Raw genomic sequence first — 45,149 nt, forward strand, 5'->3', positions numbered from 1 at the left:
GAATTCGCGATCCTGATGCCCAACACCGGCCTCGCCGATGGCTATACCGCGGCCCGCCGCCTTGCCCGGCGCACCCGGCAAAACCCGATTTTCCTCGGGTCCCGCACGCTGACCCTCACCGCAAGCTTTGGCGTGGCCGCCCTGCCCCCCGGCACCACGCTCGATACGGCACTGAAACAGGCCGACCGCGCGCTCTATCGCGCCAAACATGCGGGCCGCAACCGCGCCTGCCGCTATGACCCCAAGCTTGACCATACGCCGCAGCCGCTTGCCGCCACCGAGCATAATTAATCACTTACCGTGATGAATACCCAAACATAAATTCGTTTTTGGAATTCATATGTCACCCCTATGTCGGGTCGTGTCACCCCGGATGGAAAGGATCGGATCATGCCACAAAACATTCACCTCAGCCCCCCGGTGCGGAGCGCGCATTGGCCACAGCGCGGCCCGATTGTCGTGATCCTGCTTGCGGGTTTGGCGATTGCCATATTGGCCACAGCGTCACGCGGGCCCGACACCACAGCCCAGCCCGCGCAAATCGAGGACTGGCACGGCAATGTCATGCGCTCTCATTGGACGGCAGAGGAATAACCCCGCTAAGCCACGCCCATCAGTGCCGCATCGAACGGATAGCGCGTCAGGTTCTCATACCCATCTTCGGTGATGAGGACCTGATCCTCCAGCTTGATCGAGAAATCATTGCCCTCCTCGCTCACCAGCGCCTCGACGCAGAGCACCATGCCGGGCTCCAGCGCATAATCAAAAGCACCCGCCACGGCCTTGTCAGGATAGGCCACCAACGGCCATTCATCACACAGACCCACCCCGTGCATCAGACAGCCATATTTCTGCGCTTGATACTTGTCGTCCAGCCGGTGACAGCCCGCAATCAACTCTGGGATCGTCACCCCGGGGCGCAGCATCGCCATATTCGCGTGCATATGCTCATGCGCAATCTGCATCGCCGCCACCATGTCGGGGCGTGGGCGCGCATCCCCGATCCACCACGTCCGGCTGATATCCACACAAAGTCCATAACTGCCGATCAAATCGGTATCAAAGGCCACGATCTCGTTGTTTTGCACGATCCGCGGCCCACATTCCTGAAACCACGGATTGGTGCGCGGCCCACTGCTCAGCAATCGCGTCTCAATCCATTCCCCCCCACGCCGGATGTTCTCTGCATGCAGCACCGCCCAGATGTCATCCTCGCTCACCCCGCCGCCAGGCACGGCACCACGCGCGAAGCGCTCCATCTCAGCCACCGCCACCTCGCAGGCATGGCTGGCACAGCGCATCGCGCGGATTTCATCCGGCCCCTTGATGGCGCGGGTCTTTTCCGTGACCTCCTCACCGTCCATGATCGCAAGGCCCTGCGCCTCCAGCGCGCGCAGCCCGTGCAACATCACCTTATCCACCGCCAACCGCCGGTTGCCGGGGCTGTGTTCGGCCAGAAGTGCGGCCACATCGCGGGCAAACACATCGGCCGCCACATCCACCTTGTCACCCCGGTCGAAATAAAACAGATCGGCTCCTGATCGTACTTCGCGCACCAGCGGGTTAAACGCCGACAGGAATGGCGAATTCTTGTAATCCCAGATCACCATGTAGCCATCGGCACACAGCAGCACGGCGCGAAACGGGTTATGCGTGTTCCACAGTTGCATATTGGTACTGTCGGTCGCATAGCGGATATTCAGCGGATCGAACATCAACAGCCCGCCATAATCCCGCGCCACCACCGCCGCTGTCAACCGCTCCCAGCGATGCCGCCGCATCGCCTGAAGATCCGGCAATTCAAGGCCCGCCGCCGCCCATTCGCCATAGGCCAATTGCGTGGGTCCGATCTCGACCCGGTCTGCGTCATTGGGCGTGTTGTCGCCCAAGAGTGCCCCACGGTTCGGGTCGATCTTGCGGGTATCGCGGTAATGTCTGGTCATCGGCAAATCCTCCGATCTTCAGACTGTGAGTCCACCTCTGGCTTGGCGCGCTCAACCGCGACATCGCATGTGGTCGCTTTTGATGACTGGGCCAGTGGTCGGCTCTGAACTCGGGTTCAATTCCAATTGCATGTCATGATCCTTTTCCCCTGACATGCGACCACCCTGCCCGACAAAGGTTAAAATCAGGTTGCCGCGCCGTGGAAAATCGGCCCTCGGCCTTGCGTACACAAACCGCGTACAAAAGGTACGCTTTGTACGCTCACGCCCCCCGCACCGTGTCGATCATCAACTGCACATTGTCGGGATCCGCATCCGGCGTGATTCCATGCCCGAGGTTGAAAATATGCGGCCCCCCCCGAAAGGCATCGACAATCGCGCGGGTCTCGCGCACCAGCGCCTCTCCCCCCGTAACCATATGAGAAGACTTGAGATTTCCCTGCACACAGCCATCCTTCTGGACATACTCTGCGGCCCATTCAGCGCTGACCGAATCGTCCACCGCAACGCAATCAGCCCCGGTTTTCGCGTGGAATCCTATATAGTTATCCCCTGCTTCCCGGGGAAAAGCGATGATCGGAATGCCCGGATGCCGCGCCTTCAACTCGGAAATGATCCGCTTGGCCGGGGCAACCGCATAGTTTGCGAAATCGTCACCCTTCAGTGATCCTGCCCAGCTGTCAAAGAGCTTGATCACCTCGGCTCCCGCCTCGATTTGAGCGGACAGATACTCGATCGTGCCCTCGGTCAACCGCGCGATGAGCCCGTCAAAAACTTCTTTGTTTTCAGCCTTCAAGGCATGGGCAGGCCCTTGATCCGGGGTTCCGCGCCCGGCGATCATATAGGTCGCCACCGTCCACGGCGCGCCTGCGAATCCAATCAGCGTCGTCTGCTTGGGCAGGGCACCGGCTAGGTTGCGCACGGTCTGATAAACCGGGTTCAATGTTTCATGAATTTCGTCCACCGGCCTCAGCTTGTCCAACCCGGCCCGGTCCGTGATCGTCGACAATCGCGGCCCTTCTCCGGTCACAAACCACAAATCCGCCCCCAAGGCCTGCGGCAAGAGCAGAATATCGGCAAAGAGAATCGCCGCATCAAACCCATAGCGGCGGATCGGTTGCAATGTAACTTCGGTCGCTAAATCACTGTTATAACACAAGGAAAGGAAGTCCCCCGCCTGCTCTCTCGTGGCCCGATACTCCGGCAAATAGCGCCCTGCCTGCCGCATCATCCAGATCGGCGGTGTCGGCAGGGTCTCTCCGGCGAGGGCTCTCAGAATAGTCTTTTGCGCGGGCATCTTATCCTCCGTTTTGCCTGTGGTCGCCTTGACACCCCAAGATGTCAAGCGCCGGGCGCTTGCCACGTCGCTTTGTCACGTCTAAACCTCTGCCATGACACGTGATTTACCCACCCCGTCCCACCCGCTCAAGATCGGCACTCGCGGATCGCCCCTTGCGCTTGCCCAGGCGCATGAGACGCGCGCGCGCCTCGGCACCGCCTTTGACCTTCCCGATGAAGCCTTTGAAATCGTTGTCATAAAGACAACAGGCGATCAGATCATCGACCGCCCCCTCAAAGAGATCGGCGGCAAGGGTCTGTTTACCCGCGAGATCGAACAGGCGCTTTTGACCGGCGATATCGACATCGCCGTGCACTCGATGAAGGACATGCCCGTCCTGCAACCCGAGGGTTTGCTGCTGGATACATACCTGCCTCGCGAGGATGTGCGCGATGCATTCGTGTCGCCCTCCGTGGGATCCTTGGTGGAATTGCCCGCTGGCGCCTTGGTTGGCACCTCTTCCTTGCGGCGCAAGGCACAGATTCTGGTCGCCTATCCGCATCTCGAAGTGGTGGAGTTTCGCGGTAACGTCCAGACAAGGCTCAGGAAATTGGCGGACGGCGTCGCCGCCTGCACCTTCCTTGCCATGGCTGGCCTCAACCGTCTGGGGCGCTCTGACGTGGCCACTGCTGCGATCGACCCCGAGGTGATGCTGCCCGCCGTGGCCCAAGGCGCCATCGGCATCGAACGTCGCACTGACGACTCTCGCGCCGCTGATATGCTGGCCGCAATTCACCACAAGGAAACCGGCCAACGCCTTGTTTCCGAACGCGCTTTTCTGGCTGCACTTGATGGTTCCTGCGAGACCCCGATTGCCGGGTTGGCGGAGCTTGACGGCACCACCCTGCGCCTGCGCGGTGAAATCCTGCGCCCCGACGGAAGCGAGCGTCTGAGTGACGACCAATCCGTGGCAATTGAGGATGGTGCCGAATTGGGCCGCGCCATGGCCGCCAAACTCTTGGCGCAGGCAGGTCCGGGGTTCTTTGACTGGAGAACCTAACTCATTGATCAGGAATTAGTTTTCCGGGGTTCATAATACCATTCGGATCCACCGCTGCCTTGATGGCCCGCATCATCGCCAAGGCGGTGGCATCCTTATGCGCGGCCATCGCCGGCAGTTTCGACAACCCGATACCGTGTTCGGCTGAAAAACTGCCGCCCAGTGCAATCACTTCTGTCTCAACCGCCTCTTGCACTGCGCGGCACAGTGCCGAATCATCTCGTGATGGCCAGCCGACATAATGCAGGTTGCCATCGCCCAGATGCGCGACGCCGGTGTTTTCTATATCTGGATCAATTGCTTGACTGACTTTCTCAATCCGCGAGATCAGCTCTTCCATGCGATCCGGTGCCACCGCGATGTCATTTTCGACCACAGGTTTACGCACCCGCAAGATCTGCGCCGAAGCTTCGCGCCGCGCCCAGATCTCTGCACGCTGCCCTCCATTCTGTGCCACGACGGCATCCAGAATCAGCCCCTCTTCGTAAAGACCCGCCAGAACCGAGTCCAAATGCGCGCTGAGCGGCACCTGCCCTGTAGCATCGGGCGTGGTGTCCCGCGGAGCGCGCGCGCCCAACTCGACCAGAACGTTGATATCATAAGGCTTTTCAAACGGCGCACGCATCTCTGGGAAGCGTTTCAACAGGGCTGCCATGAAACTGCGGGGCATATATTCAAAGGCCTCCACCGCTCCTCCGGTTTCATCCTGCAACCGGTTGAGCAACCGCAGCGCCCCCCCTACCGACGCGACAGCCACCATCGCCGTTGCATAGGCGCGCGGGCGGGGAAACAGTTTGAGCACCGCCGCTGTGATAATCCCCAGCGTGCCTTCCGCCCCAATCATCAGATGCCGGAGATCATAGCCTGAATTGTTCTTGTGCAGTTCACTCATGAGGGTCATCACCTCACCGGTCGGCGTCACCACTTCAAGCCCGAGGCACAGGTCGCGCGTGTTGCCATAGCGCAGAACATTCGATCCCCCGGCATTGGTCGAGAGCACGCCCCCAACCATCGCCGACCCGCGCGCGCCGAAACTGAGCGGAAATATCAAGTCATGCGCCGCCGCAGCCTCATGTAATGTGGCAAGGATCACCCCCGCCTCGACAACCGCCACCCGCCCCTCGGGTCTGATCTCACGAATGGCCGACATCCGGTCCAAGGACAGCATCAGCGCCCCCTCAGCCACAGTACCCTTGACCAGATTGGTGTTGCCCGAAACCGGCACGATAGGAATCCGCCGCGCATTGGCCAAACGCACGATGGCCGCAACTTCAGCCGTATGTGCAGGCCGCACAACCGCCAGAGGCTGCCACCGGACCAACCCAGGCCAATCTTGCGACCACGGTTCGGCATCCCTGCCGCGCACGACGTAACCCGGACCGACAATCCGGCCAATCTCAGTCATCAAGGTGTCTGCTGCGCAAGCCATGTCCGGGATCATGTGACAAAGAACTCCTCGCCACAAGACCGGTCAAAACCGCCATTTTCGCCCTTGACGCACGCCACGCGCTGTCATACCTACCGCCACGGTCCGGCGGAGTAGCTCAGTTGGTTAGAGCAGCGGAATCATAATCCGCGTGTCGGGGGTTCGAGTCCCTCCTCCGCTACCATAATTTCCAAGCACTTATGCAGCAGGTGACTCGACGCTTTCCCTCAGTTGGGAGATCAGTTGGGAGATTTTGTTCTTTTTTCGTGCTCTTCGAGTTTTTGGATCGCTGAAATTCCAAGCTTCGAATCCCGGCTGAGATAGTGCGCATCGAGGATTGCGGTGACCTGCTTTAGGCTATGCCCGGTAATGGCCGCGATCTCGGGGACGCTGCAGCCCGCTTCGGCCAGCCTAGTTACGGCGGTGCCGCGAAGATCGTGAAAGATCACGTCCTCTACCCCTGCTCTCTTGCAGGCTTTACCCCAAGACGTCCTGAAGCCCGACTCCGTCCATGAAGTCTTCCTGCTCGTCGCCATTATCGTGACCGCGCTTCTCGATGTCTGGTCCAGCATAGCGCGCAATGGCTTGCCAACGGGAATCTCCACACGAGCACCAGTCTTACGCTGCCGAAGACGAATTCTCTGGCCATCATATGAAGATCAGGGCAAACGCAGCAGATCTCCTTGACGCTGGTCGGTCCAGAGCGCGAGCATAAAGGCAAGGCCGATATGTGAGGGGGCAACCTTCAGAAACGCGGCTTCGTCCTCTGACGTCCAGATACTGTCGATTCTCTCGGACCTGTAGACTTTGCCGGGGCGCTCGCACGGGTTTGAAGGCACGAGGCCGCGATCATACGCCCAAGCGATTATCAGAGCCAACACAGAGTAAGTATAGTCAGCTTGGCGTCGAGATGTCTTCGCCATCCTATCCCGCCATGACAGGAATTCACCTCGCGCAGCTCGCTCCGAAAGGGCCGATAGAGGGAAGTCATGATATTCCCCCTCGATCTTGCGAATATGACGCGCGTAATCTCTCTGGTGCGCGGAGCAAGGTCCAGAAACCTCTGACTTTCTTGGTAAGCGTTCAGAATGGCCTGCAAAGTGCCTTCTGGCTGCGAGCGCCGCGTTCGAATAGCTGTGTTATAGGCCTCCACGAACTCAGGGGTCCGGGTTTCCCAGGCAAACGTGGGCCACCCTTCCAAGCATAATAGTAAACGCGCACTGAGCCATCTGAGAGCTTCTTACGGATGGAGTTAATGCCTTTTAAATGGACACACATCAATCGTCGCCCAAAGCTGCACGCTTCGATTTCCACTGATTGAAAGAACTCGAGCCAGTATCGGCAACACGCCCGCCGTCATTGGCTGCCGTATGTAGCCTACGACCTTCTTCATTGGCGTTGTTCCTTCAAAACTGTAAGTCAGCTATAGCATAAATGCCTTATTATCATGATCTTAACATATTTTCATTACTAAAGGAATTGGTTTAGTCATGAACATTATCCTAAACACCTATTCCAGCCTGATCGACTATGGAATGCGAGACAAAAGTTTAATTGCAAAGAAGCCGTCCGAACACGCCACGGGACTCTCAATCCACCGTAACGGCCCGGTTGTCATAGCAGGACTGTCCCAGGCGACCGAGGCAGAGCGCAAAACCCAATTAATGCTGACAATTCAAACCGAAACGATTGTGGTGTTAGACAAGCTTAACTGTAACATCGGAGCAAAAAAGCGACGGCGGCTTTGGGCTGCATCGGCATTCGACTTCCTGATTAATGTTATTTCTCTTCCGAGTGAAGCTACGCATTGAATCAACGGCTTTTAATCCAGTCAAGACTTTGATTACAGATCCAACGATGAAACCTTTGGATTACTTGTGAAGGTTCCGCTGCGCGCGGCACAACGACGTGATAGGCAAAACTTGTCTCGAACATGCGCTCGAAAGGATTGACCAAGGTGCCTTTCGCAATTTCATCCTCAACAAGCCATGACGCAAAAAGCGACACTCCCAAACCGTTGATGGTTGAACTCAACTGGAAATGCCGGTCCTCCAACATCATCTGCGATTGTGCCGTATCAAGTGTCAGTCCATTCCCTGCAAGCAGTTCCTCCCACATGCGGGTATCGTCCACATGCAGCAGCGTGCAGGTCAGCAGATCGACCGGTGTCGTGATAGGATGCGCCTTCAGGTAATCGGGGCTGCACACCACCGCCAGCGTCTCAGACCACAGCCGCGTGACGTGAAAACCGTCCCAGTTTCCCCGCCCCCACTGAATGCCCAGATCGGCAAATCGCTCGGGATTGGGCATCCGCACGAAACTGTTGTTGTGGTTCTGGATCGACAGGTTCATCTCGGGATGCTCCTCCAGCAACTGCCCCAGCCGTGACGAGAGCCAACGGCTTGCAAACATCGGCAGAAGCGCCACGCGCACTGTCCCCGGTCCCTGTGCGATCCGGTCCAGCCCCGTGCGGATGGCCGCCAGACCCCGCGCCACATGCTGCGCCAGAAGGTTGCCCTGTTCGGTCGGTTGCAAACCGCTGGCGGTGCGCCGAAACAGGGTCACCGACAAATCTTCTTCCAATTTTTTGATGTGATAGCTGACCGAACTCTGGCTGATATTCAACTCCTGCGCCGCACGGGTCACGTTTCCAACCTCGTGGCAAACCATAAATACCTGAATAGAATTGATATTTCTGATTATCTCGACCATCTGACCACAACTATCCCATGCGATAACCAGTTCAGACTATCATCTAATTATTCGATACCACTACAGAATCTTTGAATTTTCCGGCACCGCGTCCAGCAGATAGCCTTGACCCATCCGTCCGGCGCTGCGGGAGACAGCGCCAGCGGAAGGGAGGACACAATGACCGAAACTGTTCTTGAGGTGGAGAACCTCTGCAAATCCTTTGGCGGCGTGCAGGCGATACGTGACCTCTCCTTCACCGTTGCCCGCGGCGAGGTGCTGGGCCTGATCGGGCCGAACGGATCAGGCAAATCCACCACCGTCAACGCTCTGGCAGGGGTCTTTCCCGCGACATCCGGTCAGATCCGGCTGGGCGGCACGCCAGTGCAGAACCTCACGGAACACGCCCGCGTCGGTCTGGGCCTGACCCGCACCTTTCAGACGGCCAGCATCTTTCCCGAATTCACCGTCCGCGAGCAGATCACGCTGGGCGGCACCGTTACGCTCAAGTCGCACCCCCTGTCCTCGGTCTTCGGCATGGGCCGCGACGCGTCCGAGGCAGAGGCCCTGCGCACAAGGGTGCAGGACATTCTGGACCTGACCGGGCTTGCCCCCGTGGCCGAACAGACCGTCGGCACCATCTCTTCGGCGCAGCAACGTTTCCTCATGATCGCGACCGCACTGGCCGCCAGGCCAAAGATCATCCTTCTGGACGAGCCCGCCGCTGGTCTTGTCTCGCACGAACGTAAGACCTTGGCGGACACGATCAAGGCGATCCGCGACCGGGGCACATCCGTTCTGGTGATCGAACACCACATGGCCCTGATCATGGAAGTCTGCGACCGTATTGTCGTGCTCAATTTCGGCTCCAAGATCGCCGAAGGCACGCCTGCGGAAATCCGCACCAACCGCGCCGTGATCGACGCCTATCTGGGCGAGGCTGTCTGACATGCTCCAGATCAATGATCTCAAGGTCGCCTATGGTTCTATCGACGTCGTCCACGGCATCAGCCTGACGGTGAACGCCGGTGAATGTGTCGCCCTGATCGGGGCAAATGGCGCCGGCAAATCCTCGACCCTCAAGGCGATCTGCGGGCTGGTCCCGGTCAAAGGTGGCTTCATCACATTCGAAGGGCACGACATTACCAACCTCAGCGGCCGTGCCGTCGTTCAGGCAGGCATCACCATGTGCCCCGAAGGACGGCAGGTCTTTCCACAGATGAGCACGGTCAAGAACCTGCGCATGGGTGCCTATATGCGCCGCGATGCGGAACAGGAGGCCGATCTGGAGCGCATGATGGACATGTTCCCGATCCTGCGCGACCGCGCCCATCAGGCCGCAGGCACCCTGTCGGGCGGCGAGCAGGAGATGCTGGCCATTGCCCGCGCGCTCATGGCGCGCCCGAAACTGTGTATCTTCGACGAGCCGTCCCTTGGCCTTGCACCCAAGATCGTGGCCGAGGTGGCCGTGACCATCGCGCGCATCAAGGCCATGGGGAAAACCATCCTGCTTGTCGAACAGAATTCGCTCATGGCACTCAGACTGGCCGACCGCGCCTATCTGTTCGAAGCCGGCGAGATCGTGTTGAGCGGCACCGGGGAGGAGCTGCAATCACACCCGGAGGTGGTTAAGGCCTATCTGGGACACTGACGCGAACGGAGAAACACGGGAGGAATGACAATGACAAAGCGACTGACGTTCACAACACTCACGGCCATGATGGCGCTGACCGGCGGAATGGTCATGGCCGAAGAAAAGACACTCGACATCGGCGTGACCGACGCGCTGACCGGCGGGGCCGCGGTCTACGGCCTGCCCCAGTCCAACGCCGTGCAGATGGCGGTCGAGGAGATCAACGCCGCAGGCGGCGTCAAGGTGGGCGAGGACACCTATATGCTCAACGTCATCGCCTATGATGACAAGGCGAACCCGACCGAAGCCACCAATGCCGTGCGCAAGCTCATCGACCGCGACGGCGTCAAGTTCATCCTCGGGTTCTGCTGCTCGGGCGCGACGGGCGCCGTCGCCTCCTTCATCGCGAATGAGGATGCCGTCATGCTGGTCGGCAATGCGGCTGAACGCTCGATCACCACAAAGGAAATCGCCAACCTGACCCGCACCCGTCCGCCAGCGGATTACACCGGCGCTGCCGCAGGCACATTCGTCGCTCAGAAGGGTCACAAGAAAGTGGCCGTGCTCGGCGCGCTGGATGTGGGCTTCTACGCCAGCTATGTCGATGCCTTCGAGGCCGAGCTGAAGAAAGCGGGCGGCGAGATCGTCACCCGCGAATCCTTCGGCCTCAAGGACCGCGACATGTCCCCGCAGCTCACCAAGATCCGCGAGATGCAACCCGATGCGATCCTTGTCGTGGGCTATGTCGAACCCGCGGCTTTCATCTACCGTCAGGCGGTCGAACTGGGCATCGACGTGCCGCGCTATGGCTTTACCAGCGGCTCCGAGGAGCAGTTCCTCCGCGTCGCCACCTCCGAGCAGATGGAGGGCGTCTGGGATCTGCGCCCGACCGAGTTGACCCTGCTGTCCGCGAGCGAGAATGGGGTCGCCTATCACGCCAACTATACCGAAAAATTCGGCATCGCCCCCTCGCCCAGTTCGCCCTATGCCTATGACCAGACCTATGCGCTCAAACACGCGCTCGAAGCGGCAGGCACGATCGAAGATACGGCCGCCGTCGCCGCCGCCCTTCGCGACATGCCGATCCCGGCCGAGGTCGTGATGCAATACCTGCCCGTGGACGACAAGATGTTCGACGCCAACGGTCAGGCCTATACCTCCAACGGCGCCTTCCAATGGCAGGGCGGCAATTGGGTCTTCGTGCAGGATCTGCCTTCCGACGCCGCCGCCTATTCTGCTTTCCTGAGCACGATCGACTGAGTTCCTCCCGGCGGCGTAGGGCGTCTTTGTCCTGCGCCGCCAAATATCACGATCACGCCGCCCCCTTGCGGCACTGACCCTGAAAGACCGCACCATGATCGAGATCCTGCAACAGATCGTCAACGGCGTGGCGATCGGTGGCGTCTATGTGCTGATTGCACTGGGCCTGACCACCGTTTTCGGCATCCTTGGCATCGCCCATTTCGCCCATGGCTCGGTGTCCATGTTCGGCGGCTACTTGACTTTCTTTCTAGTCACGTCATGGGGCTTTCCGCTGCTTCTGGCGATCCTTGTCGCACTGATCGTGGGCTTCGTGCTGGGAATCCTGATCGAGCTTCTGGCCTATCGCCCCGTCCGAAACGCCAATCATATCAACGCCTTCATCGTGGCCTTGGGCCTGACCATGATGGTCGAGGGGCTGAACCTTCAATTCTTCGGCCATGAACAGGTGGTGATCCCCACCAACCTCTCCCGCGTCTTCGACATCGGCGGGGTCACGATCCCGGAGCTGCGGCTCTATGTCATCATCGCCGCCGCCCTCCTGATCATCGCGATGACGCTCTTCGTCGAGAAGACCAAGACCGGACAGGCGATCCGTGCCGTGGCTGAAAACCGGGACGCTGCCATCCTGATGGGCGTCAACGTCAAGACGATCCCTCTGGTGGTGTTCGCCATCTCCACCGCGCTGGGGGTCTGCGCAGGGGTCATGGTCGGCTCGCTCTTTGCCATCGCGCCGGGCATCGGCGAATGGCTGGTGGTCAAGGGATTTGCAGTGCTGATCCTCGGCGGTCTGGGCTCGATCCCCGGCGCCATCGTCGGCGGCCTGGTCCTCGGCGTGACCGAGGCGCTGGCGGCGGGCTTCATCTCCTCCGCCTACAAGGATGTCATCGCCTTCGTCGTGATGATCGCCGTTCTGTTGCTGCGCCCGCAGGGCCTGATGGGGAAAGCATGATGACGCTGCGACCGACACATATCCTCTATGCCGCGGCCCTGCTGGGCTTAGTCCTGCTGCCGCAATTGATCACGGTGAAATACTACCTACACCTCAGCGTTCTGGCGCTGGTCTGGGTCATCGCGGCACAGGGGCAGAACCTCATCCAGGGCTATACCGGCTATGTCTCGATCGTGCAGGCGGGTTTCATGGGCATCGGCGCCTACAGCACCACGCTGATGGGGTTGCATTTCGGCCTGCCCGTCTGGTTGACGATCTTGCTCGCACCTTTCGTGACCGCGCTGTTCGCGCTGTTCGCGGGCTATCCCAGCCTTCGGGTCAAGGGACATTACTTCGCCATCGTCACTCTGGCCTTCAACCTTGTGATCTTCATCGTCCTGATGCACGCCACTGACCTCACGCAGGGCGAGGCCGGGATCAGCGGCATCCCCAAACCGGGGCGCGACGGGGGCTGGCTCGACTTCGCCGACCGCGAAACCTATTATTACTTCGTCCTGATCATCGCCGTCGCGATGACCGCGTTGGCCGCCCTGATCGTGCGCTCGCGCATCGGCCAGACCCTGATCGCCATCCGCCAGAACGAGACACTGGTGGGCGCCATCGGCATCGCCGCCTGGAAATACAAACTCTTCGCCTTCGTGACCTCCGCCATGTATGCCGGTCTCGCAGGCGCGCTCTATGCCCATTACCAAAGCTTCATCAACCCCGAGATTTTCGGTCTTGCCCAATCGCTTGACGCGATCCTTGCGGTGATCATCGGCGGGTCGGGCACCATCCTCGGCCCGGTGATCGGGGCATTCGTGGTCGTATTCCTGCCCGAATACCTGCGCTTTGCCGACAGTTTCCGCCTGATCCTCTACGGGCTGCTGCTTGTGCTGGCGACGATCTTCATGCCGCGCGGCATCGTGGGCGTGGTAGGGCAGCTCTGGACCCGAGCTACCGGAAAGGCCATGCGATGACCGCCCGCGCGGATCATCTGGCGGCGGTCCAACGCTTCGCTCGGACGCAGCTTGCCCCCGTCGTCGCAGGCTGGCATCAAGGCGCGGTCCCCGACCCCACGCTTTTGCGCGCTGCGGCCGAGCTTGGCCTTTTCGGCATCGAATTACCCAAAGACGCAGGTGGCCTCGGCTTTGATTTCGCGCAGAAAGCCGCCGTCTGCGCTGCACTGGCCGCCGTTGATTTCGGCTTCGCCATGTCCATCGTCAACACTCACAACGCCACCCTGCGCCTGCACCTCAGCGCGCCAGACCTTGCCGCACACTACCTGCCGGGGCTTTTGTCCGGCCAGACCGCCGCCTGCACCGCCCTGACCGAACCGGAGGCCGGCACCGATGTCGCCGCCCTGCAAACCCGCGCCACCCAGATACCTGATGGCTGGATGATCACGGGGCAAAAGGACTGGATCATCAACGCGCGTCACGCGGGCCTCTCCATCGTCTTCGCCAAATGCGGCACGGGTGACGGCGCCGCTGCCATCGGTGCCTTTGCCGTCGATCTGACAGCCCCCGGCGTGACCCGCCACGCGACCGACGCGGGGTTTGACCAGACCAGCCTCGGCACCGGCGGCTTCACCTTGGACGCGGTCAAACTTCCGCCCGAGGCGCTGATCCTGCCCGCCGGCACCGCCTTCCTGTCGATCCTGAGCGAGATCAACGGCGCACGCACCTATGTCGCCGCCATGTGCTGCGCCATGCTCGACGCAAGCATCACCACGGTCGCCACCTATGGCCAGACTCGCCACAGCTTCGGCAAGCCGCTGATGGATCACCAGGCATGGCGTCTGACGCTGGCGCAGGCTCAGACCGATCTGGCCGCGACCCAGGCCCTGACCGACCGCGCCGTGGCAGCCATCACAGGCGATGATCCCACAGCCCAGATCCTTGCGGCGCAGGCCAAGGTCCACGCCGTGCAAACCGCACAACGCCACCTGCCCGCTCTGCTGCACGCCATGGGCGCCGAAGGCTTGCGTCCAGTTCATGCCCTGACCCGCCACCTTGCCGCCATGCAGAGCGCGGCACTGACCGACGGGGCGATTGCGCCCCTTCTGGAACGTGTCGCGCGCCTCTCATGGCCCGGCAGCCGCCAGACAAAGGACTGATCCGATGCGTGTTTTCCAAATCCAGGACGACTGGGGCCTTGTCAATCTGCGCCTGAGTGAACGAAACAAACCCCAGCCGGGCCCGGATCAGGTGCTCATCCAGATGCGCATGGCCGCGCTGAACGCCCGCGACCTGATCGTGCCGGAACGCGGCTACGGACGCGCGACGGGCGAGTTACCCCTCATCCCCGTCTCGGACGGTGTCGGTCAGGTTGTGGCCACCGGCCCCGATGTCACCCGCGTGACCGCGGGCGACCGTGTCTGCCCCACCTATTTCCAGAACTGGACCGGAGGCGAGCCCAGCCCCGCCGCCTTCGCCTCGGCGCTTGGTGGGCCGCTGGACGGGGTGATGGCCGATTATGTCTGCCTGTCCGAGGAGGGCATGGTGAAAGTGCCCGCCTATCTCACCGATGCCGAGGCCGCCACATTGCCCTGCGCCGCCCTGACCGCATGGAGCGCGATCGTCACCCACGGTCAGACCCGCGCTGGCGACCGCGTGCTGATCCAGGGCACCGGCGGCGTCGCCCTGTTCGCGCTGGCCTTCGCCAAGATGCACGGCGCGCATGTCACCGTGATCTCCTCCAGCGATGACAAACTGGATCGCGTCACCGCCATGGGCGCAGATGCCACGATCAACTACGCGACCACCTCTGACTGGGCGCGCGCCAGCCGCGACATTACGGCTGCCAGGGGCGGATACGACCTCATCGTCGAACTCGGCGGCGCGCAAACCCTGCCACTGTCTCTGCGCGCGATCCGCCCCGGCGGCACCATCGCCATGATTGGCGTGCTCTCCGGCCTGACGGTCGAAGCCTCTCTTGGCCCCATCGTCGCTCGGCAGGTCCGCTTGCAGGGCGTCACGGTCGGTCATCGTCAAGGATTCGAAGCAATGCTGGCCGCGATGGAACAGCACAAACTTCGCCCCGTCATCGGCACGATCTTCGACTTCGAAGACCTGCACGCAGCACTGCAACACCAGTGCGACAGCGGCCATTTCGGCAAGACATTGATCCGGTTCTGATCCCGATGCCTCACACCTCAACCGACACCCATCCGTTCCAGCCCCGCACCCATGCGCGCCGGACCCCCGACGCCCTCGCCTATGTGATGACCGCTACGGGCGAGAGCGTGACCTTTGCCCAGTTGGAGGCGCGCGCCAACCAAGCTGCGCATGTGCTGCGACAGGCGGGCCTGAGGCGTGGCGACCATATCGCCATTCTCATGGAGAACCGACGCGAGTTCCTTGAAATCTGCTTCGCAGCCGACCGCGCGGGCCTCTATTACACCACCATCAGCACCCATTTGGTGCCCGATGAAATCGGCTACATTCTAGAGGACTGCGGTGCGCGCCTGCTCATCACCTCGGACCGGATGCTGGACAGCCTTACCCCGCTGCTGCCCACACTGACAGCCTTGGTGCAAACCTTTGTGGCAGGCAGCACCCCACCCGGCCTGCATGACTGGAACGCCATCACCGTTACCCAGCCCGTGACTCCGATCAAGGACGAGGCGCAGGGCCTCGACATGCTCTATTCCTCGGGCACGACCGGACGCCCCAAGGGGATCAAATGGCCTCTGCCCGATGATCTGCCCGGCGGGCGCAGCATGTTGGTGGACCTGCTGTCTTCGTTGTTCGGCTACAACGCGGACACCCGTTATCTCAATCCCGCGCCGCTTTATCACGCAGCGCCCCTTCGGCATTCCATGGTCACGATCCGTATGGGCGGCACAGCCTATGTCATGGATCGTTTCGATCCCATGGCGGCGCTCACGCTGATCGACACCCACCGCATCACCCACAGCCAATGGGTGCCCACCATGTTCGTGCGCCTGCTGAAACTGCCCGAGGATCAGCGCACCCGTTTAGACCTCTCCTCGATGCGCATGGCCGTCCATGCCGCCGCCCCCTGCCCTCCCGAGGTCAAGCGCCGCATGATCGACTGGTGGGGCCCGATCATCTACGAATATTACGCGGGCACCGAAAACAACGGCTTCACGGCTATCACCGCGCCCGAGTGGCTGGCGCATCCCGGCTCGGTGGGGCGCGCGAAACTGGGCGTGATCCACATCTGCGACGAGGCGGGACAAGAGCTGCCTACCGGTCAGGAGGGCGAGGTCTATTTCGAAAATGGCCACCAGTTCCTTTATCACAACGATCCCGCCAAAACCGCTGCTTGCACCAATGCCGCGGGCTGGACCACGCTGGGCGACATCGGCCGTCTGGACAACGAGGGCTATCTCTACCTCACCGACCGCAAGTCCTTCGTGATCATCTCCGGCGGCGTGAACATCTACCCGCAAGAGACCGAGGACATCCTACTCGGCCATCCCGCCGTGCTGGATGCAGCTGTCTTCGGCGTCCCGAACGAGGATTTTGGTGAGGAGGTCAAGGCCGTGGTGCAGCTTATGCCCGGGCAGACCGCTAGCCCGGTCTTGGCCGAGGAGCTGATCGCAACCTGCCGAGCGCGCCTGTCCTCAATCAAATGCCCGCGCAGCATCGACTTCCGCGCCACATTGCCTCGCTCTGCAACTGGAAAGCTCTACAAGCGGAAACTGAAATCTGAGTATTGGCCCTAAGTTACCAAAATTACCATAAAGATGTGGTCGCGGAAATTCGGGCCAGTTGTGTCACCGCCTGCCGTTTGGCGGGCTGATATCCTAAGACACTTGCATAACGACGTCGTATGCGACGTCTCTTATGCGCATAGGGGTCATGCGAGGCGACATTCTGGGGATCGAACAGCATCGCCGCTGGGAGGATGACGAGAAGCTTGCGATCGTGAGCGCGGTCGGTGTGGGCGGCGCGCGCCCGCTGTGCGCAACAAGCTGCAGCCCGTTCAGCTGATGATCACTGCGGTGGCCTGATCGCCGAATTCACCTCGAGCCCCGTCGCTGCACCAGACAAATCACCAGTCAGCGCGCCGTTCCGAAGGCTTCGCTTGAGGATCAAGCCCTTTAAAGCGGGTTGCATCTGACCCGCTCAACCCCCGACCGGGGCCTTCTGCGCAAACAGAGCGAGATCTCGGGGCAAGCTAAGGACGGGGGCCTCCGGGGGGCTGCAATCAGCCCCGGAAAACCTCTCTGCGCCCGGCCCCTCTCTGCTCGATCTTGCTCGACACAAACCACTCCAATTCCAGATGAACCAGCTAACACACAGAGATCAAAAGCACTATACATCTGAAATTAAATAAAAAAATATTCTTGCAAAAAAACTCATTCTACTGAACGATTGTTGCAGGCTCAAATGCGAGTCTAAAAAATCAACATGAGCAATGAGGCTCTTCAGCTGCGGTTCACCCCGCGTTGAAGGGTCTTTTTTTTGTTGCCGAATCAAACGGCTGCTCGGATCCAACAGAGGAGAAGTCTGAATGAAACGTCGCGATTTTCTTGGAGGAGTCGGCGCTGTGGGGACAGCTGGTATGCTGTCAGCGCCGGCGCTCCTTTCGACGCTGAGCCGCGCCTCCGCACAGGGAAGTGACATCCCCGTCGGACTGCTGTTTTCACTGACCGGCGCGGTTGCCGTCGTTGAGAGCACCCTGCATGATGCCGCACTGATGGCAATCGACGAGATCAACGCTGCGGGCGGTGTGCATGGGATGCAGTTGCGCCCGATCATTGAAGACCCTGCCTCGGACCCCGCGACCTACGCCGACCGCGCCCGTCGCCTGATGATCCGGGACAAATGCGTGAGCGTGTTCGGGTCCTACACCTCAGCCAGCCGTCAGGCGGTGCTGCCCGTGACCGAGCAGCGCAAGAACCTCTACTGGTATCCGACGCTCTACGAGGGTCGCGAATGTTCGCGCAACGTGATGTATGGCGGCGCGGTGCCGAACCAGCAGCAGGATGATCTGATCCCTTGGGCAATCGAGAATTTCGGACCGCGTTTCTACATGATCGGGAACAATTACGTCTATCCGAAGGAAGAGAACAACTACTGCAAGACCCTTTTGGCCAAGCACGGCGGCGAAGTGGTGCATGAAGAATATGTGCCCCTCGGGCATTCCGATTTCAGTTCGGTCATCAATCGCATCCGCGCTGAAGAGCCCGACGTGATTTTTGCGACTGTGGTCGGTGATTCCGATGTGGCATTTGCCCGGCAATATCACGCAGCAGAACTAGATCCGGCCAAGATGCCCGTGATCAGCCTCACCCGCTCTGAAGTTGAGGTCAAGGCTATCGGTGGTGACGCTGCCGCCGGTCACTTCTCGTCAGCCCCCTATTTCATGGGCACTCAGACGCCAGAGAACGAGCGTTTTGTCGAGGCCTATAAATCCCGTTATGGCGCGGATCAGGTCACGCACTTTGTGAGCGAAGCGGCCTATTTCCAAGTCTATCAGTTCAAGGCGGCGCTGGAAAAACTCGACCCGGCGAACATCACCCCCGAAGCGATCCGTAACGCGGCTGTTGGCTTGTCGCTGACCGCGCCGCAGGGCGAGGTGTTGATCGACGAGAACCTGCACACCCATCTCTGGCCCAAGATCGGCCAGTGGCAATCGAACGGTCAGGTCGAAGTGTTGCTTCAGTCCGGGAACCGTGTCGCACCCCTGCCCTATGCGGCCTACGAGGGCCAGCGTTGCTCCGGACAGGGCCTCGTGGAGGGCTGAGCCCCGGCCCACGATCTCCGACAAAACAAGAAACACGGACCGCCCGGCCCTATGAACAGGGCCGGGCCAACGGGAAGGGTGTCTCGATGGACGTGATACTAAACCAGTTATTTGCCGGACTGAGCATGGCCTCGATCCTGCTGATGATCGCCTTAGGACTGGCGATTATCTATGGAGCGATGGGGGTCATCAATCTGGCGCATGGCGAGTTTGTCATGCTGGGGGCTTATGCCACTTGGGCGCTTCAGACTTATGCAGGACTGAGCATTATAGTTGCATTGCCCTTTGTTTTTGTCGCGGTTGGTGCCGTCGGCTGGGTCATTGAAAAAATTATCGTGCGTCGCCTTTATCATAGGCCGCTGGATACCATTCTGGCGACCTGGGGGATTGGCATAGTTCTGCAACAAGCGGTTCGCCTCTCAGTCGGCGCAGAATCCCGATTTGTGAGAGGCCCGGAATTTCTGAGTGGCAACACCGAAATCGCCGGCCTGTTCATGTCAAATTACCGGCTGTTTGTCATCGCATTTTCACTGGCAGTCCTGTGCGCCTCATGGGCTCTCATGACGCGCACCGAATTCGGCATGAAATTGCGCGCTGTCATTCAGAATCGTCAGATATCTGAATGCTACGGCATCGAGGCCAAGAACATCTATTCCGTCACCTTCGCCTATGGCGCAGGGCTGGCCGGGATCTCGGGAGCGCTGATCACTCCACTCTTCAGCACCATTCCCACCATGGGCACCGGCCTTGTTGTGGATGCCTTTCTCGTCGTCATCGTCGGCGGCCTGGGCAGCCTCTTGGGCGCTGCATCGGCATCAGTGCTGATCGGTGAGGCGACAGCCCTTTTCTCGATGTTGCTCAATGACACGCTGGGCCGCATCGCCGTTCTGGCCGGAATTATCGTGCTGATCCGGTTCCGTCCACGCGGACTCTTCCCTTCGAACACCCGCCGCTGAGGAGAGCGATATGACAACCAGACTATTTTACGATCTCGCGGCTCTGGTGCTCTTTGCGCTGGTCATCGTGCTGGGGGTTCCCGCCCTGATGGGCTTTGACGGGTTCGAGTTGAACACCTTTGCCCGCTATCTGGCATTGGCGATCGTGTCGCTGGCGCTGGCCCTGTCATGGGGCAGTGCGGGGCTGCTCAATCTGGGTCAGGCCGCGACGTTTGGCATGGGGTCCTATGCCATGGCCATGCATCTCAAGCTTAAGGCGAGCGGCGATGCACTTCCGGATTTCATGGGTTGGAACAATGTCCCAGAGTTACCTGCTCTCTGGGTTCCCTTTCACTCACTCGGCTTTACCCTGTTGGCCGGGCTACTGGTGCCGGCATTCGTGGGCGGACTGATCGCGATATTCATGTTCCGCGCGCGAATTGCCGGCGTCTTTGTCGCAATTATCACGCTGGCCTTTCTTGTGGCCTTTCAACTGGTGGTGATCGAACAACAGGGCATTACCGGCGGGCAAAACGGGTTGACGGGCTTGGCGCCGCTCACGCTGCCCGGCTGGACTGTCGATACCTATGGCGTCGGGTTTTACTATCTTGTCGCTGGCTGCCTGATGGCTGCGATCACACTCGGCCTCTATATTACACATAGTAAGTTTGGCCTGATCCTGCGCGCCATCCGCGAGGATGCAGATCGCACGCGGTTCTTTGGATATAACGTCGCGAATTTCCAAACGGTGATCTTCTGTATTTCGGCTGCGCTCGCGGGCTGGGCTGGCATGCTCTACACGCTGGTGCTCGAGTTTGCCTCCCCCACATACATGAGCGTCTCTTTCAGCCTCGCCATCGTAATATGGTGTGCCGTGGGCGGCCGGAACTCTGTGTTGGCGGCAGCCGCAGGCGCGATCCTCGTCAACCTGCTGGAAGGGCGGCTCTCAGATGTCTTTGTCGAGGGCTGGAACCTGATGCTTGGCGTCATCTTTGTTCTGGTCGTGATGTTCATGCCACGTGGACTACACGGTCTGCTCGGAGATCTCTGGCTGGTTCTAGGCAGCAAGGCACGCAAGGCCCGCACCACGTCTAATGATCCGAGCATGAACTTACCGCCTCTCAAATCCGGACAGGAGCGCTGAGCATGAACCAGCTACAGGTAACCGATCTACATGTGGATTTTGGGGGGCTGCGCGCCGTGGATGGGCTCAGTTTCGAGGTGGCAAAGGGTGAAATCCTCTGCCTTCTGGGGCCAAACGGCGCTGGCAAGTCGACCACACTCGACCTGATCTGCGGCAAGACCCAACCTACAGGTGGCTCTATCCGCTTTGAAGGGACCGAGATATCGCAATTGCTCGAGTTCAGGCGCGCCCGGTTGGGCATCGGCCGAAAGTTTCAGGTTCCATCTGTCTACAAGGAACTGACCGTTGCCGAGAACTTGTCGATTGCACGGTCACGTAGACCGGGCATCTGGCACGCACTCACTCACTTTGCATTGACGGACGGGCATGCAGCAGGGCCGATTCTTGAGCGCGTAGGCCTTGTAACAAAGGCCGACGATCTGGCCGGAAATCTCTCGCATGGCGAAACGCAATGGCTCGAGATTGCCATGCTTATAGCTCAGGACAGTCGCCTGATCTTGATGGACGAGCCGACTGCCGGAATGACCATCCAAGAGACGGCACGCACCGCCGAAATCTTTCGCGCACTCAGTGCCAGCCACACTCTTATCGTGGTCGAGCATGACATGTCCTTTGTGCGCAAGGTCGCTGACCGGATCGTGGTGATGAACCGTGGCGCGATGTTGGCCGAGGGCACGATCGAAGAGATTGAGACCAATGAAGACGTCAAGACAGCATATTTGGGGCATTGATCATGGAAAGCATGCGCGCAAAGGACCTCTATTCCTTCTACGGCAAAAGCCCCGTCATTCAGGGCGTGTCCTTTGATCTCGAACCCGGCGAGTTTCTGGCCATTTTGGGCAGAAACGGTGTGGGCAAGACAACCCTGCTTAAATCGGTCATGGGGCTCACGGACCGGTGCGAAGGCGGGCTCGTCTTTGGCGAGACCAATGTCTTAGACCTAAGCACATCTCAACGGGCGAAACTAGGCATCGCTTATATTCCGCAAGGACGCGAGATCATCCCGAACTTCACCGTTCGCGAAAATATCCTGATGGGCACCTTCGCGCGTGCCGACGGCAAACGTGAAATCCCTGCGTATCTCTTTGAGATGTTCCCGATCCTTAAGGAATTCATAACACGCAAGGGGGGCGATCTCTCAGGCGGGCAGCAACAGCAACTCGCCATCGCGCGGGCGCTGGCGATGGATCCAAAGGTTCTGATCCTCGACGAACCGACTGAGGGCATCCAGCCCAACATCGTAAAGCAAATCGAGGACGCCATCATCAGGCTCAACAAGGAACGCGGGCTTGGCATCATTCTGGTGGAACAAAATGTCCCCTTTGCTCGCCGCGCCTCTGACCGGTTTCTGGTGCTCGACAAGGGCCGCGTGGTTCTGCGCGGGCACAGCAAGGATCTCTCCGACTCTGTCGTGGAGAAGCACCTGACCTTTTAAGGGGCAGGAAATCACCAACAAAGCATATCAACGAAAGGACAAGACATGAGACATGGTGACATCTCCAGCAGCGATACCACAGTCGGCGTCGCGGTCGTCAACTATAAGATGCCTCGGCTGCACACCAAAGCCGAGGTTTTGGAAAACGCTCAAAAGATTGCGGACATGATCGTCGGCATGAAACAGGGTCTGCCTGGGATGGATCTGGTGATTTTCCCCGAATACAGCACCCAAGGCATCATGTATGACAACGACGAGATGATGGAGACTGCGGCCACCATCCCCGGCGAAGAAACCGAAATTTTTGCTGCAGCTTGCCGCAAAGCCAACACATGGGGCGTGTTTTCAATTACGGGCGAACGCCATGAAGAACATCCCAAAAAGACGCCTTACAACACGCTCATTCTGATGAACAACAAAGGCGAGATCGTACAAAAATACCGCAAGGTTCTGCCGTGGAACCCGATTGAGGGCTGGTATCCGGGCGACAAGACCTATGTCTGCGACGGGCCAAAGGGACTCAAGGTCAGCCTGATCATCTGTGACGATGGCAATTACCCAGAAATTTGGCGGGATTGCGCGATGAAGGGTGCCGAACTGGTCGTGCGCTGTCAGGGCTACATGTATCCCGCCAAGGATCAGCAGGTCATCATGGCCAAGGCCATGGCTTGGGCTAACAACACATATGTCGCGGTGGCTAATGCTGCCGGGTTTGATGGGGTCTATTGCTACTTTGGCCATTCGGCGATCATCGGATTTGATGGGCGCACCTTGGGCGAATGTGGCGAAGAGGAAATGGGCATCCAGTATGCACAGCTTTCGATCCCCGAGATCCGGGACGCGCGTGCAAATGACCAGTCGCAAAACCATCTCTTCAAGCTCTTGCACCGTGGCTACACCGGTATTCATGCGTCGGGCGATGGCGATAAGGGGGTCGCGGAATGTCCGTTCGAATTCTATCGCAACTGGGTCAATGATGCCGAAAAAACCCGGGAACAGGTCGAGTCCTTTACTCGGACAACTGTGGGCGTTGCATGTTGCCCGGTGGGTGGGCTGCCGACAGGGGCCAAAGAGAAAGAGGCAGGTTGACCATATGCTGGCCTGACTTGGGAACGGTGCAAGACTGCACCGTTCCGAACCTTTACTAGAATGATGGAATTGCCATGCCGTTTCTGACAGATCGTCTGCACGACACAGCACGCCAGCAAAAACTCGCTTTGGCATTAGCTGATGAGAATGCACCAATGACTGCGCCTCACCAGTCCAAGCAGACTGCAAACGGATTAAAGACCCGCTTCACCTTTGACCTAAAAGGGATCGAGGCGGAACTGCGAGCCGCCATCATCGGTCAGGACGAGAGCCTTGATCAGCTCCTTCAAATCCTCAAGGTGGTGCGCGCTGACATCGGAGACCCCCGAAAGCCGCTGGCAACGATCCTTTTTTGCGGCCCAACTGGCGTTGGCAAAACCGAGACCGTGCGGACGCTCGCGCGTGCGCTTTACGGCGATGCTGATGCGTTTTGCCGGATCGACATGAACACTCTGTCGCAGGAGCATTACGCCGCCGCGTTGACGGGCGCACCACCGGGTTACGTAGGCTCTAAGGAGGGCACGACTATTCTCGATCAGGAAAAGATCGAAGGCACGCGCAACCTGCCGGGATTGGTTCTTTTTGACGAACTTGAAAAGGCAAGCAACGAGGTGGTGCTGGCGTTAATGAACGTATTTGACAACGGTCTTCTGACCGTCGCCTCTGGCGAGCGGACCTACTCCTTCCGAAACGCGCTGGTTTTTATGTCGTCAAACCTAGGTGCACGGGAGTTGATGGAACTGGATAATGACCAAGGCAATCTTTGGCAGCGGTTCAAGGGGGCCAGCAAATCCCGCCGGGAGCGCGCCCAAGACATCGTGATGACCTGTCTGCTTGACCGCTTCCCTCCTGAGCTAGTGAACCGGATTGATCATGTTGACACGTTCAATTGGATTTCGCGCGACAAGATGCCAGAACTGGTAGATGTCGAACTCACGAGACTCAACCGTCGCCTAAGGAAACATGATCTCTCGCTGAGCCTTGGCACAACCCTAAGGGAATTTCTTTCCGTTGAAGGCTATGATAAGCGGTTTGGAGCGCGAGGTTTGCGGCGGGCGATACGGCGACATCTGGAATTCCCTTTGGCGGGGTTTTTGCTTGACGGGCCGGCCCCGACCGCACCAACGACAGACCAGAACGTCACCTACATTATCGCTGACCAAACGGATGGTCATGTTCGGTTTCAATACTCCTGAATGAAGGCAACATTTCGTGACAAGTAATGACAGCTGGAAAATCGGTCTGCTCTTTTCGACATCGGGCGTCACCTCGATCATAGAACAGTCACAATTCAACGGGGCGCTGCTGGCAATGGATCAGATCAACGCACGCGGCGGCGTGCGTGGACGTCTTCTTGAGGCTGTGAGTTACGATCCGGGATCAATTGTGCAGCGCTACGGGGAATTGGCTGAACGTCTGATTGTCGAGGATAAGGTAAGCGTGATCTTTGGCTGTTACATGTCTTCCTCGCGAAAGGAAGTATTGCCAGTGGTCGAGCGGCGCAATGCGCTGTTCTTTTATCCCACTCTCTATGAAGGGTTCGAATACTCACCCAATGTAATCTATGGTGGGGCCTGCCCCAATCAGAACAGCGTGCCTCTGGCAAATTATCTGATGAGCGCTTATGGCAAGCGGATTTTCTTTGTTGGCTCGAATTACATCTATCCATATGAATCCAATCGCGTGATGCGAAACGTCTTGCGGCAAGGTGGCGGAGAAGTCGTCGGTGAACGGTATTTCGACCTTGAGACCCGCGCCGATGGGTTCAGTAAAGTGCTTGAGGAAATCAAGGAAGTGCGCCCGGATGCCATCTTTTCAACCATAGTTGGCCAGTCCTGCATTGAGTTTTACCGCGCGTATCACGCGGCGGGCGGTGATGGTCGGGTTTGCCCGATAGCGAGCCTGACGACCAACGAAGGAGAAATCAGCGCAATTGGCCCAGAAGCATCGGTAGGACATATCACAGCGGCACCCTATTTTCGCTCCATTAACTCCGTGGCAAACCGTCGCTTTCTCAAGGCCTATGAACAGAAATTCGGTTCGACTATTGATGTCACCAGTTGCTGCGAGGCTGCCTATAGTCAGGTGCACCTCTTCGCGGCAGCCCTGGAGGAGACCGGAGAAATGGATACCGAATGCCTGCGAGAGGCGTTGCTGGGCGAGGCGTTCGATGCACCGCAAGGTCAGATCAAGATCGATCCTGACAACAACCATACTTATCTGCAATCGCGCATAGCCATGGTAGATGCACAAGGGGAATTCGTGATCGATCTTAAAGTGCGCCGAGCGATCAAACCCGACCCTTATCTTGTCTATCCTGCGATCCATGACTGGAGTTTTCGCACTCATAAGGTGTCGGCAACCGGCGGGCATCATGAATGACCTGATCCAGAACCTGCGGGATCAGAATGTGCTCTTGGTGCATCCGCGGGACCGAAGCGCGGATGAGTTGCTGCAGCAGGTCAATAGGATTGGCTGCAACTTTGAACATATGTGGCCTGTACCCAAGTCGCTGCCTGACAAGTTCGACATGGTCTTTATCGATGTCACGGACCAATCGGCCGCAGAGTTGAAGGGGTTTCTTGACAAACGCGAACACCCGGCAACTATCATCGCGATAGTCGGATACGAGAACCCGTCAACCCTGGATGTGATCCTTGAGATTGGCGCGCATTCGGTATTGATGAAGCCGGTGCGCGCGGCTGGTGTGTTGAGCAGTATGCTGATGGCACGCCGATTTCAGTCTGAACAAGTGCGGTTTGAAAAAGATCTGACCAAGCTGCGCGAAAAGCTGGAAAATGTTCAGAAAGTGAACGATGCCAAATTCATACTTATGCGCCATCGCGGCATTACAGAGCGCGAGGCCTATGACCTGATCCGCAAGCAGGCCATGGCCAAGCGCACGACGACGACCGAGATAGCTCAATCGATCATAAATGCCGAAAGCATCCTGAGTAATATGGGTGATACCTGAGGTTTGGGCGTCCCATATGCCAAAAATGGCAGAACCTCTTCGACAATAGTTAATGTGGCTTGCGCAAAGATTATGGCGCGCAGGCAGACCTTGAACAGACCAGACGCGGCACGCCCTCCGGCGCCCTTGCACGAGCTTGGGCAAAGGGGTCTTGGCACCGAGCCCCAACCTGCTAGCCTGCGCCGCATCGAGACAGAAAGATGCGCCCATGACCCCCACGCTTCATATGATCCCTGCCCGTCGCGGCAAAGCCACACGCCTCAACGCCGGTGAGGCCATACGCATCATCAACACCCATGGCGCACAGGTCGTGGACACATGGGCCTTCAGCGCCAATGACATGACCGAGTTCATGTCGATGGAACATCTCCGCCCGACGCTGGGCCGCATTTTCCCCAAGGCCGGTGATACGCTTGTGACCAACCGCCGTCGCCCGATCCTGATGTTTGAGGAAGATACGTCTCCGGGTCGCCATGACACGTTGATCGCGGCCTGCGACACCTATCGTTATGGGCTTTTGGGCTGCACAGAATATCACGACAACTGCACTGACAATCTGCGCGCAAGCCTGCGTCAACTGGGCCTAGCCACCCCCGAATGCCCCAGCCCGCTGAACCTCTGGATGAATATTCCGATCGACGCCGAAGGGTGCACCGCCTGGGGCGAGCCGCTCAGCAAACCCGGTGATTACGTCATTCTGCGCGCGGTGATGGATTGTGTCGTGGCGATGTCGGCCTGCCCGCAGGACATTCTGCCGATCAACGGTGCGGCCTGCGTGCCAACCGAGGCGCATTTCGAGGTTCTCGGGCGGTAAGAGACTTGCGGCGATTGGGGCATGCACCGGCTCAGATTCCAAACTTCCACTTCCAAACTGCCACAGGCCTCAGCGCATCAGCACCACGGGCACCTTGCACGACCGCACCATTTCAGTCGTGGTCGATCCGATGATGAGACTCCGAATACGGCTGTGGCCATAGGCGCCCATAACCACCATGTCAAAGACCGCCTCATCCACCAGTTTGCCAAGTGCGCTCTCCGGTTGCCCGCCAACCACTCCGGTTTCCACCTCGATCCCGGCCGCAACCAGTAAAGCGCGGGCATCTTCGAGCCCTTTCATGACCTCTGGCGTGGCAGTACCCACTGTCACCACATGCACCTTGAGCCCGGCAAAGAGCGGACTGCGGGCAATGTGATCCACCGCCTTCATTGCCGACGTGCCGCCGTCATACGCCACCAGCACCTTTTCAATCGGCCGAAACGCGCGGGCAGCCACGAACACAGGCTTGTGGCTGGCGCGCACGATCCGCTCTAGGTTCGATCCCAAATGCCCCTTGGCGAAATCCGCCGCCTCGCCACGCTTGCCAATCAGGATCACGCGCGCCTCCTGCTCGACCTCAGCCACGGTCTCGACGATGTCACCATGGCGCAGCCGCGTGGTGACCTCGCTCACCCCCGCCCGATCAAGGATCGCGCGGGCATCCTCCAGAATGGCACGACCCCGATGCGCCACCAGCTTGGCGCGTTGCTCATCTATCGCCACCAACTCCTCCAACAAGGCCGTGCGCGCGCCGAGCCGGATCGAGCCGGACAAATCGGATTTCTCCGTTCCCTCGCGTCGCCCCAAGACATGTAATAACTCGACCGGCGCTCCGGTGCGCTGCGCAATCCACGCCGCATGCTCACAGACCGAGGCCGAATAGATCGACCCATCCACCAATGCGATGATCTTGTCCGTCATGTCCGTCTCCTTTTCAATGCGACATCAGGGTGTCGATGGCCCCCGGTTTGTCATGCAGCGCCAGCTTGTCGACGATCGTCTCCGACGCCGCATTCATGCCCCGGATCTCCACTTCGGCCCCGTCCCGGCGGAACTTCAGAACTGCCATGTCAAGCGCCTGAACCGAAGAGATATCCCATATATGCGCAGCGCTCACGTCGATCACGACCGTATCCAGCGCCTCTTTGAAATCAAAGGCATTCATGAAATCCTCGACCGAGCCGTAAAAGAGCTGCCCCTCAACCCGGTAAGTGCGCGCGCGCCCGTCCTTAGAAATCTCAGAGGTGACACGAAAGAGCTGGGCGATTTTTCCCGCAAAGAAGATGCCCGACAAGAGCACCCCCACCAGCACCCCAATGGCAAGGTTATGGGTGTAGATCACAACCACCACAGTTGCGATCATCACGATAGAGGACGATCGTGGATGTTCGCGCAGATTTCGAATGGATGACCAAGAGAAGGTACCGACCGAGACCATGATCATGATCGCCACCAAGGCCGCCATCGGAATAAGACTGACCACGTCCCCCAACCCCACCACGAGGATCAGCAGGAACAGCCCCGCAACAAAGGACGACAGCCGCCCGCGCCCGCCGGATTTGACGTTGATGATCGACTGCCCGATCATCGCGCAACCCGCCATGCCACCGATGAATCCGGTGGCGGTATTGGCGATGCCCTGCCCGACCATCTCTTGGGACCGGTTCGATTTCGTATCGGTCAGGTCATCGACGATGTTCTGGGTCATCAGGCTTTCCAGCAGGCCCACGACCGCCACCGCCACCGAATAGGGCAGGATGATCTTCAGCGTCTCGAACGTCAGCGGAATGTCGGGGATCAGGAACACTGGCAGCGTGTCGGGCAGATCGCCCATATCGCCCACTGTGCGTACATCAAGGCCAAGCGCAAGCGTGAGTGCCGTCAGCACGATGATCGTCACCAGCGGCGACGGCACCGCCTTGGTCAGAAGCGGAAAGAGATAGATGATCGTCAACCCCGCCGCGACCAGAACATAAGTAATCCACGGCACGCTGCGCGGGTCCAACTCTGGCAGTTGAGCCATGAAAATCAGGACCGCCAGCGCGTTGACGAACCCGGTCATCACCGATTTCGAGACATAGCGCATCACGAACCCCAGCCGCAGCAGCCCCATCCCGATCTGGACAAGTCCTGCCAGCACCGTTGCCGCCAGCAGGTATTCCAGCCCGTAATCCTTCACCAGCGTCACCATAAGCACCGCCGTCGCCGCCGTCGCCGCCGAGATCATGCCGGGCCGCCCGCCGGTGATCGCGGTGATCACCGCAATCGAGAAACTGGCATAAAGCCCCACCTTGGGGTCCACCCCCGCAATGATCGAAAAGGCAATCGCCTCGGGGATGAGCGCCAGCGCCACCACCAGACCCGAGAGCACATCGCCCCGGATGTTGCCAAACCATTGTGCCCGATAGGCATCTATTGAAATCATGTGAAATCCGTCCCTGATCCGGCCAGTTGAACACGGCCCGATTGCGCGCTTGAGAGCTTCAGATGATCCGGCGGATAAGCGGCCGGAAGAGCCACCCGGGATTTGCACCCAGGATCCTGTCGATTTGACGAGGCATCTAGCGTTCCCTGCCCCAAATGCCAAGCCATTTCAGTCGCACCACAGCATTCCCCTGACAACACCTCGGCTAGTCAGAGGTCACAACCAGTGCAGGGATCGTAAAGGCGTCATGCTTGACCCCCCGCGCCATAGCGCTTTGCCGCACCGCGTCCTGCAGCCCCGCACTGCGTTTGAGCAACCGTCGAAACCGGGTCTCGTCCAGCACCAAAATCGTAGAGGAGGAGATGGCTGTGGCGGCCGTGCGACGCGGCTTTTGCATCAGTATGGCCATCTGTCCGAACATCTCACCCCGGCCCAAACGCCATGTTTGCCCGGCAACGGCCAGTTCTACAGCCCCCGAGGCGATAAAAAAAACGCTGCGCGCCGGCGAATCCTTACGCAGGATCACGTCGCCCTCATTGACATAGCGCGTGCGCAGGGCCCGTGTCAGTTGCCGCAGGCTGCGTTCGTCGAGATCGGCAAACAGCGGGAATTGCCGCACCAACTCTGCTTTTTGCACCGCCACATCGAGCTTGGGGCGCTGCTCCTCGCGCAGGCGGCGCTCTGCGATGTCCTGCATCAAGGCCACATGCAATTCCGCACCGATCAGCCCGTCTTCACGCAGCATGCCATATTCGCGCTCTTCCAGACGCAGCGCAGTCCGCCGGATAAAGCGTCGCTCCAATTCCTCGGCATAGCCGGGATATTGCAGACGCAGCCCTTCCAGCGCGGTTTCCACCGCCTCTTGTCGTCGTGCCAGCAACTCATGCAAGAGGTCGGCCACCCGTTTGCCATGAATGCGGCGGATGCGCCCGTCGATGAACCCGCTCAAATCCCGCAGGATCAGACGCTGCGACAACAGCACCTCGAACCGGTCCGCCGTCATCAGTGCCAGTGGCCGCGAAATCCGCAGCCGGTTGTTCAGGATCACCGCCGCACGAAATGCCCGACCATAGCGCAAACTGCGCCGGGTCGCTCGCTGATAGCCGGTGCGTCCACCCGACCGAGTGGCCTCGATCAGCCCATCGGCCTCTGTCAGGATCTGATCCGAGAGCCGCCCAGAGATCGCACGCTCCCGGAACCGGGCCAGAATGGTGTCGCGCTCGGCCCCCGCCAGCGCGATCAACCCCAATGTGATGCGGTCGCGATCCTGAATCGCCTCGTCGTCTTCAGCCGCTTCAACCGCCCGGTCCAGCCGCTCGGCAAAGCGCTTGGCCTCAGAGCGCACCGTTTCGCGCGTCAATTCGTAATTCTCGGCGGTACGCGCTACATCCTCGCGCACCGTCTGCAAGGCGACGGCAATCACCTGATTGCTCAGCGCCTGATCCAGCGGCGACAACCTGTCCAACCCCAGCCGCCCAATCACCCACCGCAGCGTCGTGCCCTGTGCCAACAGCGTGAACAACGTAAAGCCGGTCGCAAGTATCCCCACCAGCCGCTTGACCTCGGTCGGCACCCCAAAGCTCTCTGTGACCGCCAACGCCAGCGCCAGCGTCACAGCCCCTCGCAATCCCCCCCAGAGTATCGCCACCCGGTAGGGCCGCTCGACCACAGGCGAGAGCCGCAGCAGGCTCAGAACCGGCATGAGACCAAAGAGGATCACCGCCCGCGCCGCCACTGCCGCCGCGATCACCACCACGATCAGAACGATGTCTCCCGCCCGCACCTCTTCAAGCAACCGGGGGATGAGCAGCGCGGCAAGGATAAAGATCAGCGCCCCGGCCCAATGCGCCAATAGATCCCAAACATCGCGCAAATTGCCCCAGATCGCCGGAGGCAGTCGTCCCGGCCCGGTCAGATTGAGGGTCAGCCCCGCTGCGACCACCGCGATCACACCAGAGGCGCCGATGCTCTGCTCCGCACCGATATAGGCGAGATAAGGAAGCGCCACCGAGACCGAGATTACCGCCAACTCGTAACGCGCCATCAACGACATCACCCAAACCGCGATCCGCGCGCTCAGCCATCCGGCCAGAGCCCCGCCTGCAATCAGCACTGGAAAGCGCGCCAATGCATCCTGAAAGCTGGGGTCCGGCACCCCCAGCATGACAAACCCCATGAACAGACCAAAGAGGGCGATGGCGGCGGCGTCATTCAACAGGCTTTCACCTTCGATGATCCGCGCCAGCCGTCGCGGCGCCGAAATCGAGCGAAAAATCCCCACCACCGCCGACGGATCCGTGGTGCTGACGATCGCGCCAATCAGCAGGCAGGCCACCAGCGGCAGCGCGCTTGCCCAAGAGAGCGCATAGCCCACCGCAAGGGTCGCCACCACGACTGCAACCACTGCAAGCACCAGAATCGGCACCCAATCATCCATCATCCGGCGCGGATTGACCCCAAGCGTCACCTGAAAGAGCAAAGTGGGCAGAAACACATAAAGAAACACATTCGAGCGGATCGGAAGCGCCAGAATCGCCTCTGCTACGGGGTTGAGCGCATCGGTCAACTCGGTCCGTAGGAAGAAGATCGCTCCGACCCCGATCAACATCCCCAGACAGGCAAGGATCACCGTATAAGGCAGCCGAAGCCGCGCCGCCAAAGGATCAGCGGCGGCAATGACCAAGAATAGTGAGGAAATGATCGTGGTGATAAGAACGATATCCATATCTCTGAAATAGCTGGAATTTCAGAGATTGGAAATCCGAGGTTGATTGATTTGGGGCGACATTCTGCCAGACGTCACCCATCTGCCCTCTAAAGCATCTCGCCCCCGTCGATCACCAACGCAAGACCAGTCACAAAACTTGACCGATCCGAGGCCAGATAGACGATACCATGGGCAATTTCCTCGACGCTCGCCCAACGCCCCATGGGAATTGAGCCAGCAACATAGGACTCGAGGGCTTGACGTCCCCCCATCTGTGTCTCGAATCCGGCGTTGAAAGGTGTATCCACAAAGCCGGGGCAAAGCGCGTTGAACCGGATATTCTCGGGCGCATAGTCTACGGCCATCTGTTTGACCATCGCCACGGCAGCATGCTTGGTCGTGGCATAGGACACCATACCCCGATCGTACTGACAGCCAGAATTGGATGCCGTGACAATCACCGACCCACCACCCTGAGCGCGCATCGGCGGAATGACCGCCTGCGCCAGCACGAAATGCGCCCGCACGTTCAGCGCCCAGGCCGCGTCCATCTGCGCGGGTGTTACATCCTCGACCCGTCCGGGGATCTGTATGCCCGCATGACTGTGCAGGATGTCGATCCGCCCCCAACGCGCAACCACATCCTCGACCATCGCGCGACAGTCCGCATCCTGCCCCACGTCGAGGGTATGGGCGACCCCCTGTCCTCCGGCCGCCTCGACCTGCGCCAAGGTTTCCTGCGCCAATGCGCCATCACGATCAGTGACAACGACCACTGCACCCTCACGGGCCATGGCAATCGCCCCCGCTCGGCCAATCCCCGACCCTGCCGCCGTCACCAGCGCGATACGATTCTTGAGCATACTTGCCTCCTGCATACGGTCAGCGCCCGGCCCGCGCCGCGCCGGGCCGCAACAGCACCTGCGCGATTATCAACAACGACAGCGACGCAACCATCACCATCGTACCAATCGCATTGATCTCGGGCGTCACCCCCCTGCGGATCGACGAGAAAATATAGATCGGCAAGGTGGTCTCGGATCCCGCGACGAAAAATGCCATGATGAAATCGTCAAAGCTGAAGGTGAAGGCCAGAAGAAACCCCGCCAGAATGGCCGGTGCGATCTGCGGCAGCGTCACTTGCACAAAGGTCGCCACCGGACCGGCTCCCAAATCCCCCGAGGCTTCGATCTGCGCACGATCAAAACTCTCAAGGCGCCCCCGCACCAACAGAACCACCAGCGACATGGTGAACATGCCGTGCAACCCGATCAACGATCCCATGCCCAGCGACAGCTTGCGACCACTCATCGCCTCAAGCCACGGATTGACCAGATCGAACACCGTGACCAGCGCAATCAGCGTCGCAATACCAATGACAATGCCGGGGATCATCACCGCGACCTGTACCAACGTGTCAAAGAATGCACGCAACCGTCCCCGCATCCCTGTCAGCGCCAGCGCCGCCATAGTGCCCGCCAATGTCGCCAGAACCGCCGACAGAAACGCCACCTTGAGTGAGGTCCAGAGCGCCTCCATCACAAAGGGATTGCTGAGCGCGCGACCGTACCATTCGGTTGAGAAGCCCTGCATCGAACTGGCTGACCGGCCCGCCGAGAACGAAAACAGTGCAATGATTCCAATGGGAAGATAGAGAAACGCAAAGACGGCAATGGCATAGGCTCTCATGGCACCCTCACATCAATCCGACATCGTCGCGACCCGCGCCGAACCGCCGGACCGCCCGACTATAGAGCGCCACGACGATCAGCATGATCACGATCAGCGCCACGGCCACCGCCGATCCGAACGCCCAGTTGCGCGATTGCAGGAACAGGTCGACCAGCGCATTACCGACAAAGAACACCTTGCCGCCGCCCAGAATGGCCGGGATCAGAAATTCGCCAGTGAGCAGGATGAACACCAGCATCGACCCGGTCAGAACCCCCGGCATCGACAGGGGCAACGTGATCTGCAGAAAACTGCGCCAAGGCGGCGTGCCCAGATCTGCAGCGGCTTCCAACAGGCTGCGATCCAGCTTTTCCAGTGCCACATAGATTGGAAAGACCATCAGCGGCAGATAGCCATAGACAATCCCCACCAGCACCGCAAAGGGCGTGTTGATCAGGCGGATATCCCCCAGCCCCACCGCCTCTAGCAGTGCCGGTATCCCGTTGCCGCCTAGCAGGTAAATCCACGCATAGGACCGGATCAGAATAGAGGTCCAGAACGGCACGATCACCAGAATAAGCAACGTCGTCTTCCAACGCGCCGAGACCTTGAGCGCCAGATAATAGGCCAGCGGATAGGCAATGACCAACGCCGCCAACGTGCCCAGCGGTGCCAGTGTCAGCGTGTTGCGAAACGCAGCGAACCGCGCGGGCAGGTTGGCATATTGCTCAAACGTGAACCCCGCCGCATAGCCGCCAATCGGGTTCCTCTCGCCAAACGAAAAGACGAGGACGACAGCCAACGGAAACAGCAGCAACACCGCATACCAAATGCCAGCCGGCATCAGCAGCAACGCGCGCGCTTGCACCCTTGTCATAGCTATCGCCCCCTTCTCACGTTCAGGCCGACTTGAACCGGGCCATCAGCTCTGCACGGTTCGGATCGGTCAGCGTCACCGCCGCGCCGAATTCCAGCGCATTGAGCGCCTCTGCCGCCGGGTAGAGGATCGGATCATTCAGCAACTCTTCGGGCAAGAGCGCATTGGTGCGCGCATCCGCCACCGGATAACCATGCGCCAACGCCTCACGCGCGTTGACCTCGGGCGCAAGCAGATAGTTGATCAGCGCATAGGCCGCCTCGCGGTGCGGCGCGCCCACCGGGATGGCATAGTAATCCGACCAGATTTCACCACCCTCCTTGCCCAAGGCAAAAGCAATCTCGGGCAGATCGGTATTGAGCTGCTTACCATCGCCAGTCCAACACATCGTGACCCAGGCATCGCCATTGCGCATCGCAGGCTGATAATCCGAAGAAATCGCAAATAGGTGCGGCTTGACCTCGATCAGCAGCTTTTCGGCATCCGCCAATTCCGCCGGATCGACCGAATTAAAGCTATACCCGAAATAGGCAAGCGCATTGCCGATAGTGGTCAACTGATAGTCATGCACCATGACGCGCCCGTCAAACTGATCCTTGGCCCCGTCAAAGAAGGTTTTCCAGCTATCCACCACGCCACCGGTCTTGGCGGTGTTCGACGCAATCCCAGTGGTGCCCCAGTTCTTGGGCACGGCATAGACCTTGCCATCAATCGTGCCCGCATCGGCAAAGCGCGCATCAAAGGCGGCAGGATCGTAATTGGGCAGTTTGCTGAGGTCCAGCGGCTCAATCAACCCTGCCTCGACATAGGTCGAAATCGCATAGTTGGTGGGCACGAACGCATCCCAGCCCGAGCCGCCCGCTTGGATCTTGGCCAGCATCTCCTCGTTCGAGCCGAACACATTAACTTGGGAGAAGACGCCGGTCTCTTCGGCAAACCGATCGAAATTGGTCGCGTCGTGATAATTGGGCCAAGTCGCCAAAACCACCCGGTCGCCCAAATCCTGCGCAAAGGCGCGCCCCGGCAAGAGACCCGGCAGCGCGGCCCCCGTCACGGCCATCGCTGCACCAAGACCCGTTGTTCCTAGAAACTGCCTCCGGCTGATCGAACCCTTCTCGTAGCGGCGCAGCTCTTTGATGAATTTCTGGCGCGAAATCGGCGTGTTATCATGTGTCATTGCATCGTTTCCCTTGTTGAACTTGGTGCAGTCGTTATCCGTCAGTCTTCGGCAGCCAGAACCAGACCTGTGCCTGCCGTCCAAAGGATGTGAGCCTCTTCGCCCACCCCCTGCCCGCCCAAGGCTCTTTCGGCTTGTCGCGGAACATTGACCTGAAGCGGGCCAATGCCATCGGCCTGCATCAGGTATTCAGTATGATCGCCCAAAAACGTGCGGTGCGTGATCCGCGCACGAAGCATCGTATCCTCGCCGGACGCAGCCCCCGGCGCGGCAAGTCGCAGCGCCTCGGGCCGCACCGCAATCTCGACATGACGGCGCGTATCCTCCGGCGCATCCGGCACCAGAACCTGTGCGCCCCCCGCCAATGCGACCCGCGCCAGCCCCGCCTGCCGCGACAGAACTTCGCCGCTCAGGATATTCGCCTTGCCCACGAAATCCGCCACATAGCGATTGCGTGGCCGATCATAGAGATCCTGCGGCGTGCCCACCTGTGCGATCCGCCCTGCCCCCATGATGCAGATCCGATCCGACATCGACAGCGCCTCTTCCTGATCATGGGTAACCAGCACAAAGGTAATCCCGAGACTGCGTTGCAGATCCAGTAACTCACGCTGCATTTCTCCACGCAGCTTGGCATCCAGCGCCGCCATCGGCTCATCCAGCAACAAGAGCTTGGGCTCGTTGATGACCGCCCGCGCCAGCGCCACCCGCTGCTGTTGTCCGCCTGACAATTCCCATGTGCGCCGCGCGCCAAACTCGTCCAGCCGCACCTTGGCCAGTGCCGCCTCGACCCGCGCGGCAATCTCGGCTTGCGCCAGCTTGGGGCGCACCTGCCGCAAGCCATACCCAATATTCTGCGCCACGGTCATATGCGGAAAGAGCGCGTAATGCTGAAACACCATGTTCACCGGGCGCGCATAGGCAGGCACACGGCTCACGTCTTGCCCGTCGATCCGCACCATGCCCTCGCTAGGTGTTTCGAATCCCGCCAGCATCCGCAACGCCGTGGTCTTGCCACAGCCAGAGGGCCCAAGGAACGACAGAAATTCCCCACGCCGGATGCGCAGGTTGATCCGGTCCGCCGCCAACACCGCCCCGTATCGCTTGGTAGCGCCGACAAATTCGGCAACACAATCGTCCCCTTTCGGGTCGACTGCCGTGCTCTCTGCCGCCTGTTTCCGGCTCACGCCCATCCTGATCTCCGTTTCGACATTTGCATCCAGCATGCGATTCTCTCGTATTGCCGCTAGAAAGCACCTATGCCATACATTCTCAAAATGTTAAGAAAACCGCAAAAGATTGTATATATCATAAAGAGCATAGATGACGGCAAAAATGCAGATGTCAGACTGGTTCGAAACCAGCGCGCGGGCGGTCTCGGCGCTCGGCACGCCCGGCTTTGCCCCCGCCCTCATCACCGCGCTGCGCAGCATCGTTCCCTTTGAGTTCGCCGTGGTCTTTGCCTATTATCACGACCACAAACCGCTTGATTTGCATGATGATTTCCCTGCCGCCAAGCGCAAGATCATGGTCGATGACTATCAGGAAGGACCCTATCTACTGGACCCTTTCTACCTCAACGCGGTGACACCAACGACACCACGTCTGGCCCGTCTGCGCGATCTGGCCCCCGACCGATTCTATCAGGCGGAATATTTTCGCAATTATTACATCCAGACCGGACTTGCCGAAGAAATAGGCTTTATCGTCGATATCGGCGACGGGGTCAGCGTGGTGATTTCGGCCATGCGTGAACATAAGGTATTCTCGGCCCGAGAGTTTCGCGACCTTGAAGCCGCCTTTCCATTTGTCGAGGCGATCGCCCGGAAACAATGGACAGAGCTGATCACGCAATTTTCGGCCAGCCCCGAAGCCGACGGTCCCCGCTTGCCGCGACTCATTGATGACGCTTTTCAGAGCTTTGGCCGCAATCTCCTGACCCCGCGAGAAGCGGAAGTAGTGGAATATGTCCTCAAAGGTCATTCCGCCGATGCCACCGGCCGGGCCTTGGGCATATCCCCCGGTACAGTCCGCATCCATCGGCGCAATATCTACGCCAAACTGCGCGTAAGCTCGCAAGGAGAACTGTTTTCGAGCTTTATAGCGGCGCTGTCCGAGCTTGCCTGACTACCTCGCGACAACGGCAACACCGAGCCTCATCAATAGAGTTATCCTCCGCCACTTAGATCTAAGTTCGCACAAAACGCACAAGATCAATCACACTTCGTTCCAAACCTTGGTTCGGCCATCCCTCTTTTCCATCGCCGAATCCACCGCGCCCGAAATGTTGCAATAGCGCAATCAGATCCCCCCAGAGCAACATTCAAGATTGAAGTTTATCGCACAACATCTGATATCGCACGAAAGACATCGAAAGAACCAAAATGACAGGCCATCAAGGCAAGCGAAGACGACCCTCCTTGTCGCTTCCGATCTTGCGCAATTCGCGCGAACAGCATCGCGCCGGGACCCTGACCTTTGGGACATTGCTGGCAGCCCTTGGTGAGACTTCGTTTGGATGGGCCATTGTGGTGTTTTCGCTGGTGACACTCTTGCCGCTGCCGCCCGGAACCACGCTTTTGACAGCCCTGCCACTGCTGGTGACAACAGGGCAGATGATCCTCGGCTATCCGCATGTCAAACTGCCGACACCACTTGCGCAGCTCAGACTCGATCAAGAAAAACTGCGGCGGGTGGTTCTGCGCCTCAGGCCCGTCACGCGCAGGCTCGAACGCATCTTGAAACCGCGCTATGCATCCTTGTTCCTGCGCCAGAACGAACGCCTGCTCGGTGTTTTGCTGTTCGTGATCGCCTTCGCACTCTTCCTGCCAGTTCCCCTGAGCGGCTGGTTTCCGGCGGTGTCTCTCTTTACAGTCGGCGTCGGCGTCGTCGAACGTGACGGGTTGGTCCTGTGCGCAGGCTTGGCGCTTGGCACCCTGTCGGTTCTGCTGACGGCGGCCATTCTCATCTCATTGGCGGCAGGGGCAGATGCGCTCATTCACTGATAGGGTGCATGCGCACTGATCCTCCTCGATACCCGCCTCGTCCGGTTTTTCTGCTTGTAGATATGTGCGGTCTCTCGGGACAGCTACTTCTTGGACCTGTTCGAAGGCTTTAACTACGTTCAGGCCAAATCCTGTCATTTTTGGATTTTTCTCTGCGCTCCGGGCACACCCCCCATTTCAGGAAATATCAGGTGAATGTCGTCCTCAATTCGCAACGACCGGTTTCCGGCGTGTTCCATCAGGCAACCTCTTCGACCTGTTTCATCGGGATCCAGCGCGCGACAAAAATCCAGCCATTCCTGACCGTTAACTCCGACCCCTTTTCCTTCTACGCCCACCACACCTCGTATAACCTCCGCAGCAGCCATTCGCGGCGCAATTATATTAAAAATATATAGACTAATTTGGCAATTTTAGATAATGTTACACTGAGTGACGTAAATTTTACCGCATTCGATACTGCGACATACCCCACCTTTTTTGTTCTCATTTTCTTTCAATCAAAGGATGTCTGACATGGCAAAATCAATTACATTCACGGTCAATGGCCCCGTCGACACGCTCATCAAGATCACGGAACTACCAGACGGAACTCTTCGATTTGACATCAACGTTCTGGGCTCGGGGTTGCTTGGCGATCTGCGGGGCATTTTCTTTGACATGGCCGATTTAGACGCCTCAACGACAGGGCTAACGGTCACCGGCATTGAGGGCAGCGAAGATATCATCGGCCAAACCGTATTTGACGAGCAATCAGTGGCGCAAGTGCGAAATGATGTGAACGTCAACGGCAACGTCCTCAATATACAAGGCCGATTTGACGGCGGCATCGAATTTGGCACGCCCGGCATAGGCAAGGATGACGTTTCATCCGTCAGCTTTATCCTGTCGGCCAATGAGCCTCTGTCTCTCGACAGTTTTGATCTCGCGGATTTTGGCCTGCGCTACACATCCGTAGGCACCGAGGATAACCGCGAAGACAGCGCAAAGATCGCAGGGGATGCCAGCGGCGTCGCCCGCAATGACGCTTGGGAGGTTGATGAAAACTCTCGCGGCGCGGTCGATCTGCTCGCCAATGACACCAACGGCGTACAAGCCGATGGCACGCGCAAGACGGTGATCAGCGTTGTGGACACGCAAGGCGCACTTGACGTTGTACCCAACGGGTTTCAACGCACCGTCGAGATTGGTGGCCTGGTGCTGGGCACCTTGTTGGTGAGCAGCGACGGGTTTGCCCAATTCATCGCGGACGGGGCGGATGTGGACAAGCTCGCGCATGATGACGTCCGGTTTTGGTCCTTTACCTATGAGACGGTATCAAGCACAGGCAATCTTGCGACAGCTGACGTCGTGCTTACAATTGATGGGCAGAACGATCAGCCAAATGCGTTTGATGTGGCGGTCTCTGTGGGCGAGGATGATGCCTTTGATACGGTGCAGAGCGTCCAGTTTCATCCGTTGACTGGCGATGGCGTAACCGGCAGCTTTGTCGGCTCTGACATTGATATCGGCGACATTCTGTCTTTTGCCATCATTTCTGCCCCGACCGACGCTTTCGGCAACCAATATGGCGAGGTGGTCAACAACGGCGATGGCACCTTTACCTTCAACCCGACGGATGAGTTTCAGTTTCTCGAAGCGGGCGAGTCGCGCGATGTGACGTTCCAATATGTCGCAATAGACGACTCTGGCGTTGGCACATCGCCGATTGCACCCGAAGAGAGCGATACCTCAGACGCAGCCACAGTGACGGTGACCGTCATTGGCGCAGATGACGCCCCCGTGAACTTTGTCGATGAGCTGTTGTTCGAGACCAACAACCAGTCCATGTTTGGCACAGGTGACGCGCTGCAATTCCAGCCTGCCCTACCATTCTTCGGCTTCAATACTGGCACACAAAGCCTCAACGCGACGATCATCCCCAGCTTTTCCTTTTCGGGGGACGTTCTGGAGGGGCTCTTGGACGGGATCGAGGCCGTGGTGAATGCCATCGCTGATCTCGGCTGTTCGATTGCTAGCATCTTCGGGGCTGACTGCGACGCCGACGTCGATCTTCCGTCGTCGATCTCGACACCAAGTGTGCGGACCGAGGGCAGCTTCGCAGCAACAGTCGGCCTGCAACCCTATTTCTCACTCACGACCGGCGAGGTAGACGCCTCCATTCCGGTCGACGTGTTCTTCAGCGCGCCGCGTCAGGTCGAAAATGGCGATACCTTCTCGATCAGCAGCGCCTATTCGCTTGACGGTGGGTCCACCTTCTCGACCATGTCGCCCAACGTCAACTTTGGCATGGATTTCGTGTTCGACATCGACACCGCACTCGATCTGCTCATTGGCAGCACCCGCTTTGACATCTGGGACCTCGACACCGGAAACGATCCGAATTTCACAGGCGAACTTGGCCTGCCCGGTTTCAACATCTTTGATGCAAGCGGCGAAGACCTCGAACTCTCGGTGCCTCTGGGTCCGCTCGATCCGTTCTTCGATCTCGATCTCGCGTTCCCAGTGATCAACACCACAGGAACTTTGGACGCTCCGGACGGCAACACCCTCAGCTCATCCGGCAGCGATGATGTCGCTGTGCTGACCGCCGATCTGGATGCTTTTGCGTCACAGCTTCTCTTTGGCTTTCCGTCGGCGTTTGGCAACAGCGATTCCTTCGGGCTCTCTACCAGCATTGCAGGGGTCAGTTTGAACCTGCTGTCGGTTGAATGGGCTTGGGACGTTGTTTCCCTTGCCTTGACCACGACGTTGGAGACCCTTCAGGATTTCTCGCTCAGCGTCGAGGATCTGCCGCTGATTGCAACGCTGGAAGACGGCTCGGTCATCAACGGCTTCTCGCTGGGGGATGAAATCACGGTCAATACTCCGGTCACCGGCGATTTTGATCCTGACGTCTCTGGCAACGCAGATGGGCTCATCGACGTGGACATCGCCGTGGATATGGAGGCGCTGTTCTCCAACGATACCTACCTCGGCCTCGATCTCGATCTCTTTGCAGGGCTGCTGCGGTTCACTGCCGGGATCACCTCTGACTTCTTCGATGGCCCGAGTGTGAGCCTGTTCGATGGCATCATCCCCTCGGTGGACGGCAATAATGACGGCTTCCTGTACGGCAACACCTTCTCGCTGCTGGATGATGTGAGACTGGCAACCCTGTTTGACGAAGAGTTCCCAATTGAGGGGTGGAATACAGCCAATACCGACACAGAGATCTACTTTGACGTAGCATGAGATCAAGTCAGGCATCAGCCTGAGTTGTTCGGCATGACCGTACAAGAGATGCGCACAATATGGACCCGGCACCGCACGCAAACGCGAATTGGCTTTGCTTGCGGTCGCCGAAAACAGCGCGCAACCTCACAAGGCCATAGACCTCGACGCCGAAACGCATTGCAACGCAATAGACCGACAGATGGAGAGCGTCGGACGGTGGGACCGCTTTTTGTGGGCCACCTGCAACTTGATACGCTCGCCATTGACATGGGCCCAGTCCTAGCTCCAGTCGAACTGGGACACATCACCCGGCTGGAACACCATCCGCACCGCACCCGCGCGGGCCTCCGGCGCAGAGCGATGTGCCATTTTGCTTGTCGTCACACCCATCCTCCTTACTCAAGATGACGGTCTCTGGTAAAACCGGGGCGGTCATTTTGCGGGATGCTTCAGGATAATCCAAGCTCGCCCACCGCACGAATCGCCGCCTGACGGAACATCTGCGCAAGCGGTGTCAAATCATCTTCGGAGCGGGCCATGATTCCGATGGGCCCCGCCGTAAGCTCTGTCTTGATCGGCAGGGCCTTCAACCGCCCGGCGGCGATATCATCGGCCACAACCCCGGTGGAAATGATCCAGAGCGCAGTCCCGCCAAGTGCCAAACCCCGTCCGAAGGTAGCCGAAACCGACTCAACCCGATCCGGGAAATCATCCACGCCATTCGCGATCATCATCCTGTCAACCAAGGGCCGGATCGCGGCATCCTGAGGCGGATAGATCACCGGATAACGCCCGACCTCGGCCAGCGCCGTGACCCCGGCAAGCGGGTGACCGGGGGCGCAGACGATCACGACATCCTCGACGTAAAGCTGGGTAAAGGAGATGCCTTTCATCGTATCAGGTTTGCCCAAACGACCAATCAAAAGATCAAGCCGCCCGGCGCGCAGGCGATCGATCAAAAACCCATGTGGGCCATCCTCAACCTGTGGCGTGGCATGCGGAGCGAGGCGCGCAAAAAGCTCAACCGCTCGCGGCAACAGCCGCGCCGCCACGCTTGGCAATGCGCCGATGGCAACTGTACCCTGCTCGCCCTTGCTCAGGGCCGAAACGCTCGTCATCCCCTGATGGATCGCCGTCAGGCTGCTGGTGGCATGGCGCAGGAACACTTCGCCCTCGATGGTCAGCACAATGCCGCCGCGATTGCGCTCCAGAAGGGTGACGCCGGTGATCTCTTCCAGCTCTTTCAATGTCTTGGAAATAGCGGGCTGGGTGAGGTTTAGGCGCTCTGCCGCACGCTTCAGGCTTCCTTGCCGGGCAATTTCGACAAAGGCTTGAAGATGGCGCACCTTGAGTCGTCTGTCGATCACATGATTTCCTATTTCGATAACTAAGTCTGACAATTGATCATTTTACATAACCGTAACGATATAGCATGCTGATGACAAGGATCGGGGAGGATCACATGCGAACGCAGGTTGTCATCATTGGCGGTGGCCCGTCGGGGCTGTTGCTGTCACAGCTTCTGGATGTGCATGGCATCGACAGCATCGTTTTGGAGCGCAAGACCAAGGACTATGTGCTGGGTCGCATCCGCGCCGGCGTTCTAGAACAGGGGCTTGTGCGGCTGATGGAACAGGCGGGCGTGGCGGATCGCCTGCACGCCGAGGGCTATCGCCATGACGGCACGCTGATCGCCTATGGTGATGACACCTTCCGGGTTGATTTTTCCGCCCATACCGACAATTCGGTGATTATCTACGGCCAGACCGAGGTGACCCGTGATCTTTATGCCGCACGCGAGGCGGCAGGCGGCAAGATCATCTTTGAGGTTGAGGATGTCGTGATCCACGGGGCCGATACCGATGCCGCCCATGTCACCTATACGCTGGGCGGTGACGATCACCGCATCGATGCCGATTTCATCGCCGGATGCGACGGGTTTCACGGCGTCAGCCGCCAGTCGATCCCGCTGAGCGTACGGCGCGAATATGAGAAACTCTATCCGTTCGGCTGGCTTGGTGTGCTGTCGGAAACGCCGCCAGTGTCTCACGAGTTGATCTATGCGTCATCGGCGCGGGGCTTTGCGCTGTGCTCGATGCGCAATGACAAACTCAGCCGGTATTACATCCAGTGTTCGCTGTCGGACAAACCCGAGGATTGGACCGATGCGGCGTTCTGGGAAGAGCTCAAGCGCCGTATCCCACAGGACTATGCCGAACGCCTGATCACTGGCCCGTCGATCGAGAAATCCATCGCGCCACTGCGCTCCTTTGTGACCGAGCCGATGCGTTGGGGGCGGCTCTTCCTGTGTGGAGATGCGGCCCATATCGTGCCGCCAACGGGGGCCAAAGGGCTGAACACGGCGGCCTCGGATGTTCATTACCTCTTTGAGGGGTTGCGCCAGTATTATGAGGCCAACACCAGCGACGGTATCGACAGTTATTCACACAAGGCGCTTGCGCGGGTCTGGAAAGCCGAAAGGTTCAGCTGGTGGTTCTCGTCGCTGTTGCACCGCTACCCCGACCAATCGGAGTTCGACCTCAAGATGCAACAGGCCGAAATCGACTTTCTGCGCACCAATCCCGCGGCGCAAAAGGCCATGGCCGAGAATTATGTAGGATTGCCGTATTGATCAGCAAACGAAGGACAGCGCAATGACCGAGCGCTACACCATTGGGATGGCGGTTCGGCGCCGGGTTTTGGGGGATGCGCATGTTGACCGGGCGGAGGC

The 45,149-nt window shown here is 59.1% G+C and carries 41 protein-coding genes, 1 tRNA gene, 1 pseudogene and 1 other annotated feature; of the genes and pseudogenes, 28 read left to right on the top strand and 15 right to left on the bottom strand.

The features are described 5' to 3' along the window. Both ACN0SW_RS17315 and ACN0SW_RS17320 read left to right on the top strand, forming a co-directional pair. A partial coding sequence (locus ACN0SW_RS17315) for a GGDEF domain-containing protein (protein ID WP_417729183.1) occupies positions 1–291 on the top strand: 291 nt, incomplete at its 5' end. 99 nt (positions 292–390) lie between these two features. Next, entirely contained in the window at positions 391–594 is a 204-nt protein-coding gene (locus ACN0SW_RS17320; RefSeq protein ID WP_417729184.1) for a hypothetical protein, read from the top strand. A 5-nt stretch (positions 595–599) separates the two neighbouring features. Here the strand turns inward: ACN0SW_RS17320 and dddP are convergent, their stop codons facing one another. Beyond that, positions 600–1,943, bottom strand: a complete 1,344-nt coding sequence (gene dddP, locus ACN0SW_RS17325) for a dimethylsulfonioproprionate lyase DddP (RefSeq protein WP_417729185.1) — start codon at positions 1,941–1,943, stop codon at positions 600–602. Between the two features lie 262 nt (positions 1,944–2,205). Then, positions 2,206–3,240 carry a uroporphyrinogen decarboxylase gene (gene hemE / locus ACN0SW_RS17330; protein WP_417729186.1) on the bottom strand — a complete coding sequence of 345 codons (1,035 nt, stop codon included), beginning with the start codon at positions 3,238–3,240 and terminating at the stop codon, positions 2,206–2,208. A 94-nt stretch (positions 3,241–3,334) separates the two neighbouring features. Between hemE and hemC the strand changes: the two genes are divergently transcribed. After that, positions 3,335–4,282, top strand: coding sequence for a hydroxymethylbilane synthase (gene hemC, locus ACN0SW_RS17335; protein WP_417729187.1), 948 nt, complete (start codon positions 3,335–3,337; stop codon positions 4,280–4,282). A gap of 1 nt (position 4,283) precedes the next feature. On the opposite strand, the gene ACN0SW_RS17340 is transcribed toward hemC, so the two are convergent. Continuing rightward, entirely contained in the window at positions 4,284–5,687 is a 1,404-nt protein-coding gene (locus ACN0SW_RS17340; RefSeq protein WP_417729188.1) for an FAD-binding oxidoreductase, read from the bottom strand. Between the two features lie 128 nt (positions 5,688–5,815). Between ACN0SW_RS17340 and ACN0SW_RS17345 the strand changes: the two genes are divergently transcribed. Then, positions 5,816–5,892, top strand: a tRNA-Met gene (locus ACN0SW_RS17345). A gap of 55 nt (positions 5,893–5,947) precedes the next feature. Here the strand turns inward: ACN0SW_RS17345 and ACN0SW_RS17350 are convergent. After that, on the bottom strand, positions 5,948–6,313 hold the full coding sequence (locus ACN0SW_RS17350; RefSeq protein ID WP_417729189.1) for a tyrosine-type recombinase/integrase: 366 nt from the start codon (positions 6,311–6,313) through the stop codon (positions 5,948–5,950). 54 nt (positions 6,314–6,367) lie between these two features. After that, positions 6,368–6,631: a hypothetical protein gene (locus ACN0SW_RS17355; protein WP_417729190.1), complete on the bottom strand. Its 264-nt coding sequence runs from the start codon at positions 6,629–6,631 to the stop codon at positions 6,368–6,370. Positions 6,632–7,198: 567 nt separating this feature from the next. Here ACN0SW_RS17355 and ACN0SW_RS17360 point away from each other — a divergent pair. Beyond that, complete coding sequence (locus ACN0SW_RS17360) at positions 7,199–7,519, top strand: hypothetical protein (protein WP_417729191.1); 321 nt, start codon at positions 7,199–7,201, stop codon at positions 7,517–7,519. 1 nt (position 7,520) lies between these two features. On the opposite strand, the gene ACN0SW_RS17365 is transcribed toward ACN0SW_RS17360, so the two are convergent. Next, positions 7,521–8,420 carry a LysR substrate-binding domain-containing protein gene (locus ACN0SW_RS17365; RefSeq protein ID WP_417729192.1) on the bottom strand — a complete coding sequence of 300 codons (900 nt, stop codon included), beginning with the start codon at positions 8,418–8,420 and terminating at the stop codon, positions 7,521–7,523. A gap of 159 nt (positions 8,421–8,579) precedes the next feature. Here ACN0SW_RS17365 and ACN0SW_RS17370 point away from each other — a divergent pair, with 159 nt between their 5' ends. The 18 genes from ACN0SW_RS17370 to ACN0SW_RS17455 all read left to right on the top strand — a co-directional run bounded on the left by ACN0SW_RS17370 (position 8,580) and on the right by ACN0SW_RS17455 (position 27,337). Then, a complete protein-coding gene (locus ACN0SW_RS17370) occupies positions 8,580–9,347 on the top strand; it encodes an ABC transporter ATP-binding protein (protein ID WP_417729193.1) in 768 nt (255 codons plus the stop codon). Then, positions 9,340–10,050: an ABC transporter ATP-binding protein gene (locus ACN0SW_RS17375; RefSeq protein ID WP_417729223.1), complete on the top strand. Its 711-nt coding sequence runs from the start codon at positions 9,340–9,342 to the stop codon at positions 10,048–10,050. Before ACN0SW_RS17370 ends, ACN0SW_RS17375 begins: the two co-directional genes overlap by 8 nt. A gap of 30 nt (positions 10,051–10,080) precedes the next feature. After that, positions 10,081–11,292: an ABC transporter substrate-binding protein gene (locus tag ACN0SW_RS17380; protein ID WP_417729194.1), complete on the top strand. Its 1,212-nt coding sequence runs from the start codon at positions 10,081–10,083 to the stop codon at positions 11,290–11,292. A gap of 94 nt (positions 11,293–11,386) precedes the next feature. Beyond that, a complete protein-coding gene (locus tag ACN0SW_RS17385) occupies positions 11,387–12,244 on the top strand; it encodes a branched-chain amino acid ABC transporter permease (protein ID WP_417729195.1) in 858 nt (285 codons plus the stop codon). Beyond that, positions 12,241–13,203, top strand: a complete 963-nt coding sequence (locus ACN0SW_RS17390; protein WP_417729196.1) for a branched-chain amino acid ABC transporter permease — start codon at positions 12,241–12,243, stop codon at positions 13,201–13,203. Before ACN0SW_RS17385 ends, ACN0SW_RS17390 begins: the two co-directional genes overlap by 4 nt. After that, the gene (locus tag ACN0SW_RS17395; RefSeq protein ID WP_417729197.1) at positions 13,200–14,342 is read left to right on the top strand and encodes an acyl-CoA dehydrogenase family protein; all 1,143 of its coding nucleotides are present in this window, start codon (positions 13,200–13,202) and stop codon (positions 14,340–14,342) included. Before ACN0SW_RS17390 ends, ACN0SW_RS17395 begins: the two co-directional genes overlap by 4 nt. Positions 14,343–14,346: 4 nt before the next feature. After that, a complete protein-coding gene (locus tag ACN0SW_RS17400) occupies positions 14,347–15,363 on the top strand; it encodes a zinc-dependent alcohol dehydrogenase family protein (RefSeq protein WP_417729198.1) in 1,017 nt (338 codons plus the stop codon). A 5-nt stretch (positions 15,364–15,368) separates the two neighbouring features. Beyond that, on the top strand, positions 15,369–16,919 hold the full coding sequence (locus tag ACN0SW_RS17405; protein ID WP_417729199.1) for an acyl-CoA synthetase: 1,551 nt from the start codon (positions 15,369–15,371) through the stop codon (positions 16,917–16,919). 791 nt (positions 16,920–17,710) lie between these two features. Then, positions 17,711–18,946: a transporter substrate-binding domain-containing protein gene (locus ACN0SW_RS17410; RefSeq protein ID WP_417729200.1), complete on the top strand. Its 1,236-nt coding sequence runs from the start codon at positions 17,711–17,713 to the stop codon at positions 18,944–18,946. Between the two features lie 86 nt (positions 18,947–19,032). Next, a complete protein-coding gene (gene urtB / locus ACN0SW_RS17415; protein WP_417729201.1) occupies positions 19,033–19,902 on the top strand; it encodes an urea ABC transporter permease subunit UrtB in 870 nt (289 codons plus the stop codon). Positions 19,903–19,912: 10 nt separating this feature from the next. After that, on the top strand, positions 19,913–21,025 hold the full coding sequence (urtC, locus tag ACN0SW_RS17420) for an urea ABC transporter permease subunit UrtC (RefSeq protein WP_417729202.1): 1,113 nt from the start codon (positions 19,913–19,915) through the stop codon (positions 21,023–21,025). Positions 21,026–21,027: 2 nt separating this feature from the next. Next, positions 21,028–21,756, top strand: a complete 729-nt coding sequence (locus tag ACN0SW_RS17425; RefSeq protein ID WP_417729203.1) for an ABC transporter ATP-binding protein — start codon at positions 21,028–21,030, stop codon at positions 21,754–21,756. Between the two features lie 2 nt (positions 21,757–21,758). Next, positions 21,759–22,460: an urea ABC transporter ATP-binding subunit UrtE gene (gene urtE / locus ACN0SW_RS17430; RefSeq protein WP_417729204.1), complete on the top strand. Its 702-nt coding sequence runs from the start codon at positions 21,759–21,761 to the stop codon at positions 22,458–22,460. Between the two features lie 45 nt (positions 22,461–22,505). Then, a complete protein-coding gene (locus tag ACN0SW_RS17435) occupies positions 22,506–23,549 on the top strand; it encodes an aliphatic amidase (RefSeq protein WP_417729205.1) in 1,044 nt (347 codons plus the stop codon). A 155-nt stretch (positions 23,550–23,704) separates the two neighbouring features. Further along, positions 23,705–24,745, top strand: coding sequence for an AAA family ATPase (locus tag ACN0SW_RS17440; RefSeq protein ID WP_417729206.1), 1,041 nt, complete (start codon positions 23,705–23,707; stop codon positions 24,743–24,745). Positions 24,746–24,761: 16 nt separating this feature from the next. After that, positions 24,762–25,931 (top strand): transporter substrate-binding domain-containing protein, encoded by a 1,170-nt coding sequence (locus ACN0SW_RS17445; protein WP_417729207.1) that lies wholly within the window; start codon positions 24,762–24,764, stop codon positions 25,929–25,931. Next, a complete protein-coding gene (locus ACN0SW_RS17450) occupies positions 25,924–26,523 on the top strand; it encodes an ANTAR domain-containing response regulator (RefSeq protein ID WP_417729208.1) in 600 nt (199 codons plus the stop codon). The genes ACN0SW_RS17445 and ACN0SW_RS17450 overlap by 8 nt, the downstream gene beginning before the upstream one ends. Before the next feature lie 208 nt (positions 26,524–26,731). Continuing rightward, entirely contained in the window at positions 26,732–27,337 is a 606-nt protein-coding gene (locus tag ACN0SW_RS17455; RefSeq protein WP_417729209.1) for a DUF1989 domain-containing protein, read from the top strand. 69 nt (positions 27,338–27,406) lie between these two features. Here the strand turns inward: ACN0SW_RS17455 and ACN0SW_RS17460 are convergent, their stop codons facing one another. The 8 genes from ACN0SW_RS17460 to ACN0SW_RS17495 all read right to left on the bottom strand — a co-directional run bounded on the left by ACN0SW_RS17460 (position 27,407) and on the right by ACN0SW_RS17495 (position 37,423). Continuing rightward, on the bottom strand, positions 27,407–28,261 hold the full coding sequence (locus ACN0SW_RS17460; protein ID WP_417729210.1) for a universal stress protein: 855 nt from the start codon (positions 28,259–28,261) through the stop codon (positions 27,407–27,409). Between the two features lie 13 nt (positions 28,262–28,274). Beyond that, positions 28,275–29,765 (bottom strand): SulP family inorganic anion transporter, encoded by a 1,491-nt coding sequence (locus ACN0SW_RS17465; RefSeq protein WP_417729211.1) that lies wholly within the window; start codon positions 29,763–29,765, stop codon positions 28,275–28,277. A gap of 61 nt (positions 29,766–29,826) precedes the next feature. After that, positions 29,827–29,885 (bottom strand) — a sequence feature (sul1 is cis-regulatory element that is thought to sense ions involved in sulfur or methionine metabolism; They are found in Alphaproteobacteria). Positions 29,886–29,970: 85 nt separating this feature from the next. Beyond that, positions 29,971–32,490: a cation:proton antiporter gene (locus ACN0SW_RS17470; protein WP_417729212.1), complete on the bottom strand. Its 2,520-nt coding sequence runs from the start codon at positions 32,488–32,490 to the stop codon at positions 29,971–29,973. 89 nt (positions 32,491–32,579) lie between these two features. Then, the gene (locus ACN0SW_RS17475; protein WP_417729213.1) at positions 32,580–33,350 is read right to left on the bottom strand and encodes an SDR family NAD(P)-dependent oxidoreductase; all 771 of its coding nucleotides are present in this window, start codon (positions 33,348–33,350) and stop codon (positions 32,580–32,582) included. A gap of 4 nt (positions 33,351–33,354) precedes the next feature. Further along, on the bottom strand, positions 33,355–34,161 hold the full coding sequence (locus ACN0SW_RS17480) for an ABC transporter permease (protein WP_417729214.1): 807 nt from the start codon (positions 34,159–34,161) through the stop codon (positions 33,355–33,357). Positions 34,162–34,168: 7 nt separating this feature from the next. Beyond that, positions 34,169–35,020 (bottom strand): ABC transporter permease, encoded by an 852-nt coding sequence (locus tag ACN0SW_RS17485; protein ID WP_417729215.1) that lies wholly within the window; start codon positions 35,018–35,020, stop codon positions 34,169–34,171. 22 nt (positions 35,021–35,042) lie between these two features. Beyond that, a complete protein-coding gene (locus ACN0SW_RS17490) occupies positions 35,043–36,197 on the bottom strand; it encodes an ABC transporter substrate-binding protein (RefSeq protein WP_417729216.1) in 1,155 nt (384 codons plus the stop codon). Positions 36,198–36,238: 41 nt separating this feature from the next. Beyond that, positions 36,239–37,423 (bottom strand): ABC transporter ATP-binding protein, encoded by a 1,185-nt coding sequence (locus ACN0SW_RS17495; protein WP_417729217.1) that lies wholly within the window; start codon positions 37,421–37,423, stop codon positions 36,239–36,241. A 97-nt stretch (positions 37,424–37,520) separates the two neighbouring features. Here ACN0SW_RS17495 and ACN0SW_RS17500 point away from each other — a divergent pair, with 97 nt between their 5' ends. The 3 genes from ACN0SW_RS17500 to ACN0SW_RS17510 all read left to right on the top strand — a co-directional run bounded on the left by ACN0SW_RS17500 (position 37,521) and on the right by ACN0SW_RS17510 (position 42,436). Then, positions 37,521–38,324 (top strand): response regulator transcription factor, encoded by an 804-nt coding sequence (locus ACN0SW_RS17500; protein WP_417729218.1) that lies wholly within the window; start codon positions 37,521–37,523, stop codon positions 38,322–38,324. A 293-nt stretch (positions 38,325–38,617) separates the two neighbouring features. Beyond that, positions 38,618–39,202, top strand: coding sequence for an exopolysaccharide biosynthesis protein (locus tag ACN0SW_RS17505; RefSeq protein ID WP_417729219.1), 585 nt, complete (start codon positions 38,618–38,620; stop codon positions 39,200–39,202). Between the two features lie 516 nt (positions 39,203–39,718). Beyond that, positions 39,719–42,436 carry a hypothetical protein gene (locus tag ACN0SW_RS17510; protein WP_417729220.1) on the top strand — a complete coding sequence of 906 codons (2,718 nt, stop codon included), beginning with the start codon at positions 39,719–39,721 and terminating at the stop codon, positions 42,434–42,436. A gap of 431 nt (positions 42,437–42,867) precedes the next feature. Here the strand turns inward: ACN0SW_RS17510 and pcaQ are convergent, their stop codons facing one another. Next, complete coding sequence (gene pcaQ / locus ACN0SW_RS17515) at positions 42,868–43,785, bottom strand: pca operon transcription factor PcaQ (protein WP_417729221.1); 918 nt, start codon at positions 43,783–43,785, stop codon at positions 42,868–42,870. 95 nt (positions 43,786–43,880) lie between these two features. Between pcaQ and pobA the strand changes: the two genes are divergently transcribed. Together pobA and ACN0SW_RS17525 are read left to right on the top strand one after the other, a co-directional pair. Beyond that, the gene (gene pobA / locus ACN0SW_RS17520) at positions 43,881–45,050 is read left to right on the top strand and encodes a 4-hydroxybenzoate 3-monooxygenase (protein ID WP_417729222.1); all 1,170 of its coding nucleotides are present in this window, start codon (positions 43,881–43,883) and stop codon (positions 45,048–45,050) included. Between the two features lie 22 nt (positions 45,051–45,072). Further along, positions 45,073–45,149 (top strand): annotated as a pseudogene (locus ACN0SW_RS17525) (4-carboxymuconolactone decarboxylase); the annotation flags it as partial.

Origin of the sequence: Roseovarius sp. (genome assembly GCF_048262375.1) — a bacterium.
GTDB lineage: Bacteria > Pseudomonadota > Alphaproteobacteria > Rhodobacterales > Rhodobacteraceae > Roseovarius.

Excerpts from the sequence above, each read along its gene's own strand:
- ACN0SW_RS17385 (WP_417729195.1), top strand. The coding sequence starts at position 11,387 with ATGATCGAGATCCTGCAACAGATCGTCAACGGCGTGGCGATCGGTGGC.
- ACN0SW_RS17360 (WP_417729191.1), top strand. The coding sequence starts at position 7,199 with ATGAACATTATCCTAAACACCTATTCCAGCCTGATCGACTATGGAATG.
- ACN0SW_RS17405 (WP_417729199.1), top strand. The coding sequence starts at position 15,369 with ATGCCTCACACCTCAACCGACACCCATCCGTTCCAGCCCCGCACCCAT.
- ACN0SW_RS17480 (WP_417729214.1), bottom strand. The coding sequence starts at position 34,161 with ATGAGAGCCTATGCCATTGCCGTCTTTGCGTTTCTCTATCTTCCCATT.
- urtC (WP_417729202.1), top strand. The coding sequence starts at position 19,913 with ATGACAACCAGACTATTTTACGATCTCGCGGCTCTGGTGCTCTTTGCG.
- pobA (WP_417729222.1), top strand. The coding sequence starts at position 43,881 with ATGCGAACGCAGGTTGTCATCATTGGCGGTGGCCCGTCGGGGCTGTTG.
- ACN0SW_RS17400 (WP_417729198.1), top strand. The coding sequence starts at position 14,347 with ATGCGTGTTTTCCAAATCCAGGACGACTGGGGCCTTGTCAATCTGCGC.
- ACN0SW_RS17450 (WP_417729208.1), top strand. The coding sequence starts at position 25,924 with ATGAATGACCTGATCCAGAACCTGCGGGATCAGAATGTGCTCTTGGTG.
- ACN0SW_RS17470 (WP_417729212.1), bottom strand. The coding sequence starts at position 32,490 with ATGGATATCGTTCTTATCACCACGATCATTTCCTCACTATTCTTGGTC.
- ACN0SW_RS17365 (WP_417729192.1), bottom strand. The coding sequence starts at position 8,420 with ATGGTCGAGATAATCAGAAATATCAATTCTATTCAGGTATTTATGGTT.
- ACN0SW_RS17390 (WP_417729196.1), top strand. The coding sequence starts at position 12,241 with ATGATGACGCTGCGACCGACACATATCCTCTATGCCGCGGCCCTGCTG.
- ACN0SW_RS17465 (WP_417729211.1), bottom strand. The coding sequence starts at position 29,765 with ATGATTTCAATAGATGCCTATCGGGCACAATGGTTTGGCAACATCCGG.
- ACN0SW_RS17510 (WP_417729220.1), top strand. The coding sequence starts at position 39,719 with ATGGCAAAATCAATTACATTCACGGTCAATGGCCCCGTCGACACGCTC.
- ACN0SW_RS17410 (WP_417729200.1), top strand. The coding sequence starts at position 17,711 with ATGAAACGTCGCGATTTTCTTGGAGGAGTCGGCGCTGTGGGGACAGCT.
- ACN0SW_RS17500 (WP_417729218.1), top strand. The coding sequence starts at position 37,521 with ATGACGGCAAAAATGCAGATGTCAGACTGGTTCGAAACCAGCGCGCGG.
- hemE (WP_417729186.1), bottom strand. The coding sequence starts at position 3,240 with ATGCCCGCGCAAAAGACTATTCTGAGAGCCCTCGCCGGAGAGACCCTG.
- ACN0SW_RS17495 (WP_417729217.1), bottom strand. The coding sequence starts at position 37,423 with ATGCTGGATGCAAATGTCGAAACGGAGATCAGGATGGGCGTGAGCCGG.
- ACN0SW_RS17425 (WP_417729203.1), top strand. The coding sequence starts at position 21,028 with ATGAACCAGCTACAGGTAACCGATCTACATGTGGATTTTGGGGGGCTG.
- ACN0SW_RS17320 (WP_417729184.1), top strand. The coding sequence starts at position 391 with ATGCCACAAAACATTCACCTCAGCCCCCCGGTGCGGAGCGCGCATTGG.
- ACN0SW_RS17355 (WP_417729190.1), bottom strand. The coding sequence starts at position 6,631 with ATGGCGAAGACATCTCGACGCCAAGCTGACTATACTTACTCTGTGTTG.
- ACN0SW_RS17380 (WP_417729194.1), top strand. The coding sequence starts at position 10,081 with ATGACAAAGCGACTGACGTTCACAACACTCACGGCCATGATGGCGCTG.
- ACN0SW_RS17475 (WP_417729213.1), bottom strand. The coding sequence starts at position 33,350 with ATGCAGGAGGCAAGTATGCTCAAGAATCGTATCGCGCTGGTGACGGCG.
- ACN0SW_RS17455 (WP_417729209.1), top strand. The coding sequence starts at position 26,732 with ATGACCCCCACGCTTCATATGATCCCTGCCCGTCGCGGCAAAGCCACA.
- ACN0SW_RS17440 (WP_417729206.1), top strand. The coding sequence starts at position 23,705 with ATGACTGCGCCTCACCAGTCCAAGCAGACTGCAAACGGATTAAAGACC.
- hemC (WP_417729187.1), top strand. The coding sequence starts at position 3,335 with ATGACACGTGATTTACCCACCCCGTCCCACCCGCTCAAGATCGGCACT.
- ACN0SW_RS17435 (WP_417729205.1), top strand. The coding sequence starts at position 22,506 with ATGAGACATGGTGACATCTCCAGCAGCGATACCACAGTCGGCGTCGCG.
- ACN0SW_RS17395 (WP_417729197.1), top strand. The coding sequence starts at position 13,200 with ATGACCGCCCGCGCGGATCATCTGGCGGCGGTCCAACGCTTCGCTCGG.
- ACN0SW_RS17460 (WP_417729210.1), bottom strand. The coding sequence starts at position 28,261 with ATGACGGACAAGATCATCGCATTGGTGGATGGGTCGATCTATTCGGCC.
- ACN0SW_RS17340 (WP_417729188.1), bottom strand. The coding sequence starts at position 5,687 with ATGACTGAGATTGGCCGGATTGTCGGTCCGGGTTACGTCGTGCGCGGC.
- urtB (WP_417729201.1), top strand. The coding sequence starts at position 19,033 with ATGGACGTGATACTAAACCAGTTATTTGCCGGACTGAGCATGGCCTCG.
- ACN0SW_RS17485 (WP_417729215.1), bottom strand. The coding sequence starts at position 35,020 with ATGACAAGGGTGCAAGCGCGCGCGTTGCTGCTGATGCCGGCTGGCATT.
- dddP (WP_417729185.1), bottom strand. The coding sequence starts at position 1,943 with ATGACCAGACATTACCGCGATACCCGCAAGATCGACCCGAACCGTGGG.
- ACN0SW_RS17490 (WP_417729216.1), bottom strand. The coding sequence starts at position 36,197 with ATGACACATGATAACACGCCGATTTCGCGCCAGAAATTCATCAAAGAG.
- ACN0SW_RS17370 (WP_417729193.1), top strand. The coding sequence starts at position 8,580 with ATGACCGAAACTGTTCTTGAGGTGGAGAACCTCTGCAAATCCTTTGGC.
- urtE (WP_417729204.1), top strand. The coding sequence starts at position 21,759 with ATGGAAAGCATGCGCGCAAAGGACCTCTATTCCTTCTACGGCAAAAGC.